The sequence below is a fragment of the Jeotgalibaca sp. MA1X17-3 genome (assembly GCF_021513155.1).
Taxonomy (GTDB): Bacteria; Bacillota; Bacilli; order Lactobacillales; family Aerococcaceae; genus Jeotgalibaca.
Map to the genome: position 1 here is coordinate 425,344 of NZ_CP090983.1, position 57,671 is coordinate 483,014.

The 57,671-nt window shown below is 34.8% G+C and carries 56 protein-coding genes, 1 pseudogene, 1 riboswitch and 1 other annotated feature (2 of these 59 only partly in view); of the genes and pseudogenes, 48 read left to right on the forward strand and 9 right to left on the reverse strand.

Features of this window, described 5'->3' with window-relative positions; genetic code table 11:
* From LZ578_RS02130 to LZ578_RS02145, 5 genes are all read left to right on the forward strand, one after another.
* A protein-coding gene (locus LZ578_RS02130; protein WP_235146375.1) for a PRD domain-containing protein crosses the window boundary here: on the forward strand, window positions 1–348 show its 3' portion. Its footprint begins 294 nt before the window's first position; the window shows 348 of its 642 coding nt (coding positions 295–642); its start codon lies off the left edge, out of view; its stop codon occupies window positions 346–348.
* The gene (locus tag LZ578_RS12655; protein WP_396326686.1) at window positions 336–530 is read left to right on the forward strand and encodes a PRD domain-containing protein; all 195 of its coding nucleotides are present in this window, start codon (window positions 336–338) and stop codon (window positions 528–530) included. The genes LZ578_RS02130 and LZ578_RS12655 overlap by 13 nt, the downstream gene beginning before the upstream one ends.
* Window positions 531–592: 62 nt before the next feature.
* Complete coding sequence (locus LZ578_RS02135) at window positions 593–2,455, forward strand: beta-glucoside-specific PTS transporter subunit IIABC (protein ID WP_235145711.1); 1,863 nt, start codon at window positions 593–595, stop codon at window positions 2,453–2,455.
* 87 nt (window positions 2,456–2,542) lie between these two features.
* Window positions 2,543–4,018, forward strand: a complete 1,476-nt coding sequence (locus LZ578_RS02140) for a family 1 glycosylhydrolase (RefSeq protein ID WP_235145712.1) — start codon at window positions 2,543–2,545, stop codon at window positions 4,016–4,018.
* Window positions 4,019–5,011: 993 nt separating this feature from the next.
* Window positions 5,012–6,037: a sugar kinase gene (locus tag LZ578_RS02145; RefSeq protein ID WP_235145713.1), complete on the forward strand. Its 1,026-nt coding sequence runs from the start codon at window positions 5,012–5,014 to the stop codon at window positions 6,035–6,037.
* A gap of 167 nt (window positions 6,038–6,204) precedes the next feature.
* On the opposite strand, the gene LZ578_RS02150 is transcribed toward LZ578_RS02145, so the two are convergent.
* Window positions 6,205–6,585, reverse strand: a complete 381-nt coding sequence (locus tag LZ578_RS02150) for a VOC family protein (protein ID WP_235145714.1) — start codon at window positions 6,583–6,585, stop codon at window positions 6,205–6,207.
* Between the two features lie 1,531 nt (window positions 6,586–8,116).
* Here LZ578_RS02150 and LZ578_RS02155 point away from each other — a divergent pair.
* The 12 genes from LZ578_RS02155 (at window position 8,117) to LZ578_RS02210 (ending at window position 20,442) form a co-directional block, all read left to right on the forward strand.
* Window positions 8,117–10,129, forward strand: coding sequence for a BglG family transcription antiterminator (locus LZ578_RS02155; protein WP_235145715.1), 2,013 nt, complete (start codon window positions 8,117–8,119; stop codon window positions 10,127–10,129).
* 24 nt (window positions 10,130–10,153) lie between these two features.
* Window positions 10,154–11,476, forward strand: a complete 1,323-nt coding sequence (locus LZ578_RS02160) for a PTS sugar transporter subunit IIC (protein ID WP_235145716.1) — start codon at window positions 10,154–10,156, stop codon at window positions 11,474–11,476.
* 29 nt (window positions 11,477–11,505) lie between these two features.
* Entirely contained in the window at window positions 11,506–11,826 is a 321-nt protein-coding gene (locus LZ578_RS02165; protein WP_235145717.1) for a PTS sugar transporter subunit IIB, read from the forward strand.
* Window positions 11,827–11,837: 11 nt separating this feature from the next.
* Window positions 11,838–12,173 carry a PTS lactose/cellobiose transporter subunit IIA gene (locus tag LZ578_RS02170; protein ID WP_235145718.1) on the forward strand — a complete coding sequence of 112 codons (336 nt, stop codon included), beginning with the start codon at window positions 11,838–11,840 and terminating at the stop codon, window positions 12,171–12,173.
* Entirely contained in the window at window positions 12,160–13,575 is a 1,416-nt protein-coding gene (locus LZ578_RS02175) for a 6-phospho-beta-glucosidase (RefSeq protein ID WP_235145719.1), read from the forward strand. Before LZ578_RS02170 ends, LZ578_RS02175 begins: the two co-directional genes overlap by 14 nt.
* Window positions 13,576–13,621: 46 nt before the next feature.
* Window positions 13,622–14,512 carry an NADP-dependent phosphogluconate dehydrogenase gene (locus LZ578_RS02180; protein ID WP_235145720.1) on the forward strand — a complete coding sequence of 297 codons (891 nt, stop codon included), beginning with the start codon at window positions 13,622–13,624 and terminating at the stop codon, window positions 14,510–14,512.
* On the forward strand, window positions 14,509–15,873 hold the full coding sequence (locus LZ578_RS02185) for an FGGY family carbohydrate kinase (RefSeq protein ID WP_235145721.1): 1,365 nt from the start codon (window positions 14,509–14,511) through the stop codon (window positions 15,871–15,873). Before LZ578_RS02180 ends, LZ578_RS02185 begins: the two co-directional genes overlap by 4 nt.
* A gap of 268 nt (window positions 15,874–16,141) precedes the next feature.
* The gene (gene yghU, locus LZ578_RS02190; RefSeq protein ID WP_235145722.1) at window positions 16,142–16,930 is read left to right on the forward strand and encodes a glutathione-dependent disulfide-bond oxidoreductase; all 789 of its coding nucleotides are present in this window, start codon (window positions 16,142–16,144) and stop codon (window positions 16,928–16,930) included.
* A gap of 215 nt (window positions 16,931–17,145) precedes the next feature.
* Window positions 17,146–17,832, forward strand: a complete 687-nt coding sequence (locus tag LZ578_RS02195) for a Crp/Fnr family transcriptional regulator (RefSeq protein ID WP_235145723.1) — start codon at window positions 17,146–17,148, stop codon at window positions 17,830–17,832.
* Window positions 17,833–17,981: 149 nt separating this feature from the next.
* Complete coding sequence (locus LZ578_RS02200) at window positions 17,982–19,835, forward strand: heavy metal translocating P-type ATPase (RefSeq protein WP_235145724.1); 1,854 nt, start codon at window positions 17,982–17,984, stop codon at window positions 19,833–19,835.
* A gap of 105 nt (window positions 19,836–19,940) precedes the next feature.
* Window positions 19,941–20,174, forward strand: coding sequence for a heavy-metal-associated domain-containing protein (locus LZ578_RS02205; RefSeq protein WP_235145725.1), 234 nt, complete (start codon window positions 19,941–19,943; stop codon window positions 20,172–20,174).
* Window positions 20,175–20,217: 43 nt separating this feature from the next.
* Window positions 20,218–20,442, forward strand: coding sequence for a hexameric tyrosine-coordinated heme protein (locus LZ578_RS02210; protein ID WP_235145726.1), 225 nt, complete (start codon window positions 20,218–20,220; stop codon window positions 20,440–20,442).
* Window positions 20,443–20,588: 146 nt separating this feature from the next.
* Here the strand turns inward: LZ578_RS02210 and LZ578_RS02215 are convergent, their stop codons facing one another.
* Window positions 20,589–21,149, reverse strand: a complete 561-nt coding sequence (locus LZ578_RS02215) for a TetR family transcriptional regulator (protein ID WP_235145727.1) — start codon at window positions 21,147–21,149, stop codon at window positions 20,589–20,591.
* Window positions 21,150–21,336: 187 nt separating this feature from the next.
* On the opposite strand from LZ578_RS02215, the gene LZ578_RS02220 reads away from it, so the two are divergent.
* From LZ578_RS02220 to LZ578_RS02270, 11 genes are all read left to right on the forward strand, one after another.
* Window positions 21,337–22,275 carry an ABC transporter ATP-binding protein gene (locus LZ578_RS02220; RefSeq protein WP_235145728.1) on the forward strand — a complete coding sequence of 313 codons (939 nt, stop codon included), beginning with the start codon at window positions 21,337–21,339 and terminating at the stop codon, window positions 22,273–22,275.
* Window positions 22,262–23,155, forward strand: a complete 894-nt coding sequence (locus LZ578_RS02225; protein WP_235145729.1) for an ABC transporter ATP-binding protein — start codon at window positions 22,262–22,264, stop codon at window positions 23,153–23,155. The genes LZ578_RS02220 and LZ578_RS02225 overlap by 14 nt, the downstream gene beginning before the upstream one ends.
* Window positions 23,156–24,625, forward strand: a complete 1,470-nt coding sequence (locus tag LZ578_RS02230; RefSeq protein ID WP_235145730.1) for an ABC transporter permease subunit — start codon at window positions 23,156–23,158, stop codon at window positions 24,623–24,625.
* A 336-nt stretch (window positions 24,626–24,961) separates the two neighbouring features.
* Window positions 24,962–25,426 (forward strand): hypothetical protein, encoded by a 465-nt coding sequence (locus LZ578_RS02235; protein WP_235145731.1) that lies wholly within the window; start codon window positions 24,962–24,964, stop codon window positions 25,424–25,426.
* Window positions 25,427–25,733: 307 nt separating this feature from the next.
* Entirely contained in the window at window positions 25,734–26,432 is a 699-nt protein-coding gene (locus tag LZ578_RS02240) for an ABC transporter ATP-binding protein (protein WP_235145732.1), read from the forward strand.
* Entirely contained in the window at window positions 26,425–28,017 is a 1,593-nt protein-coding gene (locus LZ578_RS02245) for a putative ABC exporter domain-containing protein (RefSeq protein WP_235145733.1), read from the forward strand. The genes LZ578_RS02240 and LZ578_RS02245 overlap by 8 nt, the downstream gene beginning before the upstream one ends.
* A 75-nt stretch (window positions 28,018–28,092) precedes the next feature.
* Complete coding sequence (locus LZ578_RS02250; RefSeq protein WP_235145734.1) at window positions 28,093–28,590, forward strand: PH domain-containing protein; 498 nt, start codon at window positions 28,093–28,095, stop codon at window positions 28,588–28,590.
* Window positions 28,580–30,019, forward strand: a complete 1,440-nt coding sequence (locus LZ578_RS02255; protein WP_235146376.1) for a PH domain-containing protein — start codon at window positions 28,580–28,582, stop codon at window positions 30,017–30,019. The genes LZ578_RS02250 and LZ578_RS02255 overlap by 11 nt, the downstream gene beginning before the upstream one ends.
* A gap of 236 nt (window positions 30,020–30,255) precedes the next feature.
* Window positions 30,256–30,489: a hypothetical protein gene (locus LZ578_RS02260; RefSeq protein WP_235145735.1), complete on the forward strand. Its 234-nt coding sequence runs from the start codon at window positions 30,256–30,258 to the stop codon at window positions 30,487–30,489.
* Window positions 30,470–30,781: a YbjQ family protein gene (locus LZ578_RS02265; RefSeq protein ID WP_235145736.1), complete on the forward strand. Its 312-nt coding sequence runs from the start codon at window positions 30,470–30,472 to the stop codon at window positions 30,779–30,781. Before LZ578_RS02260 ends, LZ578_RS02265 begins: the two co-directional genes overlap by 20 nt.
* Window positions 30,782–30,801: 20 nt before the next feature.
* A complete protein-coding gene (locus tag LZ578_RS02270) occupies window positions 30,802–31,758 on the forward strand; it encodes a 2-hydroxyacid dehydrogenase (RefSeq protein WP_235145737.1) in 957 nt (318 codons plus the stop codon).
* An 82-nt stretch (window positions 31,759–31,840) separates the two neighbouring features.
* Here the strand turns inward: LZ578_RS02270 and fabV are convergent, their stop codons facing one another.
* Window positions 31,841–33,037, reverse strand: a complete 1,197-nt coding sequence (gene fabV, locus LZ578_RS02275) for an enoyl-ACP reductase FabV (RefSeq protein WP_235145738.1) — start codon at window positions 33,035–33,037, stop codon at window positions 31,841–31,843.
* Window positions 33,038–33,193: 156 nt separating this feature from the next.
* Window positions 33,194–35,212: a copper-translocating P-type ATPase gene (locus LZ578_RS02280; protein WP_235145739.1), complete on the reverse strand. Its 2,019-nt coding sequence runs from the start codon at window positions 35,210–35,212 to the stop codon at window positions 33,194–33,196.
* Between the two features lie 298 nt (window positions 35,213–35,510).
* Between LZ578_RS02280 and LZ578_RS02285 the strand changes: the two genes are divergently transcribed.
* From LZ578_RS02285 to LZ578_RS02305, 5 genes are all read left to right on the forward strand, one after another.
* The gene (locus tag LZ578_RS02285; RefSeq protein WP_235145740.1) at window positions 35,511–36,635 is read left to right on the forward strand and encodes an acyltransferase; all 1,125 of its coding nucleotides are present in this window, start codon (window positions 35,511–35,513) and stop codon (window positions 36,633–36,635) included.
* A gap of 15 nt (window positions 36,636–36,650) precedes the next feature.
* Entirely contained in the window at window positions 36,651–37,562 is a 912-nt protein-coding gene (locus LZ578_RS02290; protein WP_235145741.1) for an SMR family transporter, read from the forward strand.
* A gap of 67 nt (window positions 37,563–37,629) precedes the next feature.
* Complete coding sequence (gene gloB, locus LZ578_RS02295; RefSeq protein ID WP_235145742.1) at window positions 37,630–38,331, forward strand: hydroxyacylglutathione hydrolase; 702 nt, start codon at window positions 37,630–37,632, stop codon at window positions 38,329–38,331.
* A gap of 42 nt (window positions 38,332–38,373) precedes the next feature.
* Window positions 38,374–38,931, forward strand: a complete 558-nt coding sequence (locus LZ578_RS02300; RefSeq protein WP_235145743.1) for a DUF488 family protein — start codon at window positions 38,374–38,376, stop codon at window positions 38,929–38,931.
* Between the two features lie 85 nt (window positions 38,932–39,016).
* Window positions 39,017–39,125: riboswitch (SAM riboswitch) on the forward strand.
* A gap of 78 nt (window positions 39,126–39,203) precedes the next feature.
* Window positions 39,204–39,446, forward strand: a complete 243-nt coding sequence (locus LZ578_RS02305; RefSeq protein ID WP_235145744.1) for a hypothetical protein — start codon at window positions 39,204–39,206, stop codon at window positions 39,444–39,446.
* Window positions 39,447–39,538: 92 nt separating this feature from the next.
* Here LZ578_RS02305 and LZ578_RS02310 read toward each other — a convergent pair whose 3' ends face one another.
* The 3 genes from LZ578_RS02310 to truA form a co-directional block, all read right to left on the reverse strand.
* A complete protein-coding gene (locus LZ578_RS02310; RefSeq protein ID WP_311198606.1) occupies window positions 39,539–40,090 on the reverse strand; it encodes a 23S rRNA pseudouridine(2604) synthase RluF in 552 nt (183 codons plus the stop codon).
* 39 nt (window positions 40,091–40,129) lie between these two features.
* Window positions 40,130–40,246 (reverse strand): S4 domain-containing protein, encoded by a 117-nt coding sequence (locus LZ578_RS02315; protein ID WP_235145745.1) that lies wholly within the window; start codon window positions 40,244–40,246, stop codon window positions 40,130–40,132.
* A 109-nt stretch (window positions 40,247–40,355) separates the two neighbouring features.
* Window positions 40,356–41,096, reverse strand: a complete 741-nt coding sequence (truA, locus tag LZ578_RS02320) for a tRNA pseudouridine(38-40) synthase TruA (protein ID WP_235145746.1) — start codon at window positions 41,094–41,096, stop codon at window positions 40,356–40,358.
* A 347-nt stretch (window positions 41,097–41,443) separates the two neighbouring features.
* Here truA and LZ578_RS02325 point away from each other — a divergent pair, with 347 nt between their 5' ends.
* From LZ578_RS02325 to LZ578_RS02355, 7 genes are all read left to right on the forward strand, one after another.
* A complete protein-coding gene (locus LZ578_RS02325) occupies window positions 41,444–41,908 on the forward strand; it encodes a pyridoxamine 5'-phosphate oxidase family protein (protein ID WP_235145747.1) in 465 nt (154 codons plus the stop codon).
* A gap of 127 nt (window positions 41,909–42,035) precedes the next feature.
* The gene (locus LZ578_RS02330; protein ID WP_235145748.1) at window positions 42,036–42,245 is read left to right on the forward strand and encodes a helix-turn-helix transcriptional regulator; all 210 of its coding nucleotides are present in this window, start codon (window positions 42,036–42,038) and stop codon (window positions 42,243–42,245) included.
* A complete protein-coding gene (locus LZ578_RS02335) occupies window positions 42,238–42,645 on the forward strand; it encodes a hypothetical protein (protein WP_235145749.1) in 408 nt (135 codons plus the stop codon). Before LZ578_RS02330 ends, LZ578_RS02335 begins: the two co-directional genes overlap by 8 nt.
* Window positions 42,646–42,849: 204 nt before the next feature.
* Complete coding sequence (locus LZ578_RS02340; protein ID WP_255763970.1) at window positions 42,850–43,716, forward strand: helix-turn-helix domain-containing protein; 867 nt, start codon at window positions 42,850–42,852, stop codon at window positions 43,714–43,716.
* Between the two features lie 22 nt (window positions 43,717–43,738).
* Complete coding sequence (locus LZ578_RS02345; RefSeq protein WP_235145751.1) at window positions 43,739–44,677, forward strand: FAD:protein FMN transferase; 939 nt, start codon at window positions 43,739–43,741, stop codon at window positions 44,675–44,677.
* A 36-nt stretch (window positions 44,678–44,713) separates the two neighbouring features.
* Complete coding sequence (locus LZ578_RS02350) at window positions 44,714–45,322, forward strand: NADPH-dependent FMN reductase (protein WP_235145752.1); 609 nt, start codon at window positions 44,714–44,716, stop codon at window positions 45,320–45,322.
* A 17-nt stretch (window positions 45,323–45,339) separates the two neighbouring features.
* A complete protein-coding gene (locus LZ578_RS02355; protein ID WP_235145753.1) occupies window positions 45,340–46,533 on the forward strand; it encodes an NAD(P)H-dependent oxidoreductase in 1,194 nt (397 codons plus the stop codon).
* A gap of 63 nt (window positions 46,534–46,596) precedes the next feature.
* Here LZ578_RS02355 and LZ578_RS02360 read toward each other — a convergent pair whose 3' ends face one another.
* Window positions 46,597–46,896 (reverse strand): iron-sulfur cluster repair di-iron protein, ric, encoded by a 300-nt coding sequence (locus LZ578_RS02360; RefSeq protein WP_235145754.1) that lies wholly within the window; start codon window positions 46,894–46,896, stop codon window positions 46,597–46,599.
* 178 nt (window positions 46,897–47,074) lie between these two features.
* Between LZ578_RS02360 and LZ578_RS02365 the strand changes: the two genes are divergently transcribed.
* Window positions 47,075–49,345 carry an ATP-binding cassette domain-containing protein gene (locus tag LZ578_RS02365; protein ID WP_235145755.1) on the forward strand — a complete coding sequence of 757 codons (2,271 nt, stop codon included), beginning with the start codon at window positions 47,075–47,077 and terminating at the stop codon, window positions 49,343–49,345.
* 62 nt (window positions 49,346–49,407) lie between these two features.
* Here LZ578_RS02365 and LZ578_RS02370 read toward each other — a convergent pair whose 3' ends face one another.
* A complete protein-coding gene (locus LZ578_RS02370) occupies window positions 49,408–50,208 on the reverse strand; it encodes an amino acid ABC transporter substrate-binding protein (protein ID WP_235145756.1) in 801 nt (266 codons plus the stop codon).
* 96 nt (window positions 50,209–50,304) lie between these two features.
* Window positions 50,305–50,557 (reverse strand) — a binding site (T-box leader).
* Window positions 50,558–50,753: 196 nt separating this feature from the next.
* Here LZ578_RS02370 and LZ578_RS02375 point away from each other — a divergent pair.
* The 7 genes and pseudogenes from LZ578_RS02375 to ltrA all read left to right on the forward strand — a co-directional run.
* Window positions 50,754–51,698 (forward strand): ABC transporter permease, encoded by a 945-nt coding sequence (locus LZ578_RS02375; RefSeq protein ID WP_235145757.1) that lies wholly within the window; start codon window positions 50,754–50,756, stop codon window positions 51,696–51,698.
* Window positions 51,699–51,712: 14 nt separating this feature from the next.
* On the forward strand, window positions 51,713–52,657 hold the full coding sequence (locus tag LZ578_RS02380) for an iron chelate uptake ABC transporter family permease subunit (RefSeq protein ID WP_235146378.1): 945 nt from the start codon (window positions 51,713–51,715) through the stop codon (window positions 52,655–52,657).
* Complete coding sequence (locus tag LZ578_RS02385; protein WP_235145758.1) at window positions 52,654–53,412, forward strand: ABC transporter ATP-binding protein; 759 nt, start codon at window positions 52,654–52,656, stop codon at window positions 53,410–53,412. Before LZ578_RS02380 ends, LZ578_RS02385 begins: the two co-directional genes overlap by 4 nt.
* Before the next feature lie 19 nt (window positions 53,413–53,431).
* Window positions 53,432–54,376: a siderophore ABC transporter substrate-binding protein gene (locus tag LZ578_RS02390; RefSeq protein WP_235146379.1), complete on the forward strand. Its 945-nt coding sequence runs from the start codon at window positions 53,432–53,434 to the stop codon at window positions 54,374–54,376.
* A gap of 158 nt (window positions 54,377–54,534) precedes the next feature.
* Window positions 54,535–54,912 (forward strand): RidA family protein, encoded by a 378-nt coding sequence (locus LZ578_RS02395; RefSeq protein WP_235145759.1) that lies wholly within the window; start codon window positions 54,535–54,537, stop codon window positions 54,910–54,912.
* Between the two features lie 57 nt (window positions 54,913–54,969).
* Window positions 54,970–55,506 (forward strand): annotated as a pseudogene (locus LZ578_RS02400) (toprim domain-containing protein); the annotation flags it as partial.
* Window positions 55,507–56,211: 705 nt separating this feature from the next.
* Window positions 56,212–57,671: the 5' portion of a group II intron reverse transcriptase/maturase gene (gene ltrA / locus LZ578_RS02405; protein WP_235145760.1), read on the forward strand. Its footprint extends 436 nt past the window's final position; only the first 1,460 of its 1,896 coding nucleotides appear in the window; it begins with the start codon at window positions 56,212–56,214; the stop codon falls past the right edge of the window.

Below are 57,671 nucleotides of genomic sequence, written 5' to 3' on the forward strand. Positions count from 1 at the left end.
CATATTAATTTTATCTTAAAGCGTTACGAGAAAGGTATATTTCCAACCAATGCATTAAAGTATGAAATCAAGAGGTATTATGCAAAAGAATATCAAATAGCGGAAAAAGCAGTTGAACTCTTAGAGGATGAATATGATATAGAGTTAAATGAGGATGAAGTAGCTTCTATTGCTATGCATATTGTTAATGCTGAATTTAATGTTCCTACTCAAATAGGGGTACAAATTATCAAAATCGTTGATCATATCATTCAAATTATTAAGTACTACTTACAAGTTGATATCGATGTCAACTCAATCCACTATCAAAGACTGCTGACGCACCTTCGTTTTTTGTGTGGAGAGTAACCAAGAACGAACAAGATAATAAAGATAACAGCTTATACGATCTTGTCAAAGTTAATTATCCAAGAGCTTTTCAGTGTACAATGCGAGTGAAAAAATTTATTGAAGAAACCTATGACTACCACCTTTCAAAGGATGAATGTACCTATCTTACTGTACATATTCAAAAATTATTGGATGTTTAATTATATAAAAAACTTTTATAAAGAGAGGAGATTTACAACAGTTTTGTTGTAAAAAAAATACTATGGATAATAATAAATTAGCTAAGGATATTGTAGAGCATGTTGGAGGTAAAGAAAACATTATTGGACTAGTACATTGTGCTACAAGACTTCGTTTTAGTCTAGCAGATAATAGTAAGATAAATGAAAGCGAATTAAAAAATTTAGAAGGTGTCTTAGGTGTAGTTTCAAACAGTGCGCAACCACAAGTTATTATTGGTAACAAAGTTAATACGATTTACAATATTATTATGGAACAAACTGGAATAGTTACGGAAGATCAGACTCCAAAACAAAAGCAAGATGGGAATATAATTATGCGTGCAATAATGGTAGTTCCAAAAGTATTTACGCCTATCCTACCAGCATTTGTGGCAAGCAGTCTTTTGAAAGCTTTATTTGCAATTCTACAGTTAACGGGCCTAATTGATACCGCTTCTTCAACCTACCAGATGTTAAACTTAGCTTCAGATGTCGCATTTTATTTCTTACCCGTATTAATTGCAGTTAGCGCTTCAAAAATATTTAAAACCAATACCTATATGGCTGCTATTATTGCTGCCGTTCTATTACATCCAAGTTTTACTCAATTGGTTGCAACGGGAGATCCTATCAGTCTCTTTGGACTTCCAGTCCCTTTAGTTAATTATGCAACTTCTTTAATACCAGCTATTATTGGTGTCTGGTTACTATCTTATGTCGAACGTTTTTTCAATCGATATATTCCTGAATCTTTACGCTATGTATTTGCACCTTTATTAACATTCTTAGTTATGTTTGTAGTCATGTTTGTTGTTATTGGCCCAATTGGATATTACTTTGGAATGTTCTTAGCATCAGCCATGATGAGCTTGTATGAAACAGCTGGTGTTGCAGCAATTGTCTTGATTGCTGTATTTAAACCATTTTTAGTCCTCACTGGTATGCATTATGCCCTTGCTGCTGCCTTTTTACCAGTCTTTCTATCGTTAGGTTATGATGCATTCTATATGGTGACTGCTATTTTGCCAAACTTAGGTCAGGCTGGTGCAGCATTTGGGGTATTCCTTCGAGCAAAAGATAAAAATTTAAAAGCCTTAGCACTATCAACTTCATTCTCTGCTTTTATGGGTATTTCAGAACCCGCCCTATTCGGAATTAACTTGAAATATCGTCGTCCATTGGTAGGGGCTATGATTGGATCAGGATTTGGTGCACTTTATGCTGCTATAATGGGTGTTAAATTTGTCGCGATGGCAAATTTTGGAGTGATTGGTATTTTGGGAGTGATGCCTGAGTTTATGTTACATATGGTTATTGCTGCAATGATTACACTTGTAGTATCTACAGGAGCAACATTTGTATTAGGTTTTGAAGGAAAAGTATCTAAATCAAAGACTACAATTGAGAATAAAACGAATGAAAATAACGTTTCTCAATCGGATACTGTCATTAACATAGCATCTGCTATGGATGGAGAAATTGTTCCATTAAATGAAGTTAGCGATCCTGCTTTTAGTAGTGAAGCGATTGGAAAAGGCATTGCTGTCCTTCCAAAAGAAGGAAAAGCTTATGCTCCAGCAGATGGTGTCATTACCGTTTTATTCCAAACCGGTCATGCAATCGGGATAACGACTGAAGAAGGTGTTGAATTGCTAATTCATATTGGAATTGATACGGTTTCACTTAATGGAAAATATTTTACAGTACACGTAAAACAAGGCGATAAAGTGAAACAAGGAGATCTTTTAGTCGAGTTTGATATAGAAGGCATTGAAAAAGAAGGTTATGAAACAGTAACACCAATTATCGTAACGAATACAGATAATTATCTGGATGTTTTACCTGCTAGTCAAAATAAACAAGTCCAACCTGGTGATGTCTTGTTAAGTATTTTAAAAAACTAGTTATAAATTGTTTGAAACATTTAAAATAAGAAGAAAGGAGTATTTGTAAAATTGATGTTTGAGTCAAATTACAAATAACCAAAAATTATGAATGAATTTCCAAATGGGTTTTTGTGGGGCGGAGCAACAGCTGCTAATCAATGTGAAGGTGCATGGAATATAGGCGGTAGAGGGCTAACTAAGGCTGATGTTATTACAGGAGGATCAAAAAGCGAAGAACGAAAAATTACCTATATTGATAAGGACGGTAATCCGGGTGTACTTGCAAATAAACGTAGCTCTATACCTAAAGGGGCAACACATGCGGTTTTGGATGGATACTATTATCCTAGCCATGAGAGTGTAGATTTCTATCATCGCTACAAAGAAGACATTGCACTACTTGCGGAAATGGGCTTTAAAGTTTTTCGTCTATCTATTTCTTGGACGAGGATTTTTCCGAACGGTGATGAAGAAACTGCTAATAAAGAGGGATTAGATTTTTATCATAAAGTATTTGAAGAATGTAAAAAGTATGGGATTGAACCACTTGTAACTCTATCTCATTTTGATACTCCTATCTATTTAGAAGAAAACTATGGTGGATGGAATAATCGTAAATTGATTACATTATATGAACGTTATGCAGAAACGTGTTTTAAAGAATATAAAGGTCTGGTCAAGTATTGGATTACCTTTAATGAAATCAATCATCCTTTAATGATTGCAGAGCTATTTAAAGAAAATAAGTCCAAGGATGTCTACCAATCTGTTTACCAACAATTGCATCATAAATTTGTTGCAAGTGCTCGAGCTGTTAAAAAGGCACATGCTATAGATATTGAAAATACGGTCGGATGTATGATTTCAGGTATTACTTTTTATCCTGGCACTCCTGACCCGGATGATATTTTGTTAAACCAGTATAAGTGGGAAAATATCATTTATTATTGCGGGGATGTACAATGTCGTGGGGAGTATCCTTCTTTTGCTAAGCGTCTATGGGATTTACATCATGTTCAGCTTGAAATAACGGAACAAGATAAAAAAGATTTAAAAGAAGGCTGTGTTGATATATATACTTTCTCTTACTATATGTCTACGATCGTAACTACTCATCCCAATGAGGATGTTGTCTCAGGTAATTACTCGTCCGGTGTTAGGAATCCTTATCTCACTTATTCTCAATGGGGGTGGGCGCTTGACCCTAAAGGGTTGCGCTACTATATCGAAAAAATTTACGATCGCTATAAGATACCATTAATGATTACAGAAAACGGACTAGGTGCCATGGACCATGTTGAAGCGGATGGAAGTATCCATGATACTTACCGTATCGACTACTTACGAGAGCATATAAAAGAAATAAAAGTAGCTATTAATCATGGTGCTGATGTCATTGGCTATACCAGCTGGGGCTGTATTGATCTTATTTCATCAAGTACAGGCGAAATGAGTAAGCGTTATGGCTTTATCTATGTTGACAGGGATAATCAAGGTAGAGGGACACTAAACAGAAGCCGTAAAGATTCTTTTTACTGGTATCAAAAAGTTATACAATCAAATGGTTCCAATCTTCTTTAGTAAATAATCAAAAAAGGAGACGGGACTTTTTGTTATAGGCTCCCCTTATCGTAGACAGAGAAGAAACAAAAACTCTGAATATGGTAAGGGGAGTTTTTTTATGTCTAAAAACACACAAAACATACCGCAAAAGAAAAACTAGAAATCATTACCATTGTTCTAGAAGGAAGAGATAGAGAACAAATGGATTGCGGAAACGATTTTCCACACTTTCCATGAATTCAAGGAGATCTATCGCTACCGCAGAATCATATTGGAGAAGAATCTACCTACCAAAAAAGTATAACCAAAAACAAATTCGTCGGATTATGTGACTGCTTGATTTGCGTTCCGTAATCCGTCATGCCAAGAAAAAATATTTTAAACTTTCCAAAGATAATGTTTAAGATAACCTTTTAATTCATATCTTCTCAGCAGATAAACTGAACAAGAAGTAGGTTACAGAAATCACTGAGATGAAATATAGTATGCAAGAAAGAAAGTTCTGATTCAATACTCGACTTTTATAACGAAAGGAAACTTCAAGAAAAAGTTAATAGCCTTACCCCGAAGGAATGCTGGCGTAAGGCTGTTGTGTAAAACTAGTTCACATTTTTTCTTTTTTATCTGTCTAATTGACAGGGTACGGTTTACTAGCATTTGGCCCATTATTACAGAGAAATAGTATAAAATTTAAAAATAAAAAAGGTCAAATATAATTCAAAAATTCAGTGAGTATCAAAACATAGGAAAAGAAGTGTTTCACATAGAGTGCCTCACTAATTCGGGGGGCATATAACAACACCTTCGAGTGAATACTTTTTTGATATACCATTTTGAAGGTATCTTTTTATTGTCTGGTTAAATTAGGTTATTCTAATTTTTAGTTAATAATGTTTTTATGTTCAAATAAAGTTGGGACAATTATGATAAGATAGTAAAAAGAGAATTCTTATAAATATTAGCGTGGATTTTAAAAAAACAAAAGAAAATTAACTTTTAGAAAGGATTTTGATGATGAAAGTACTTACGTTTGGAGAATTGCTATTGCGTTTGAAGCCGCCTGCACATGAAAGGATTTTGCAGGCTAATTCCTTTGAGGCAGGTTATGGTGGAGCAGAAGCGAATGTGGCATTGTCACTCGCTTTATTAGGAGATGAAGTTTCTTATCTTTCTAAGGTACCGGATAATCTCTTAGGAGATGCTGCTCTTTCTTCCTTGCGTCGTTTTGGAGTAGAAACGAGTTCGGTCATTCGTAGTGGAAATCGACTAGGCATCTATTTCTTTGAAAAAGGAGCAAGTATCCGGCCTACGAATGTAGTCTATGATCGTAAAAACAGTGCATTATCCGAAGCAAAAGCCGAAGAATTTGACTGGCAAGAGATTTTCAAGGATATTGATCTTTTTTATTTCTCGGGTGTGACACCAGCCATTTCTTCTGAAATGGAGAAAGCAGTCTTGGAAGCATGCCAGTACTGCCAAGAACATTCTATCGAAGTAGTCTGTGATTTGAATTATCGAGGTAAAATGTGGACACCAGAACATGCGCAACAATTCATGAAAAAGGCTATGAAATATGTGACAGTTTGCCTGGCGCATGATGAAGATTTTGAATCAACACTTGGTATCAAAGCCTTCGACGGAAACATGGCAGCTGGGTTGGAGCAAAAAGAACAGTACCAAGAAGCTATGAAGTCGATTACGGAGCAGTATCCAAATTGTCACACAGTAGCAAGTGTGTTGCGGAATATTTACTCTGTCGAAGATAGTGAATGGATGGGAATGTTGTATCAAAAGGGACAGTTTTATGAAACAAAAACCTATCAGGTTCACGTAATGGAAGGAGTAGCAGCAGGAGATGCCTTTGGTGCAGGATTTGTACATGGCTTGATTCATCAATTCGAGCCACAAAAAAATGTAGACTATGCAATAGCTGCTAGCGTATTGAAATTGACCATCTCGGGAGATTCAAATCTCGTTAAGGATGAAGAGATTCAATCCATTATGGAAAATCAGGGTAGTGCCCGATTGAAACGTTGAAAATGATGATTCGAGCCGATAAAATACCTAATGAGCCTCTTTGTAATGGAAAAGAACATCAATTAGACTTATTTATTACAGTATTTGTAATTTATTAAATATTATAGAACAATAAAAATACAAGCGTATTGGAACTAACCAATACGCTTGTATTTTTTATTCACATTTTATTTTTCGCGTTTTACTTCAATTCGATAGCCATCAGGGTCGGTTACAAAGAAGTAAGATGGTTTGCCACCAGATAGTCCTTTTAACTCACCTGTTTCGTAAGCAGAAGCTTTACAAATTTCTTGCATTTTTTCTAAGTCACTGACCGTCACACCCAGATGACTGAAGCCATCTCCTACATTATATGGCTCGGCATCGTAATTGTAAGTGAGCTCGATTTGTACAGAAGTTCCAGGAGAATTTAGATAAACTAAATCAAATTTATTTTCCGGGAATTTTCTATGACTGGCAACTTCAAAATCGAATAGATTCGTATAGAAGTCTAAAGTTGCATCAAGATCTCTAATACGCAGGCAAATTTCAACAAGTTTTTGGTTCATATATATCATCCTCCAATAGTTTCTAACCTTTATTCTAGCATGAATAGGTTATATAGGCATTTTATTTACCTCTTCATTCCATCGTACCTATAAATTTTAATAGATTAATAGGTAGAAAGGGCAAAGTTTAAACTGTTTGTACAAGAATCTATAGACAAAGTTATATTTGATACAGAAATCAAGGATAACCGTCTCTTCTATACATATTTCTGGAAAATTTTTTTGTTAGACTAAGTGAATTCATGAAAAAGTAGAAATTACTAAAAGATTAACTATGTAGGAACATATCAAAAATAAAAATTATTTGAATTTAGAGATACAAAATTATTTAATAACTAATATGTCATTAATTTTAGTTATTCAAGATAAGACTAAGTAAGAGAAATTCATTCACTTTAATTTTTATGTTTTTAGGTTATCAAATGAATCTAGATACTTATGAACTGAATACTTGGTCAATGGTTTTAAAATCAATTTATTTATAAAAACTATCTAATCCAAGTCAACTATTTGAGAATTCATTCAAATCCTACTGAGAAGGACCAACAAACTCTGCAAAGAAAATGGAAACATCGTGGTGGTGCTGATGATTTTTGAATTAATTTTTTAATGTCTTTGGGCCTTGCATGCAATAGAATTATGTTTTAATGAGATGATTACTTTAGTGTTGTCATTGCATTTTGTAATAGAACACAGAATTTGTGTTACCTTTTAAACAGCCAAACTTATTTACAAAATTAAAGTAGCTTTTTTCCCTTTCGCTGAGCTAACGTCTAAATAATCGCTAAACACATTTTTTATGTCCGGTAGTTTTCCGCGTTCCCTTCACACCACAGTTTATCCCATTCTTCCTATAGTGGTGATGATAGCAGTCTACAATGATCTGGCCAGATTCAATGACATATATGAGATTATGAATGGGTCGTTTTGATAGTCGAATCTTGTCAGAAAGTTTGATATTTGATAAATCAACGTTAAGTTTTTTCTCTATCCAACCAAGTTCTTCAATGGTAGTATAGTGTAGGCCATTTCTAGTCACATACCAATTTTTTTGTTTGTAAATTTGGAATGAGTGTACGACAAATACTTTTTTAATTGCCTAACTTAATTTTATAATTCAAGTAATGACAAATTAGAAAAGCTTCGATGTATAAGAGGTTAGAAATAAGGTGAAATTTATACACCATACTATCAGTTAAAGTGTTCCTTAACTATATGAATTATATTTATCTAAACAGAACCCGATATCAAATTGGAGGTTTTTCTATTGGTATTTTTTGTGCATAGCGTGAGACTCGTTACTTTATAATGTTATGCATGCTCTAAGGCACGGCAAATAGAACCATCAGGAAAGTTCCACTATGAAGAGGAAAAACGTAGAACTTGAAAGCGTTGACATTGTATCTTGCCAGGATTAAACTTTATTCATCAGCTAAAGAGAATATGTGTATGAATAACTGCATATATTAATGGAATAGAGGTGAATAATAAAGCAGAAAATAAAAAATAAATAAAAGAGGGTGTCGAAAAAATGAATGTTTCACAACTTCATCCTATCGAAATTCAGATTATTCAATTCTTGTTTGCATATAAGGGACAGTATCTATCTAGTCAACAAATTGCTGAGAACATTAATATATCTAGTAAAACAGTTCGAAAATATATTAAATCGTCGAATGATATTTTAGACATCTATGATGCTTGTATAGAGATGAAAAAAGGAATTGGATATCGGCTCATCATTGAGGATAGTAGCCAATTTTATTCATTCTTAGATAGAATTGGAGAAAAGACCGGTACTATTCAAGACTTCTATCAGATAAAAGATAGCGCAGATAGGGAGAGATTTATTCTTAGTGTTTTACTTTTGGAGAACAAGAAAATGACAACTGATGAATTAGCGGAAACACTTTTTTTAAGTAAATCCACGATTTCGACAGTTATTCAAAAGATAAGGAGAAAATTAGAAATCTTTGATTTATATCTGGCATATGACTTAGAAGGGGATATCGTCATTAATGGAAAGGAATTTGATAAGCGCCGTTTTATCTTGAATTATTTCTTCCCATCTCGTTTAGATAAACACTATACAGACAATGAATTGATTAAATTTAATCGTGAGGGTTTTTCGACGGAAACGATTTTTATTATAGTACTTGAAAATTGCAGGGAGTATGGTATTCAACTTTCCGACTTTGTCCTACAAAATCTTGTCTTTCATATTGCTTTGGCGATTAAAAGAAATGAGAAGGGTTTTACAATTGACGATCTTTCTGTAGATAGTGATATTGAGTATAGTAAAGAACTGTTTGTTGCCAATAAGATTGTCACAAAGATAGAAAATCTTATGACAATCACATTCTCAAAAAACGAGGCTAACTATATTGCTTTATACTTGAAATCAAAATCAAATAACTCGCAGACGATGGCGTTAAGCAACAATATAGACATATCTATTCGCCACGAAATTATTGATGCTTTAAAGTTTATGCAAACGCAATGTCTAACAAAATTTTCAATGGATCAACAGCTGATTAAAGGAATAGAAGTTCATTTTGAACCTTTACTTACACGTTTACGATTAAATATTCACTTAAAAAACCCATTGGTTGACGAAATAAAAGAAAAGTATAGCGAAATATTTACTGTAACGAAAAAATGTTTTTCTAAACTTCCTACTTTAAAAATATATGATGTGGATGATAATGAGATAGCATATATTGCTTTACATATTCTTGCTGCAGTTGAGCGGTTCAAAAAAAATCATAAAGTAAATGTGGTAGTGATTTGTGCGACCGGACTGGGGAGTGCACAGATGCTAAAAAACCGCTTAGAAAATACGTTTGCTGCTAATATGAACATTGTTGATGTAATTAGCTATTATCAACTTAATGATGATATTTTAAAGGATATCAATTTACTAATCACTACTATTGATATTTCTACATCCTTTTATAATGTACCAGTGATTAAAGTGAGCGTATTTCTTAATAAGAAAGATATTGAACACTTAAATCAAGCGATGCGTGCTTTTTCTTTCGTCAATGAGGAATCAAAGAGAGTAATAACCGAAGAAAATCATATAAATACCTTGTTTGATCATTATTTTAATGAAAATCGATTTATGGTATTTGAGTCGCTCATTAGTCGTGAAGAGGCGCTTAAACAAATGATTAACCAATTAACAGATGCGGAGAGTACCCAATTCAAGGAAGAATTAATTACACAAATCCAAGTTAGAGAGCATTTTGGTACACTTACTTTTACTCAAGAAGTGGCCTTTCCGCATCCGGCACATCCAATTGGTCTACACAGCGAAAGCATTGTCGGCATAATTCCGAGGGGCTTGAAATGGGATTCTGAGCATCCTGATATCAAGATTATCATACTCATGTCACCCTCTCGTATTGAAAACAAAGGATTAGAAATTATAAATAGAGGACTCGCTGAATTTATTAGTAATAAGGAAAATATTTTAAGACTTGTTCAAGATGCCTCTTTTCAGCAGTTCAAAAATTTATTTATAGAAACATTGTACGATTAAAATATATTTTTAAGGAGATTAGTTATGGAATCAAAAAAATTTAATAAATTTGTCAATCTTTTGAATAAATTTGCGGCTAAGGTAAATAATCAGAAATATATTATCGGTATTAAAAATACATTTGCAACGTTATTACCCGTTATTATGGCAGGTGCATTTGCAACGCTATTTTCCTCCGTTGTATTCAGTCCAGAAATTGGATTAGCTCAAATTTCCAGCCTCAGTTTTTTAGCAGAATTAAAACCGATTGCAGATGTAATCAATTATTTCACGATGAATTTCTTAACAATTTATGTTGTCTTCGTTTTAGGACATGAGATTGGAAAGTTAAATAAATTAAAAGGGGTTTTTCCTGGGGTTGTTTCGGTAATCTCATACTTGGTACTGAATCCATCATTTATTAATTTTGTAACAGAAGATGGTGTTAATCTTGAGATTAAAAATGTTCTTAGCCGTCAATATACAAATCCAGAAGGCTTATTCTTAGGTATGTTCATGGCTGTTTTGTCAATTGAGCTCTACACATGGCTTGGAAATCAAGACAGACTAAAGATTAAGATGCCAGACTCTGTGCCAGAAGCTGTATCTAATAGTTTTTCGTCACTTATTCCGACTATCTTTACAGTTACTATTTCAGCAACATTTGGTTTTGCAATTCATTTTATTACCGGTATGTATGCCTCAGAGATTATTTATTCACTTGTACAAAAACCGTTAGAAGGACTGATTCAAGGGCTACCAGGAATCTTACTCTTAATGTTTGTAGCACAAGTATTTTGGGTAGTGGGTATTCATGGGATGCAAATGGTTAAACCAATTCGTGAACCTCTATTATTAGCAGCAATCGCTGCAAATACAGCTGCTTTCCAAGCAGGTGAAGCAGTACCAAATATTGTGACGATGCCTTATTGGGATATCTTTATGACTTTTGGGGGTTCTGGTGCGACGTTGGGATTATTAATCTCTATATTCCTCGTATCTAAACGTCCAGATTATCGTAAAATAGCAAAAATGTCATTTATACCCGGTCTATTCAACATCAATGAACCACTTATTTATGGTTTACCAATTATGTTAAATCCAATTTTGGCTATTCCGTTTATCGTGACACCATTAATCACAGGTACAATTGGTTATTTTGCTATTTCGCTCGGATTTGCGGCTAGATCTGTTGTAATGGTTCCATGGACAGTCCCGGCAATTATTAATGGTTACCTCAGTACAGCAGGAGATTTAGGAACGGTATTTACACAAATTATCTGTATCATTGTTTCAATTCTTATTTACCTCCCATTCGTTAAAGCAGCGAATAGCTCGATGATTGATGAAACGCAAGCACTAAATTAAAAAAATAAATGATAGAGAGGATAATTAAAATGGCTCAATTGAATATTATGTTAGTTTGTTCTGCAGGAATGAGTACAAGTATGTTAGTAAAAGTGATAAAAGAAGAGGTTCAAAAACAAGGCTTGGATGCAAATGTCTTTGCAAAGCCGTCCACTGAAGCGATTGAATATTTAGAAGCTGAACCAGTAAGTGTGCTCTTGCTAGGGCCGCAAGTTGGATTTATGGAAAATAATTTCAAAGAAGTGGTAGGGGAAAAGGAAATTCCAATTGCTGTGATTAATCCCATCAGTTACGGCACGATGAATGGTAAAAAAGTATTGGAACAAGCACTTGAATTAATAAATAAATGAGAGGTGACGAGATGGTCAATACAGAAGTAATTATGAACTTAATTATCAACGCTGGAGGTGCCAAAAGTAGCGCAATGGAAGCTATTTATGCAGCTAAAAAAAGCGATTTTGATACAGCAACAGAAAAATTTAAATTAGCGAATGAACAAATTAGTAAAGCGCATAATGCCCAAACAAGCCTCATCAGTGCTGAAGCGAATGGTGATCATACAGAAATTAATTTAATTATGATCCATGCACAGGATCATTTAATGACTGCTATTGCCTTCATTGATTTAGCGAAAGAATTAGTCGATTTTTACAAGCTCACACTTGAGAAAGGAAAGGATATGTATGAAAAAACATAAATTTCTATGGGGGGGGGCTACCGCTGCAAATCAAGTGGAGGGTGCTTATCAAGAAGGCGGAAGAGGGTTATCCAATATAGATTTATTACCTTATGGTGAATACCGCTTAGCAGTTGCGCAAGGCAAGATGCACTATTCAGAGGTACCCGAAGGTGCTTATTATCCCTCTTATGAAGCCATTGATTTTTATAATAATTATAAAGAAGATATCCGTATGTTGGCTGACTTAGGTATGCGGGCTTATCGATTTTCTATCTCTTGGTCAAGAATCTATCCAACGGGTTTGGAAAATAAACCAAATGAAGAAGGATTACGTTTCTACGAATCGGTCATTGGGGAATTACTAAAGTATAATATTGAACCGATAGTCACAATTTCTCATTTTGATGTTCCAAAAGGATTAATGGATGCTTTCGAATCATGGAAAAGTCGCAAAATGATTGCTATGTATGAAAAATATGCAATGACTCTATTTGAGCGGTTCAAGGGCAAAGTGAAGTATTGGATTACATTTAACGAAATCAATATGATTTTGCATAAACCATTTACTGGCGCAGCTATTACAGTGAGTGAAGGGGAAGACCGCGAAGAAGTTATTTATAACGCAGCTCACTACGAAATGGTTGCCAGTGCATTGGCAACCAAACGACTCCGTGAAATTGACCCTGATGCGAAGATTGGTGCCATGCTAGCAGCTGGTGACTACTATCCGTATAGTTCTAACCCCGAAGATGTGAGGGAAGCTCAAAAGGCAAACCAAGAAACCTTTTTCTTTTTAGATGTACAATCACGTGGAGAATATCCAAGATGGGCCCTTAATAGATTTAAGAAACGAGGCATCCATGTTGATATTACTGTTGAGGATCAAAATATACTGAAAGAAAACACCGTGGATTATATTTCTTTTAGTTATTATGCATCCCGAACATCTAAAGCAGATACAACAGATGTCGACACCAATACAGGTAACGCAGCTGGAGGTGTTGTTAATCCTTATCTGGAGCGATCTGAATGGGGATGGATGATTGATCCATTAGGGTTACGAATTGTAATGAACAGTATTTGGGATCGTTATCAAAAACCACTTTTCTTAGTTGAAAATGGCTTAGGTGCACGTGATATTCTTGAAGAAGACGAAAGAGTGCATGACGAGTACCGCATTGCCTATTTGAAAGAACATATTGATACTCTCCTTCTTACCATGAAAGAAGATGGGGTTCCACTTTTAGGTTTCACCATGTGGTCCGCTATAGATCTAGTTTCCTCATCCGGTGGTGAAATGGGCAAGCGATATGGTCTTATTTACGTGGATAAAGATAATAACGGTAAAGGAACACTACGGCGCATCAAAAAGGACTCTTACGAATGGTTTAAAGCATTTCTAGCTTCATCAGATATTTAAAAGATGAACGATACGTTTTATTTTTTATTAAAAGAAGGAGGATATTATGCATATTTCAATTGTGGGTCTAGGAAAGATGGGACTATCGCTTGCTAAGCAGCTAAATGGTCAAGGGAAAATAATTCAAGGCTTTGATTTAAATCCTGCTATTTCGGACGTGTATTCAGATGAAAGTTTAATTTACCTCAGTAATTTGGAAGAATTAGCAAATAGCGACAAACAAAATGTTGTCTTCCTAGTTCTACCGACAGGTGAGCCGACAAAACAAACAATTCACCAATTAAGCAGTATTCTAAATAAAAACGATATTATTATTGACTTCTCAAATTCATTCTACAAAGACTCAATTAAAAATTATAATCAACTGGATCCTCTAGGCATCCTGTACTATGATTGTGGGTTATCTGGTGGCGTAGAGGGGGCTCTGAATGGTGCATGTATGATGCTAGGCGGACCAGAAAAAGCACCATCTGAATTGTTGTCTCTACTTGCTTCACTTTGTGTGTCGGATGGATTCAGTTTTTACCCTCAACCAGGAAGTGGACATTACTTGAAAATGGTACACAATGGTATTGAATATGGAATGATGCAATCAATTGCCGAAGGATTAGAATTACTGAATGAGCAAAATAAATTTATTTTTGATTTAAATAAAGTAACAACAAATTGGAGCAATGGATCGATTATAGAATCTTCCTTATTGAAAAATATTAAGGAAGAATTAAAAAAAGATCCACAATTAAGTGCATATGATAATAAAGTGCATGCTTCAGGTGAAGCCAAGTGGATGGTAGGCGAAGCATTGGAAGAAGAAGTCCCTGTACCTGTTATTTCATTATCCTTAATGAAACGCAATGCATCGTTATTAAATGTGGCTTTCTCAAATCAAGTCCTTTCAGCTATGCGTTTCAACTTTGGTGGACACAAAGAGTATTGACTAAGTATATAGCGAGTATCGATGTAGGGACAACGAATCTAAAAATCAACTTATTTAATTCGTCATATGAAGTAATCGATACCGTAAAATTTACACATACAGACATTATTTTTACTGATACTCGATTTGAGATGAAAATTGATGAGATATGGCAAAATATGATTGGCGGTCTGAGACAGCTAATCGATAAAAATACGATAACAGATATTGAAATTGTACTGACTACAGCGATGCATAGTGTGCAACTTATGACAAATGATTTTTCATTGTCTGGGCCATTGTTGGCTTGGACAGATAAACGAGGAACAGAAGTTATTGAGTCAATGAGCCAAGAGAAAGCAAATGACCAATATCTTCGAACGGGTACGCCAATACACAGTATGAATCCATTTTTTAAATTAGTACATTTGCGGGAACAATTGGGTAGTTTAACGCGGATAGGTTCTCTAAAAGATATTCTTTTTTATCGTTTAACCGGCGAGTGGGCTATAGATGTAAGTAATGCTTCTAGTAGTGGGTTATACAATCTTTCTGAATTAAACTGGGATCAAGAATCCCTACAATCATTAGGTATTTCTACAAAACAATTGCCTAAAATTCAGCCCATATCATACAGTTCAATGACCTTACCAGGTTTGCTTCACGAACAAGCAACAGTTTATATTGGAACATCAGATGGCATATCTTCTAATTTTGTTTTTAATGATTTAGAAGATATCGCAGTACTTTCGTTAGGAACAAGCCATGCAGTCCGAGTGATTCATGAAAAAATACAATGTAATGTGGATTTTCAAAATTTTTCTTACATTATTCATCCAAATGCATATCTAATCGGTCTACCAAGTAATAATGGTGCAAATATATTAGCATGGGCAATTAAAATATTTAATAGTTCATTTGATGAGCTTAATAGTGTCCTTCTTAATCCACCCGAAGTGAATACAATCTTTCTTCCTTTCATCAATGGGGAAAGAGCACCTGTTTGGGATGATACTGCAATGGGACATTTATTCAATTTAACACGGACTAATACGAGAGAGTCTATTTTATATGCGATTATTTTAGGGATGATTTTCAATATGAAACAAAATGTCGAACGATTAGCCGAGCTAGTGGACTTCAAAGCAATCGGACTTGTAGGTGGTGGGGCGAGGCTTGAGGCACTTCCTCAGCTCATGGCAGATATTTTGGGATATAAACTCTTCATTCCAACAATGAAAAATGCAGAAACATTGGGAAGTATTGCAGCTGTAAAGAATGAAGTCTTTCAATCTGAATATCTTATTGTAGAGCCTAATCCTCATAGGACCTATGAGAAGGCTTATAAATCTTATCAAAATAAATTACTGAAGACCGATTGATTAAGTCAGAGGCACAATAAATCATCACACTTTTTATAATAGATTAAGTAAATGAATAGTGAAGAATTATAAAGATTGTGAACCTCCCATAGGTAATTGGGAGGTTTTTTTGTATATTCATTCTTAAGTAAACAATAGAAGGTACTAAAAAGAACAAGCGGAGGATAAAAAAAGTATTCTTTATAATAAATCAAGTATCAATAACTTGATGATATCGATGTATGAGTAGTATGATGAAGATACGATAAAACTTATGAGGAGTGTTAGGATGACATCATATGAATTACCAAAAGTATGGAAGTGGGAAGAAGAGAATTCTGAAAAAGGTGGAAACCGTCCAACAGCGGGAAGTCGTTTTGAAAAAAAACTACCGGTAGGAGAAGCTCCTTTCCAACTTTATTCTCTAGGAACACCAAACGGAATTAAAGTTGCGGTTATGTTTGAAGAGTTAAAAGAAGCAGGGATAGAGGATGCCGATTACGATTTGTATATGATCAATATCATGGAAGGTGATCAATTTGGAACGGATTTTGTAGAGGTTAATCCAAACTCTAAAATTCCTGCTCTGGTAGATCAAAGTGAAAATCCACGTATGGAAATTTTTGAATCGGGCTCGATTTTACTCTACTTAGCAGAGAAATTTAATCACTTGATTCCAACCGATATTCATGGACGAAATGAGACATTAAATTGGTTATTTTGGCAAATGGGCGCCGGTCCATATGTGGGTGGTGGGTTTGGACATTTCTTTGCGTATGCACCTGAGAAGATGAAATATCCGATTGATCGTTTTGCAATGGAGACGAAACGCCAATTAGACTTACTTAATCAAACATTAGCCAAACGTCCATATATTGCTGGAGATACGTATACCATCGCAGATATTGCGATTTGGTCTTGGTACGGTCTTCTAGCATCTGGGAAACTATATGAAGGTTCTTATGAATTTTTAAATATGGAAGAATACCCTCATCTTTTAGAATGGACAAAACGGATCAATGAACGACCAGCTGTTCAAAGAGGACTAGAAGTAGAGTATCAATCGATTGAAGAATAACTAGAAACCTTGCTTTACTTCAAAGACGATACAAAAAGACTGAGTAGGATGATCAATATCCCACTCAGTCTTTTTTCTAAGCTCGAGATCGTAAACTTCTATTAACACCTGTTTATCCGTGATAGAATGGAAGTAGAATATTCGTGATGATTCCTTTGATTAGCCTAATTTTACAAGGGATTGATACAAAATAAATAGAGGAGGAAGACATAAAAATGAAAGCTGAAGAACATACAAGTTGCATTAGCGTCGTTCCTATTTTTAATCATTTAGACAAAGAATCTCAAAAAATCATTGCAACAAAAGCAATGCCAAGAAAATTAAAAAGAAATGATTTTTTATACCAAGCTGGAGATGTAGACGATTCTTTATACATTGTCCATCAAGGGCAGATTCGAATGACGCACTTAGCTGAATCTGGAAAAGAACAATTGATTCGTTTATTAAATCCTGGAGAATTTACAGGAGAATGGACTATTTTTTCAGATACCAGCTATCACGAACACTATGCCCAGGCTACTCGAAATACGAATGTGTGCATGATTCGTCGTGAAGACTTATTAGAATTATTAAAACAATACCCAGAGATATCAACTGCCATTTTAAAAACAATGGCGAATCGTCTGCAAGAATCACAAAAGCAAACAGCTTCTATCGCAACAGAAGAAGTAACGAATCGAATTATTTATTATTTAGAAGATTTAGCACAATTAAACCAGGAAGATGAGACAACGATTGAATTACCCATGTCACGAAAAGATCTAGCTTCTTATTTAGGTACAACACCCGAAACGATTAGTCGACGTTTTAAAGAGCTTGAAGAAGAGGACTTGATTAAACAATTACCAAAAAATAAAATCTATATTCAAAGTGTTGAGGAGTTACTATTCGCTGCACGTTAAAAATAAATATCAATTGGATCCGAAAGTCAGATGATGACTTTCGGATTTTTTTATAAAAAATTCTTCTCTATTAGTTAATCTAGATCAATTTATAATTTCACGTATTTGGGTAGAATGAATATATAAAATAAAGAAAGAGGAGAGATCGTATGCAAGGATATATTTTACGCAGTAAAAACCAAATTACATTTATCAGTGGTATTTTAATTTTGATTGCCTTTACTAGTCATTTTGCTTTTGGAAATGCAGAAATCTTCAAGATCGCATTAATGATTGCTTCTGTTCTAGGAGTAGCGCCGATTGCGATTCAATCCTATCAAGCACTAAAAGTGAAGGTGGTAAGTATTGATGTGCTGGTCACAATAGCGGTAATCGGTGCTTTCCTGATTCAAAACTATGAGGAGTCAGCTATTGTAACCTTTTTATTCTTATTTGGAGCTTGGCTAGAAGCACGAACACTGAATTCTACTCGTTCAGCTATTCGGGAACTAACAGAAATGGCACCAGAAGTTGCGGAAAGATTAAATGAAGCGGGTAAATTTGTAGAAGTGAGTATAGATGAAGTGGATGTAGGCGATAGGCTTCTTGTTAAGACAGGTGCAAAAGTTCCCGTTGATGGAACCGTCTTAGTTGGAGAAGGTCATATTAATGAAGCCAGCATTACCGGGGAATCTGTTCCAGTAAATAAAATGGAAGGCTCCAAAGTCTTCGCAGGAACGATATTAGAAAATGGAACGATTCAAATCCAGGCCGATCGTGTTGGAGAAGACACTACTTTTGGTCGTATTATTGAGCTAGTCGAAGAAGCACAGGATTCAAAATCAGAAGCCGAACGTTTTATTGATCGATTTTCAAAATGGTATACGCCAGCTGTTCTTGTTTTAGCAATCGTTGTTTGGTTATCCTCACGAGATATAGAATTAGCCATCACTATTTTAGTGCTTGGATGTCCGGGAGCACTAGTGATCGGAGTACCGGTTTCGAATGTATCAGGTATTGGAAATGGTGCCCGTAATGGTGTTTTATTAAAAGGAAGCGAAGTTATTCATGACTTTTCGAGAGTTGACACGATGATATTTGATAAAACAGGTACGTTAACGATTGGAAATCCAGAAGTATCAGGAACAAAAGTCTATGGAGACAACACGGAAAAGGCGCTTCAATTGTTAGCAAGTGTAGAGAATGAGTCCGATCATCCATTAGCAAAGGCAGTTCTTTCTACTTTACCTCATCTTCAACTTTTAGAAGTCACTCGTACGGATGTGGTTAAGGGTGGAGGAATTATCGCCGAAGTCGAAGGATATCAGGTTATTGTTGGAAATGTCGCATTAATGAAAGAAGAAAATATTAATTTGAACAAAGAAGCCATTCGCTATGTCGAAGAGTTAGAAAAAGATGGAAACTCATTGGTCTTAACTGCAGTGGATGGGGAACTAAAAGTAGTGATGGGGATTCGCGATCAAGTTCGTCCTGGAGTTAAAGAAGAATTAGAAAAATTGAAAAAGTTAGGTGTTAAGAATTTAATTGTTCTTTCGGGAGATAACCAAGGAACCGTTGATGTGGTCGCTCGCGAATTAGGTCTAACAGAAGCGCACGGACATATGCTACCTGAAGATAAATCAGCTTATTTAGTAGAGAGACAAAATAAGGGAGAAATTGTCGCATTCATTGGAGATGGTGTGAACGATAGTCCATCTCTTGCTAGAGCGGATATTGGAATTGCAATGGGAAGCGGGACTGATGTTGCGATTGAAACATCAGATGTTGTTTTGATGAATTCAGACTTCAAAAATCTATCTCATGCCCTAGGATTAACAAAAGCAACGGCTCGGAATATGGTTCAAAATATTATAATCGCAATAGGTGTCGTGGTTGTTCTTATTGTCAGCTTGTTCTTCAGTGATTGGATGAACATGTCTGTTGGAATGCTCGTTCATGAAGGAAGTATTTTAATCGTTATTTTAAATGGTATGCGTCTATTGAAATATCATTTAAAAAATTAATAAAGAATAGTTGATTCAGATCAAGAGTTTGTTCACGATTATTTGTTATCCTATAGATGTAGATAGGAAAGAAAAAATATATAAAATAAAAAGGAGAATTTCATTATGAAAAAAGCAACCTTACAATTAGAAACGTTAACTTGTCCATCGTGTTTACAAAAAATTGAGAATGCAACAAAGAGCTTAAATGGTGTCGATACTGAAAGTGTTAAAGTATTATTCAATGCGAGTAAAGCAAGAATGACATTTGATGAAAATATTATTTCAATTGAAGAAATTGAAAAAGCAATCCGAACAGTAGGTTACGAAGTTGAGAAAACCAGTGTAAGAGATGCTTAAATTAAAAATTATACCTAGTAAGTAAAGAAGGGAGACTTTAGATATGGAAACGTGGCTACCAAGCTTAATTACGGACACTCCAGAAGAAGGATACGATTTGGCGGTTACTTTAGCTCGAAAGGCAGTAGGGATGATCCAACCAGATCCAGAGGTTAAGAAACGTTTGCGACCGATTTATGCAGAAAATGCAGATAGTTTAACCTTTGCCTCGCAAGTTGTCGCTATTCATTTCCAAACTGTTGCTGCTGCAAATAACTATTGGAAATAAGTTTAGTGAGTTTAGAAATTAAATATAAAAAAATAAATCAGGGATAAGTACCTTTTGGGTGCTATCCTTGATTTTTTTTATTATTAAGAAGATAGATATTTGCGAATAAGTACAAAAAATGAAAACAAACTTTCTATTGGTTGTACTCACCATAATTTTTCTAATGTTTTTTTATAAAGTGAGATCATTTCTTCACGACTAACTTTATTTTTATTATTCTTGTACCAATAAACAGATTGGATTGTTATTCCCATAATTATTTGTGCTTTGTATTCAGTAACAATAGCGATATCGTTCTTATTTTCTCCGGTGTTTACTTGATCTCTTAACATTTTTTGTCCATACTCTTGAATACTTTCAAGCTCTATCGTGATATCTGCATTCATTTGCAAACTAAAAATGAGATCCAACAGATTATCAAATTGATTTAGTAATTGTTCAAAAACCAAAATAAAAAAATCGTTTTCTTCCGTATTTAATTCTTGAAAGGCATGCTCAAAAATTAAATTCATTTTATTCTTAATAAAAAAAGTTAAAAAGTCATATTTATCTAAAAAATGACTATAAAAAGTGGGGCGTCGAATCATAGCAGCTTCACATATTTCTGTTACAGATATTTTTTCAAATTCTTTTTCATGTAATAAGTTTTCAAACGTATGAATTAGTGATTGGTATGTTTTTTGGACTCTTAAATCTAATTGTTCCATGATTGGAAGTCATCTCCTTCATCGTTCCCTTACATTTTGATTGTAAACGTTACTTAATGAACAGTTGCAAGATTATGTCTCTTGTCCTCCTTATTCATTCACGTATACTTTTAAGTATAGCAGATGTAAGTAAAGATACAAATGTTCATTTACTTTCAGTTGAACGTTAAATAAAGGTGGGGAAAAAATGTCTATGATAGAAGTAAAACATGTGACTAAAGATTATGGAGCTGGACGCGGAATTTTTGATGTTTCTTTTGATGTAGAAGAAGGAGAAGTTTTCGGATTTTTAGGACCGAATGGCGCTGGGAAGACGACAACGATTCGTCATTTAATGGGGTTTACAAAAGCGCAAGAAGGAGACTTATCTATTAATGGAAAAGATAGCTGGAAATCAGCAGCCAGAATGAAGCAAGATATTGGATATTTACCAGGAGAATTGGCCTTTCCAAAAAATATGACAGGAGATCAGTTCATTAGATTTATGGCAGAAGAAAGACAGATGACTGACATGACAAGGGCAATAAGACTAAAAGAACGATTCGATATAGATACTTCTGAAGAAATAAAAAAAATGAGTCTGGGTACGAAAAGAAAGTTGGCAATTGTAACTGCTTTTATGCATAATCCTAAAATTCTAATCCTAGATGAACCGACTTCAGGATTAGATCCAGTCATGCAAGAACGCTTCATTCAATTTATCTTAACTGAAAAGGAAGAAGGAAAAACAATCCTTTTATCTAGCCACATCTTTAGTGAGGTCGATGCAACTTGTGATCGTATTGCAATTATTAAAGAAGGTGTTGTAGTCTCAACAATCGAAGCGGCTCAGTTGAAACAAAATGAGAATAAAGCTTTTAAAATTGAGTTTGCTAGTTTTGAGGATTATCAAAATTTTATAAAAACTACGAAGTTCCTTACTCCGATTAAAAGACCCGAACAAAATCAAGTGAAACTGAATCTAATAGATGAGAAGCTACAGCAACTTTTTATGGAGTTGAGCGAAGTGAAAATCCATTTTATTTCTGAAATAAAATTTACTCTCGAAGACTACTTTATGGATTTCTATGATCGCAAGAAAACAGTGGCTGATGGAGAGGAGAATTTACAATATGGCTTACATTGAAATCAACCATCTAACAAAGGATTACGGTAAAGGCCGAGGTGTATTTGATATATCTTTAGAAATAGAAAAAGGAGAAATATATGGTTTTGTAGGAATTAATGGAGCAGGGAAAACGACTACGATTCGTCACATGATGGGCTTTCTGAAACCGGATGAAGGTAGCGTTACGATCAATGAGCTAGATGCTACAAAAAATAGTGCAGAAGTTAAACGTTACGTGTCCTATATTCCGGGAGAAATCAATTTTCCAGGAAATACGACAGGTGAAGGATTCTTAAAGGATCAAATGTATTTATCTGGCCGAGGAAGTTGGGAGCACGCAAAGGAATTGAGTAACCTCCTTCAATTAGATATGACATCTCCTGTTCGTTCTATGAGTAAGGGGATGAAACAAAAAACAGCGATTGTTTCAGCTTTTGCATCCGATGCAGAACTTTTAATTATGGATGAACCAACTACAGGATTAGATCCGTTAATGCGTGACATTTTTCTTGATCTCTTAAAAAAAGAAAAAGAAAAAGGCAAGACAATTTTTATGTCGAGTCATATTTTCCGAGAAGTAGAAGAAGTCTGTGACCGAGTAGCTGTGATTCGAGAGGGGAAAATGATTGAAGTTACTGACATGAAAAAAATTCGGTATAACCAAAATAAAATATATCGAATGGAATTTAAGTCACTTGAAGATTTTGAACGTTTCTTACGTTTAAACTACCAAATCGAACAAGTGAAAGCAGATGACTTGCAAGTGTTTATCCAGATTCATGATCATGATATCAACCATCTTATTAACGATTTGAAAACCTTTGATTTAGTTTATTTTAAGGAAATCAAAAACTCATTTGAAAAGTATATTACTAAGGTATTCAAGGAGGAAGTATAAATGTTCTCAAAACCAATTTTTAAGCAAAGTATTCAAGCCAATTGGAAACTATGGGCCATTATAACAATTGTTGCTTCAACGATTTTATCTGGTTTTATCATGAATTACGATGCAGCAGGATATGCCTCTATTGCTGCGGCAGCAAAAGGAACTGCTTTTTCTAACTTTCTCTCGTCTATGACTAGTCTTTTAGGGAGCTTAGAAAATTTCTACAAACTGATTGCGGTTATTCTTGGAATTGTCTATGTTGTGTTTACAGCAAATAACCTTGTAGTCAATGAGGTAGACTCTGGCTCTATGGCTTACACTTTATCAACACCAATTAAGCGTTCCAGTGTTATTTTTACAAAGTCCCTTTACCTTATCTTGTCGGTTGTTTTAATGTATATGATTATTTCATTATCTGGATTAGGCGCTTCGCAATTGCAGTATAACAATGTGACTGGTTATGCAATCACGGACGATATAAAAGCAGCGTCAGAAACCTTAAATCAGAAAGAGCGTTATTTATCGGAACGTTTGTATCTTATCCAAGATGATGACCAAGCCATGCGTGAAGCTGCTGCAGCTCGAGATATGGACACGGATGCTTATTCCATCTATTTAAGAAACGTTATTGATACTAATTCCTATGAAAAAGCAGCAAATATTATCACAGATGAACGCGGGGATACCTATGAAAACGATGATGACATGGAAGACGAAGATATTGAAATTACAACGAAAGAATTAATTGAAAATCCTACGATGATTTTAGCAAGTAATGATGCTCTGGTAGCTGGTGCACGAGTACAAGGCATTTCTGTTAATGAATATCGACAATTGATCATGGATGAAATCGAGATGCTAGAAGCGGAAGGGAAGGATACGGAAGAACAAGAATCTCAATTAGAAGTTGTAGTTACAGAAAACAATACGGAACGGTTATTAAAGACTGTGATTGAGTCTTCTGCAATGGCCCTGAATATTAGTAGTGACCAAATAAATGGAAATTTAACTTTAATTAAAAATTCTACTGCTTTAAAGGCATCGATAGAAGCAACGGGTTTAACTGAAAAACAAATTATCACTATGGCCAATCAGGCGATGGTATCAGCAGCAAGATCGGTCGATACTGCTCTGGAATTCGATATAGAAACCTATTTCTGGTTGAGTCTTGGTTTGCTTACTTTAATTCTAGTCATGAGCTCTATTTCATTCTTCACATCTACGCTCTTTAATCGAACGGGATTATCTTTGGCTATTGGTGGTGGAATCCCATTTGCTTTCTTCCTGATTACAATGATCCAACAACTGATGGAAGACAGTACATCTGCACTAGAATACCTCACGATAACCAGTTTATTTGATACAGATGCAATATTAGCTGGTGGAGAGTTTGGCTGGGGATTAGCTGCGTTAGGAATTATTGCGATAGTCTTATATACAGCGTCAAATGTGATTTTTATAAAAAAAGATTTACCACTTTAATATTCAGAATATTTGACGAACGAAAATATCGTTTGATGAAAATGAAGAAGCTTGATTTTTTAGCTCATTCATGAAATACTGAATTCATACAAAATACTACTATTTTGTGTCATCATGTAGAGATATTTGAGAACACATTATTGATACAATTTTTATTTACATGTCTTTTAATAACGACTATAACCTTCGTAGACTAGAAAAATATATAGAAATTGTATGGATAGTGGAGCTGTTCCTGTCATCGTACGTACCAAGTCTGATTTATGTGAAGACATTTCTTGAAAATCATGTAAAGAGTAATAAAAAAATCGAGGGGACATACTGAGGAGGAGGAAAATGAACAAGCAGATCTTTGCAAAATCAAACATTCCAGTTTATTTTAGCTTTATAGTACTAGCAGTCGTAAATTTTACTTATGTAGCTGCTGAAATAAATAAACCTCATGTTCTAAAGTCTATGGGGTATGATTTTACCGAATCATCCGTATATCAAGTTAGTCAAGCAGAGATTGAAAAATTATCAATGGTCTCTAATTATTCACTACAATTGGAGAATGCTTTTATAATCCTTTCTCTTCTATGTATGCTTTTCTTACTCACTAAAAGGGTTCGGCCTTTTTTTACAAGTCTAGTCATTATGACATTTAGTTTCTTTTCGTTACTATTTCTCTTAAATATAGGCCTAGCTGTGATACTTGAAGCTCCTCAGGGAAATCTAACTCAGTTACTGGTTATTCCTTTTCAATTCCTAGTTTTTATTTGCATATATGGATTTGTAAGATTTAGAAGCGAGATAAAGTAGAAGGTGCAATTTTGATAGTAAATAACGATATCATAGAAGAGGTTGGGACAAAAATCCCAGCCTCTTTCCTGCTTCTTAACCATATTCTTAAACGTGGAATAAACCGACATCCACTTCCCAATTCATATTCAGATAGTCTGCGATGATTTTCCGTTTATTTGCTCCAGTGTTCGGGTTTAAACACCTTTTGTCTCGTTCTCTTTTTAATAAAAAGAGCAAAGAATCGCTCATAGATAAAGGGTTTTGATGGATTTCAGAACTGCTTGTGATTATGTTACAATTAGTTCTTAGATGAGGAGGTTTTTTTATGTTAAGAGTAAATAACTTGAGTAAGTCCTATAAAAATATGAAAGCAGTTGATCATGTAAGTTTTAATATTCATGAAGGAGAAGTTGCCGTTCTTGTCGGACCAAATGGAGCGGGTAAGTCAACAACCATTAAAAGTATTGTTGGTCTCTTACGGTTTAAAGGAGAAATAGAAATAGGGCCATACGATAATAAAGACTTAAAAGCGAAGCGGATTTTAGCTTATGTTCCAGAAATACCAACATTATTTCCTCTACTTACAGTTCGGGAACACATTGAGTATATGGCTTTAGCTTATGGAAAAGTTGTTGATAACGAGAAAATTGATACCTTACTAAAAAGGTTTGACTTAGAGGATAAACAAAATAAATTAGGTGATGAACTCTCTAAAGGGATGATGCAGAAAGTGAGTATCTGTGCGGCAGTTATTGTTGATCCCGAAGTAATTATTTTAGATGAGCCAATGATTGGCCTTGATCCAAAGGCTATTAAAGAAATAAAAAAATTAATTATTGAATTAAAAGCAGAAAATAAAACGGTTATGATCAGTACCCATATGATTGAAATGATCGAAGACTTGTGGGATCGTGTTATTTTTATGAAGGAAGGGAAGGTTATTGATAATGTTGTCCGTTCAGAGACGGATCAAATAGATTTAGAAGAATTATTTTTTACCATAACAGGTGAGGACAATGAATAGGTCATTAGTGTATTTAACGAAACGATCCCTAGTAAATGTATTCCGAAAATCAATCAAAAAACCACTAAAATCAATTGGAATCATTCTAGTTACGATTTACTATTTATATCTACCTTTTATATTGAAAGGATTCCTTACAAATTTTGGTTTAAATAGTAGAGCAGGTTTTGTTTTCATTGCGAGTATTGGAACTCTGTACTTAAGTATGCCTATGACGTTAACTTACTTTAAAAGAAAAGGAGTAAATTTTAAGCAGCAAGATATTAACTTTATACTAGCTAGTCCCATACCGCCTAAGCAGGCACTAATTTATGCGTTATCAAAGGATATATTTATTAATGTTGTCATGCAAGCTATGTTTCTAATTGCAGCCATTTTTGTCTTTGATATTCCACTTCTAATAAGTTTTATTTATATCACTATAAATATAATATTTTCAAATTTTTTAAGTTATAGTCTAGCAATTATTATGTATGCAAGTGAAGAAATAACGCTTAAGCAAAAACAAATAATTAAAATAGCTGTTTATTTAATCTTACTTACCTTTACTATCTTTTTACTAACCATGGTCATCAGTCAAAGTTTAAAAAATGGGTTTGACATTGCGTACTTACTGTCAATAATCTCTTCTCCTTTCGTGTTAATGATCCCCATTTTTGGGTGGCAGCTAGGTTGGCTAAACTTGATGATCTTAGGTGCAACACCTCTATCGTTATTAGCAACGAGCTTATTTTTTATTTCAACGATTTATTTAACCTATGTTGCTTATAAAATGAAAAGTACAGGTGATTATTATGAAGATGCTTTATCTTTTTCTGAAAATGTAGCCTTATTACAAAGTAAAAAAGGTGATGTTACAATTGCTGAGGCCTTTGGGAAAAAACAAAAAAAGTATTCGTATGAAGGTACATTAAAAGGATTGAATTCAAAAGTAATTTTCTATAAACAAGTAATGGAACGTAGAAGGGTGAAAAAGTACTTTTTATCCTTTGGAGATATTATTTATTTGATTGCAGGAATCGGATTAGGCGTTGTATCCATTATTTTCGATGACTTTATGGATAGTAGCTACTTTTTTGAAATAATGATAGGAATTAGCGTGTACTTATCTGTATTTTTTAAACCGGCAGCTGGCTGGAAAAGTGAATTTAAAAATTACTATATCTTTGTAATGCCAGATTCATCGATCAAAAAATTATTTCATGCAACATTATTAGAACATTTTCTTTCGTTGATTCGTGTTGTTTTTTTAACAGTACCAGCAGGCCTATTGATGAGAGTTTCAATCTTAGAGATTTTTTATGCAATTATAGTCCAAAGTTTACTAAAGGCAATGATTACGTATGTGTCCATTTTTATTGAAGAAATCCAGGGTGCTAAGATTGGCAAAACGATTGCATCCATGATTAATATCTTTGTTACGATCATTCTTATGATTGGACCCATTATAGCGTTAGCATTTATAACGAGTATTTCTTTATTTTTAAGTTTTATAACGATATCTTTATATGCACTAATTGTTATGACACTATTTTTATATGTAGCATCCCGTCAATTAAATAATATTGAAGCTTTAGATCGTTAGAACTCCTGAGATAAATGGATTCGTCTTATTCTACATAAGGAACAGATGTAAAAAATGAAGGATAAAAGGAGACAGATGATGGATTATCCCCTATTAAAGAATCAACTACCCGAATCAATAAGAACGGTTTGGAAGAAAACGAGTTTGACTACTTTTATTTTCTTTTTAACGTTGGGAATAGGTGTCACAAGTATCGTTATATATTTTGAGGGATTGAATCCTGTTTGGACCCTCATACTTACTATCTATTTTGCACTCGTATGTATTCTTTATCTATTGAATTTTGTACTTATAAAGTATCGTTATCAATATTTCCGATATGAAATAACGAATGAAGAGCTTGTTTTTCAAAAAGGTTTTATTTTTCGTTCGATTACCTATGTCCCTTTTTCAAGAATTCAACATATAGAAACGGAACAAGGTCCTTTTTTAAGAAGAGAAAATCTAATGGAATTGGTTGTCCATACTGCCGCAACCGCTCATCATCTTGCAGGCCTTTCTATTGAAGACTCAGAAATCTTACGTCAAAGTCTATTGCAGAAAGTGGAGGAGGCAAGTGAAGATGAATCATGAACGGAAAAAATTTCATCCTTCCGTTATGTTCGTCTACTTTATTAGAGGAATTCGGAGTTGGCTCTTTTTAATATTTATGATCCTCATAAATAGTGATGGAATTAGTCTTTTTCAAATAGCAGCGATTAGTGGGATCCTTGTAATAGTTATATTGATGAGTATTTTTAAGTATTTTACACATACATATCAAGTAACACCGCAAAAAGTAGTTGTTTATAAAGGTCTTGTGAAGAAAAGAGAAACAGATATCACTTACGACCGTATTCAAACGATTAAGCAGAGGCAATGGTTTTTCTTTAAGCCATTTCATGTAGTTGAACTCCTGATTGAAACAGCTAGTAGTACTCCTGGTGAAGCGGAAGCCTCTTTAACAGCAGTAGATATTTCGCTTGTAGAAAAAATTGAACAGCTACGAAATTATTCTCGTACGGATTTTCAAAAAGAAAATGCAGCAAAGTCATCTACTGACACGTCCTTTCAGTTGTCTAATACTCAAATTTCGTTGTATGCATTAACAGATATGACCGTATTTTTTGTTTTGATTACGGCCTTTTCTTTTCTAATGGATTGGGTACCGGACAGACTATTTACAAATGTCGAGATGTGGATGAGTAGTCTACAATGGATGATTAGTATATTTGTGTTTCTGATTGGGATAGTAGTGATTGCTCTTTTATCCTTATTAAAAAACTTTGTTTTGTTCTATCAATTTAAAGTGAAGCTTCAAAATGATACTTTGTCCATTGAATATGGATTGCTTGAAAGAAAAGTCCAAAAAATCCCTTTGAAAAAAATACAAGGAGTTAAAGTAAACAAGCAAGTTTTACGTAACTTTTTTGGAATGTCCACAGTGGAACTAATTCTTATGGGTGGACAGGAAAAGGAAGGGGAAGGTATGGCTTCAAAAAAAGTTCTATTATTTCCACTCATTCAAACTAAAATCGTTTATGAAATATTAACTGATTTTCTTCCTACTATGCCCATCACAGAGCCTGCTATCCAACCAGTTACGAAAGGAAGCATATGGTATTTTTGGCGCTGGATGCTTCTAATGTGGGTACCGTTGATGATCGGTGGATGGTTTATAAAAGAATGGGTTGGCTTGGTCTTTCTCGTAATTCTTATTATTTCACTTCTCTACCAATGGGCGAAGAGTCAAAAGCAAGGGTATGATATTCAAAAGAACAAAATTTTGTGCTTGCAACAGTTCCAAGGTCTTTCAACCGTTCAATTATTTATTGCCCATCAAAATGTGCAATCATTTACTCGCTCTTCATCAAAATGGTTAATGAAGAAAGATATCGGTCATATTGAAGTGTGGTTCAAAGAAGGAGATAGTCCAGCTAATTTTGATTTGCGGTTTATTCAAAAGGAAGATAGTCAGTTTATCTATGAGCATTTTTGGAAAAATCCAGTAGTTATGGAATAAATGCTTCCTACTTGTATTATATAAAATTTCATCAAGCTTTTTTCAAAAGAGTTTCAGGATCATGTTCTTTCAGACTATTCATCGAAAAAGAAAACATTCAAAAGTAAATCTTTAAAATTCGAAAAACTTATTAGCCTATACAAATTAAAATTTGATGGGTATTATAGTAGGGAGTGGTTGTCACTTTTTATTCTATTTTTGTGAAATCTCAAAATTAGAAAAGAGGGGAGATTCTATTGAAAAAGAAATCAAAAAAGATGGTAGCAGCGATTGTTATTACGATCTTGGTCATCTCTTATTTCTTGTTTTATATGTGGATAGGGTTTTCAATTAGTAGTGGAATTCCTTTTATAATGAAAGTAGGGTTATTAGTCATCCCAATAGGGTTGATAGTATTAATGGTATCTCTATTGTTTGAGAGAATAAATGAAATCAAGGAGGAAGATAAAGATGATCTTAGTAAATACTGATTATATTAGTGGGAAAGAATTTGAAATGTTAGAAATCGTAAAAGGGAGTACCATTCAATCTAAAAATGTGGGAAAAGATATTTCGCAAGGATTGAAAACCTTACTAGGTGGAGAACTCAAGGCGTATAATGAAATGATGAACGATGCAAGAGCAGTTGCAACAAAGCGGATGGTAGAGGAAGCCACCAACTTAGGAGCGGATGCAATTGTAAATATCCGCTATGCCTCTTCGGCAATCATGCAAGGTGCAGCAGAAGTTATCGTTTATGGAACAGCCGTTAAATTTAAGTAAGAAAATAGGAGAAGATATACATGCTTGTTAAATTATTAGAACCACTAAATATATCACGTAAGCAAGTAGAGAAACGTTCAAAAGCGATCACAGACTTAGGACATGAATTTGTTTATTATGATGAGAAAACAACTGATCCAGATGAGTTAGTGGAGCGAAGTAAAGATGCAGACATCGTAATGATTGCTAATACTCCGTATCCAGTAGAGGCTATTGATCAAAATGAAAAGTTAAAATTAATTAATGTTGCATTTACAGGTGTAGATCACGTAGAAATAAGTTCTGCAAAAAATCAAGATATCTTAATTTCTAATGCTGCAGGATATGCAGATCAAGCTGTTGCAGAACTTGCAATGGGATTGGTACTTGATTTATATAGGGGAATTACATATGGCAATCAAGCAATTCGGCAAGTTGACTTTTCAGGGCCTCTTCAAGGGAAAGAAATAAAAGGAAAAATAGTTGGGATTGTTGGGACAGGTAAGATTGGTTTGATGACTGCGAAGTTATTTAAAGCATTTGGTGCTCATTTAATTGGGAATTCTCCTCATGAAAAATCAGAAGCAAAAGAATTAGAAATGGAATATGTAGAATTAGATGACCTGATGAAACGATCGGATATTATTTCTCTTCACGTTCCTTTACAGCCTTCTACAAGAGGAATGATTTCTGCAGAAAAATTAGCCCTTATGAAAGAAGATGCAATCCTTATTAATACAGCACGAGGGCCTATCGTTGATAATGATGCCCTCGCAGAAGCGCTTAATCAAGGTAAAATTGTAGGAGCAGGAATTGATGTTTTTGACATGGAACCTCCTATTCCAGCAGACTATAAATTACTACACGCAAAAAATACAATCTTAACACCACACGTTGCCTTTTTAACAGATGAAGCAATGGAACGTCGAGCAAAAATTGCTTTCGATAATACCGTTGCTTTCCTGGAAGGGGATCCCACGAATATTATTAAAAGATAATAGAGAAAACTAAAAAGCGGTATTCCCGATAGGCATTTAAGCCTGTAGGGAATACCGCTTTTTGATATGAAATATATAAGAATTAATAAGTTAATTCTTTTAATTCTTCTAACGTAATGTCTTGTTCTACATAGTTTTCCACCATAAAGCCACTCAAAACAGAGAATTCTTTTAGTATTGTATCAAAAGCTGTTCGTTCAGAGTTAAAGTTTTCTGCATTCAATTGATGAACTAATTCTTTTGTTTTTGCCTGAGTGTCCGGGTCAATTTCCCAGTTATCAGGTCTAAGTCTACCTGCTTCATCATATTCTGGCTTTCCGCCGTAAATCATTTCTCGATAAATTCGATCTTGATGCATGATTGGTGTTTCGTGTGTGCCTTTTTCTTCCATTACTTTAAACAGTGCAATACAGTAAACCGGGAAAAATGGAATAACCGCACTTGCTTTTGTTGTAACGGCAGTTGCTACAACCATTGTAGCTTTCCCGTTTATATCAGAAAGTAACTCATTAATATTCTCTGCTTTCACATCACAATCTGCCTTCGCACGACCAAGAGTACCCCCACCATAATAAGGATGATTCAACTCTGTCCCTAAGTAAGAATAGTTAGTTGTAAGAACTCCATCAGCAAGCACATCAGCTTCTTTTAGTGCTTCCATCCATAATTGCCAGTCTTCTCCGCCCATTACTTTGACGGTATCCGCAATTTCTTGGTCTGTTGCAGGTTCTAGCGTTTCTGTATAGAATAATTGTTTTTCCATATTGATGGTAGGACCAACAACGGGTTCTCCAATTGCTTTAATAGAAGAGTGGTAGATTTCTCCTGTTTCCGGATCTTTCCGAACCCCACTTGCTAAGCTATAGACAACTAAATCGACTTTCCCACCAAATTCATTCTTTATATAATCGATAACGTCTTGCTTTGTCTCCTTACTAAAAGCATCTTGAACAAAGTTTTTGGCAATGAGGCCTTCTTCTTCAGCAGCTTCACGAAAAGCAATATTATTATACCAACCGGCTGTTCCTAGGTTTCTTGCACTCTTTGGTCCCTTTTCAAATGAAACTCCAATGGTATCTGCTCCAGCACCGAAAGCTAAGCTAATTCGAGTGGACAGACCATAACTGGATGAAGCACCAATAACTAGTACTTTTTTAGGACCTTCATACGTCCCTTTCTCTTTTACGTAATTAATTTCATTCCATACTTGTTGTTTACATCCAAGTGGGTTAATCCCTAGAGCAACATTCCCACGTAATTTATGTTCAAATTTCAGCATGATTGATTTACCTCCATTATATCTTAGTAAGAATATGATAACAGAAAAAGTCTTTTCATAGCTACATGAACTACTATATGAAAAAAATAAGCAAGGCTATGCAAATAAATGATAATGATTGCATAGCCTTGCTATATATTTTAAGAGAAAGGTGAACTAGGCGTCTTGTTTATTCTGGGTAACATCATCAACTTTTAAGAGACGGGCATTGATGGCAACGATAATTGTACTTAATGACATAACGGCTGCTCCAATAGCAGGGGTAATAACAATTCCTTGATTAATCAGTACTCCTGCTGCAAGTGGGATTGCAATAATGTTGTACCCAGCTGCCCAAACTAGATTTTGAACGTTTTTTCGATGGGTGGCTTTAGATAAGTTCATCACATTGAGTACATCTCGTGGATCACTATCTACTAACACAATATCGGCAGTTTCAATTGCTACATCTGTTCCGGCTCCAATAGCAATTCCAATATCTGCTTCTGCTAAAGCAGGAGCATCATTGATTCCGTCACCAACCATGGCTACTTTTTTTGTTCCATTTTCTTTTAGTCGTTGGATATGTTTAGATTTTTCGTCAGGTAAGACTTCGGCCACCACTTGAGTTAGACCTAATTCCTTTCCAACATTTTGTGCTACTTTTTCATTGTCTCCTGTAATCATAATGGATTCAATTCCTCGTTCACTCAATTTTTGAATGGTTTCATAAGCGGATGAACGAATGATGTCACTTAAAGCTAGCATTCCTTGTAGTGTATTTTCTTTTAATACAAAGACGACTGTCTTTCCTTCTTCAGCTAATTTTGAAAAGTGATTTGTATCAAAGGAAATTTCTCTTTCTTTCATAGCACCGGGACTGAGGATGGATATCGCTTCTTTTTCAATAGTTGCTTTTAGTCCTCTTCCTGTTAAGTTTTCAAAGTCCGTAACCGCTAGTTTTGAAAGACCTCTTTTCTCGCCTTCTCGAACAATTCCCTTTGCGATGGGATGGTCTGACTGACTTTCTACTGAATAGGCAATTTGTAATAAGTCCTCTTCTTTGATTCCTTTTACAGGTAAAATATCATCGACTCCGAATTGACCTTCTGTTAACGTACCGGTCTTATCAAACACTACTTTATCAATCTTTCGAGCAGATTCAAATTGAGTTCGATTTCGTATTAAAAGACCTTCTTTGGCAGCAATGGAAGTGGACACGGCACTGACTAATGGCATTGCCAAACCTAAAGCGTGTGGACAGGCGATAATAAGAACGGTAACCATACGTTGGAGTGCAAACTCAAAATCTGCCACTACAATCCAATAAGAGAGGGTAGCAATCCCCGAGGCCACTGCAATATAGAAGAGCCATTTCGCAACTAAATCTGCAAATCCTTGTGCGCGAGATTTTGTCGCTTGTGCATTTTTAACTAATTCAACAACTTGAGAAAGATAGGTATCTGAACCTATTTTTTTAACTTGAACCGTTAAGACTCCATTTCCATTAATGGATCCTCCAATAACGTTATCTCCCACTTTTTTGTCGATAGGAACCGACTCTCCTGTAAGCATGGATTCATCGAGAGTAGATTCTCCTTCTAAGATTTCTCCATCTAAAGGGATTTTTTCACCAGATTTTACAAGGATATGATCATCAGGATGTAATTCTTCTACAGATATATCGGTCACATTTCCTTCAGGATCGATTTTGTGTGCTTCATTAGGCATTAACTCAATGAGTTCTTCCAAAGCCTTAGATGCGCCCATTTGTGACCTCATCTCAATCCAATGTCCGAGTAACATTACAATGATTAACGTTGCTAATTCAAAATAGAAATCACTTCCTTCTATAAAGAAAGTAGTTAGCGAACTATATACATATGAAGCAACGATAGCTAAGGAGATGAGTGTCATCATACCGGGCGTTCGATCTTTAAACAATTCCGTTTTGGCACCACTTAGAAAAGGTTGACCTCCATAGAAAAAAACAAAGGATGCTAGTAAGAAAAGAAGAATCTTAGAACCAGGAAAAGAGAGGTTATAATCTAACAAATTTTGTAACATAGGAGACAGAATTAAAATAGGAATAGATACGAGTAAACTAATCCACAATTTTTTCTTGAAATTCTCAATCATATGAGCGTGATGATCATGATGAGAGTGTTGTTCTTTTTGTTCTTGATGTTCGTGCATAAAAAATTCCTCCTTTAAATAAAAGCGAAAGAAGTAGGTTGTCAACTATTGCTTACATTTGTAAACGATTCTAGTTTAAGTATATAATGATGAGGAGTTATTGTCAAAGGATCACCTTTTATTTTTTAATGTTCTAATTCTTCTTTCTTTTTTCATTATTAGAACGATAAATATGTGAAAGTAATAGTACCTATAAACTTTCAAAACGAAAATATATCTTCATAGGCTGAAAGGTTCTGGCTTGCTTTTTGTTTCATTCATTTCGTAAACTATCCATGACATGAAAGGGGTGGGGATTGTGATAGAAGTTTCTCAAAAGAAAAATAAACGGATTGCTTCTTTTGATGGAATGCGAGGCCTAGCCGCACTTTTCGTGATGTTTTTTCATGTGCTAACATGGACAGAAGTAGGATTCCTAGCAAATTATGAACTTACTTTTAAAAATCCTTTCTGGAAAATAATGACCATTACTCCTTTAAAAATATTGTGGGGCGGGAATGAAGCGGTTATTTTGTTTTACATTATCGGAGGATTTGTTATTGCTAAACCATATATAGAAGGTCGAACATTAAATTTTTTCGCCTTTTTCAAAAAAAGGTTTATGCGTCTAGTTTTACCTTATTGGACTATTTTGATCCTTACTTTGCTCTGCATCTTCTTGTTGGGTACTCTCAAGAATGGAGTTGTGCTTAGTAGCTCGTTTGATGTGAAATGGACGTCCTTACCCCAATTTCGGGAAACGGTAAACCTTTTTTTAATGGGGGATCGTAATCTAGATGTGATTGCTGGAGCTTTTTGGAGTATCATTCAGGAGTGGCGTATTTCATTGCTGATGCCTTTTGTAGGAGTATTGCTCTATCGGTATCCAACGTGGAAAGTATTCACAGGAACGATGGTTTTGAATCGAGTACTGGCCTTATTACTGCAAGCAGCACCAAGTTTACACCGAACCAACTATTATTTTATTTATTTTTTCTTAGGAGCGGTACTATATAAGCATCTGGATGAATTCTGTTTCTGGTTCAAGAATCATCGATGGCTTGCATTATTAGTTCCTATTCTGATTCCATTTCAATGGATTATGGCTGGATTTGGAGTGACGATTGCTAGGCGGGAGGCATTGCTCCTAACTGGTACTGGGTTTGTCTTGTTGATATTAGCTGTTATCGAGTCTAAAAAGCTTACACAGTTATTTGAATCGTCTCCGTTTCTTTTTTTGGGACAAATCTCGTTCAGTCTTTATCTGACTCATAGTACTAGTATTGTGTTGTTTACGACTGTTTTTGGACAGTGGTTGAACCCTACAGTGATGTTACTTGTTTCACCTGTGTTTGCGATTGGGATTGCAAAGGGATGGTACGAATGGATAGAGAAAGGTTTGCTACAACGTTTAAATAAAAACGTTCGACAGCGATACAAATAGAAAAAGGAGGTCATTATGTTTTATTTAACGTTAGCGATTATATGCAGTGCATCAATTGCTCTTATTTTTAAATATACCGAAAATTCGAACGCAAACCGAATGGTCATTACAAGTGCTAACTACTTTATTGCTTTTTCCATTAGTCTATTTATGATTTTTTACAAAGGGTTATTATCTAATTTTAGTCGAGAGATATCTTTTGCAAAAGATTTTTCTCTCTTATCTACTAATCCAGAACATATTTTATCTCCTTCTTCCAGCATCATTTGGGGGTTAATTGTTGGTGGAATATTTGGTTCATTCTTTTTTCTTTCTTTTACGTATTACCAAAAGAGTATAAAAGAAAATGGAGTAGGAATTTCAGGAACCATTGCCAAATTAGGGATATTGATTCCTATGATTTTTTCAATCGTTATATGGAAAGAGTTTCCTTCTGTTATTCAATGGATAGGAATTATTTTATCTTTGGTTTCCATTCTGATTGTCAATTTATCACAGAAGTCGCTTGAAAAGTTTGATGTAAAGCCTACGATTATCTTTTTGTTTGTATTTGGAGGAATGGCAGAATTTTCTAGTAAAATTTATCAAAAATATGCATTAAATGACTATAAAGATGTTTTTCTTTTTGCAATATTTTTTACGGCTTTCCTAGTAAGTATTTTCTATACAGTTAAAGAAAAAAGAAAAATAACCAAAAAAGATATTTTAACAGGCTTTGTAGTTGGAATTCCTAATTTGTTTTCTTCGTACTTTTTAATACTGTCACTCGCTACTTTAAAAACGTCAGTAGTCTTTCCGATCTATAGTGCGGCCAGCATTGTGCTGATTAATATAGGTGGATATTTCTTATTTAAAGAGAAAATCACTAGAAAAAATCAAGTAGCGATTGTTTTGACAGTACTTGCACTTATTTTAATTAATCTCTAAGTCAAACAAATTGGTAAACAATATAAGACAAGTCCTATATAATAAAGAAAAGAAGGGGGTAAGATAGATGAATATTCATTCTGTAAAAGCTTTTTCTGATAATTACATTTGGATCATCCAAGAAGGTACAGAAGCAGTAGTAGTCGATCCGGGAGAATCCAGACAAGTGCTGGATTATTTAGACGAAAACAATTTACATTTAAAGGCTATTTTATTAACACATAATCATGACGACCATATAGGTGGCGTTGAGGAAATTTTAAAAAAATATCCAATGATTCCTATTTATGGGCCCAAAGAAACAGAGTCTGTAGCGAATCATCTTGTAGAAGAAGGGGATACTGTTCATTTGTTAGACCAAACGTTTGATGTATTAAAAACAGGGGGACATACGCAGGGACATATTAGCTTTTTGACTAAGGAGGCACTTTTTTGTGGTGATTCTTTATTCTCAGCGGGTTGTGGTCGAGTCTTTACAAGAGACTACCAAGCTCAGTACGATGCCTTACAGAAATTTAAACAATTAGACGATGAAGTACAAGTCTATGCGGCTCATGAATATACACAGACCAATTTACGCTTTGCACATTCTATAGAACCATCTGATCCCTTTATCTCTAAGGCGTTGACTGAAGTGGATGAATTGCGTAAAAAGGGAAAGTCAACGTTACCTACAACGATTGGCAAGGAAAAGAAAATCAATCTGTTTCTTCAAGCGGATGATTTAGAAGGATTTGTAAAGTTACGTAAAGCTCGAGATGTTTTCTAAGCTATTTTAAAGTAGTTCTTCAAAAGGAAAGGAGGGTTTTGATTGAATATTTATACAATTGGTCACTCCACTCATAGTGAAGAAGAGTTTATTTCTTTGCTACAATCCTATGATATAGAAGCTTTAGTAGATGTACGCTCGTATCCTGGTAGTAATTACATGCCGCAATTTAATAAAGAAAACATGGAAAAGTGGATTCCGGAAAACGGTATTCAGTATATACATATGCCGTCATTAGGCGGTAGGAGAAAGAAAAATCATGACATAGATGAGTCATTAGTAGATGGATGGAGAAATAATTCTTTTCAGAACTACGCAGCCTATAGCCTGACAAAAGAATACGAAGAGGCTCTTCATGAATTGGTTGCTTTAGAGAAAGATAAACGAGTATGTTATATGTGTTCGGAAAGTGTTCCATGGAGATGCCATCGCCTGATTATTTCAAATAATTTAGCCTTAAAAGGATTAACGGTTCATCATATTATGACAGAGAAAAAAACAATTCCACATGAAATTGGACTGTATGGTGCAAAAGCTGTTGTAGAAGGTTCGAAAATTATTTACCCAAAAGAAGCACAAATTGATGAAAAGGAAAAATAGTCAATTAATGAATCAAATGAGCAAATAGAATTCACTTGAAAAAGAGCTACTGTACTGCGATAATAAGTATGAAAACTAAATAACTTCTTTATCAAGAGAGATTGAGGGGCTGGCCCTATGAAATCTCAGCAACCGACTTGTGTACTCACGCAAGCACGGTGCTAAATCCTGCAGAGAAATCTGAAAGATAAGGAGAGTGAACGTTCTATCTCAACTCTTCTTGTTTAAAGAAGGGTTTTTTGTTTTCAAAAAAACAAAAGGAGAGATAAAAAATGATATTGACCAAAGAACAAATTTTAAGTTGTGAACGAATGGAAGAAAATGGTGGACCGAAGAGTTATGCTGGAGCAATGCTTTATCATCAATATAAGTCCAACAAGAATACAGAAAATAATAGAGAGAAAATAGAAATGAAAGATCTAGTTATTGAAAAAGTACAAGAGATTCAAGAATTAGAAAATGAATTAAAACAACAAAAAATAGAATTACAGATTCTACTTAAAAAGATAAGCTAGTATACATACAAAAAGAGATGATCGAGGAGCTTCTTAAAAAGCAACTTGATTATCTCTTTTTTAATTTTTTGAATCAAATATTATTTGCGGATCTACCATTCTCTCGGTTCATAGTCTAAGTCTTTGAATAAGCGATCCTTTTCTTTTTTGGATAGATATCGCCATTGACCTACAGGAAGGCTATTTAATTGAATATTCATGACACGAATTCTTTGTAATCGAAAAACATTATATCCCAACGTTTCACACATCCGACGAATTTGTCGATTGAGACCTTGAGTAAGAATAATTTTAAAATCATATTTAGAAAGTTGTTCAATTTCACAAGGAAGAGTCGTTGTATCTAATATTTCTACACCTTCAGACATATCTTTTAAAAATTCAGGAGTAATGGGACGATCGACGGAGACGATGTATTCTTTCTCATGTCGATTTTCAGAACGCAGAATTTCATTAACAATATCTCCGTCGTTTGTTAGGAGTATTAATCCTTCAGAGTCCTTATCCAGTCTACCAATGTGAAAGACAGGAATCGAGTGATTAACTAAGTCTACGATATTCCCTTTAACACCTTTTTCAGTTGTACTCGTAATTCCTACAGGCTTGTTTAAAGCAATATAAACATTATTTCTGGCTACAAAAATTTGATTGCCGTCTACTTTTACTTCATCACCCGGTTTTACCTAGCCACCAATTGTAGCCTTTTTTCCGTTGAGAGTTACGCGACCTTCTGTAATGAGTTTGTCGGCACCTCGTCGGGAAGCTTTTCCTGCTTCACTAATGTATTTATTAATACGCATAGAACCCTTCCTTCATTCAATAATAGACGTTCTTATTTACCATATTGTATATCCAATAAAAGTCAAGCGGCTTTTTTGTATAGAGGAATCGATCATCTCACGACTTCCTTTAATCGTAATAAACTTCATCTAGGAATAAAGCTTGTGACGGGAGGGTCATTCCAGCATCACTTCTAATTTTGCTCTTAAAAATCGCATCAATATATTCTGGTTCTTGCAGGCCAGACCCAATTTCTAGAAGTGTGCCCATAATAATTCGGACCATATTATATAGAAACCCATCTCCTACAAATGTAAAACGAATTAAGTTTCCTTCTCGGTGCATCGTGATTTCTTCAATGGTTCTTTCGGTTGATTTTTTAGATTTCTTAAGAGAAGAGAATCCAATAAAGTCATGGGTTCCTGTCAGTTTTTTACACGCGGCATTGATCTTGTCGACATCAAGGTGGTCTGGATATAGGTAGCTATATTTTCGTTCAAAAGCAGAAGGAACCTGATGATTCCAGACGTAATAACTATACTGTTTTTTAACAGCATGGTAGCGAGAATGAAATCGTTCCGAAGCATCTACTAATTTTTTAACGACAATGTCACGGGGAAGATAACGATTTAGAAAATTTTGCATTGCCTCTACGTCCATGTCAGAAGTTGTCTTGAAGTTGGCTACTTGTCCTTTCGCGTGAGTCCCAGCGTCTGTCCGACCAGAACCAACAATTTCTATCTTTGTTCCTGTCATGTCAGATAAAGTACTTTCTATTTTCCCTTGAATGGTTCGATCGGAATCTCCTAGACGTTGCCAGCCTAAGTATCTTCCACCGTCGTATTCGATAGTCATTTTTATATTTCTCATTTTATCCCTCTTCATCATCTGAATTCATTTCTTGTTAATTAACAAGCCTTTCTCGTATTATACCGAATGTTTTCTGTTTTGACCTCTTTTCATTGAATGTTCATAATAAAAGCTAGATATTAATTTTAGAAGTATCAAACGTAAAACATCACAAAGTTCTCTTTTTTCTTCATTTAAAAAAGATTAAAGGAGTTAGTTCTTATTTGAGAACGTATCTAGAGTAAAAATTAGATTTTGAAAATTGTGATAAAACATACAAACAATTCATTTGTCAAGAAAAAGTATGATATAATGGTTATACTTTCAAATAAAAAAGAAGTACATTTTATTAAAAAAGGAGTGCAAGTATGGAGATAGAAGATATTTTAAAAGTCTTACAAGATCAAATGAAAGTAGCCATTTTCGCTACAGTTGATGAAGAAAATAAACCACATGCACGTCATGCACATATAGGAGTAGCTAATGAACAGGGTATATTTTTCATGACACATCCAAGAACCAATTTTTATAAACAACTCCAGCACAATCCTCATGTTGCGATTACAGCTATGTCTGAAGATGGTTACCTGATTCAAGTTATTCGGATTGAAGGAAAAGTTCGTGAAGTTGGAAAAGAACATTTAGAGGAAGTATTAGCAGGGAATCCATATGTGAAACACGTTTATCCTGATAATAGCGATCGTCAGGGATCTCAAGTATTCCAATTGTATGATGGAGACGGTTTTTACCATAGCATGACTCAAGGGCACCGCTATACATTTAAAATTAATGCGGAAGAACCTACTTCTTCACCTCTTCGAGTTATAACCTGAAATATTCAAAAAAATATAGCGCACGTATGTAAAGGAAACTTGACATGAGTGCGCTTTTATTATAGTATATATGTAAAGGGAGCTTTACATATGTTCTACTTGAATATCTAAATGGAGGGCATATGATTTGGATAATAAACTAGAAGAACTTAGAAAAGAAAAGGGTTTAAGTCAAGAAATGCTCGCAGCTACATTGGATGTATCCAGACAAACAATCAGTTCTCTTGAAAACGGCAGATACAATCCATCGCTTCTACTAGCGTTTAAAATCTCACGATACTTTGGTAAAGAAATCGAGTCTATTTTTATTTATAAGGAGGAAAGTAAGGATGACTAAAAAAAGATATTCTATTCATATATTTCTTACTGGTTTTATTGGATATATGGTAGGAACGATTGGATATTCACTGATGGGTGGAGAGAATAGAACTTTATATTATTTATCTAGTTTTATAAGCGCGAGTGTGATTAGTTTCCTTTATTATTTTTATTCAAGAAAAAAATATAAAAACATTATAAAAGAAATCGAAAGGGAACAAAATGATGAAAGAGGACAAATCATTAATGGGAAAACTTCTTCCTACACGCTCATTCTTACGATGATTTTAAGCCTTAGCATATTTTTATATTCACTAGTAAAAGGATACGAACTAGTTTCTATTATAATTGGAGTATCCTATATAATCACGTGGGTCTTTTATTTAGTACTTCATTTGTATTTAGAGAAAGTTAATTAAAATAATAAAATTTACTTTGGAAAGCAAAGAATAATAGATGAAACATCCAAGATACACCCCTTTCTCTTAGATGAGAGAGGGGTGTATATATTTTTTTATATATTCCCTTGACGATAATATACTAAAAGAGTATACTCAGTTATGTAGAAATGATGTGAATGTACGCACAAACAATTACGTTTTCCACTTATAGGAGGGAAAGCTATCAATATTGAACGATTTATAGAGGCCCGAAAAGTAATGGGTTTTTCACAGATTGACTTAGCAGATGGTATTTGTACACAAGCTACCTTAAGCCGTTTTGAAAATAATGGACAAGTTCCGAACTTAAAAATTCTTATTAAACTTTGTAATCGACTGAATTTACCTTTAGGTGAATTATTTCCTAAAGTAGGTGTGAAATACAGCGATACCATTGAAAAAATGAATAAAGCTGAGTTTTTTCTCATTACCAGTGAGTATGAACAAGCAGCAACATTATTGGAGATTATTCCCATTGGTGAAATTGAAGATCCTAATTTAGCACTTCGTTATCATTATATAAAAGGCTTTATTATGATTTTTCAAAATGGGGCAGTGATTGATACTTTATTCATGTTTGATCAAATTTTATTAGAAGAACAAACGAATGAGTCAGAAATTTTTCGTCTGTTAGCTTATACAGGAATTGGCATGATCTATTCCCGTGAGAAAGATCAAGAAAAAGCGGAGTTTTATTTTAATAAAGTACTTGAGAAAATTTACAACTATCCTACTAACATAATGGAAGATACTTGGAGAGTACTGAATATCGTCTTTAACTGTGGAGTCTTTTATTCAGACATTCACGAACTAGAAATTAGCAATGCTCTGCTTCGATATGCTATCTCAATTTGTTCAGATAATCACGTTACCTATTATATTGCCCGTGCAGCCATTCAGTTGGCGAAAAATGCAATTATACAAAATCAGCCACAAGAAGTAATCTTGGAACTGATTTATGATGCAAGAGCCTATTCGAAAGTCAATCGTAATTCAATAGCACTGAAGGAATTAGCCCTTTTAGAAAAAGAGGTGCTCGCAAACGCTTAGAAGTGAAAGAAGTGGAAAAAACATGGTACAAAAGAGAAAAACAGTTCATTTGATGGGAACCGTCATTGATTTGTTGATCGAACATGATTCTGCTGAGGAGCTGTTAACGGAAGTAATCAAACGTTTGGAACGATATGAACATCGCTTTAGTGCAAATAGCTCTGATTCTGAATTAATGATGATTAATAAACAGGCAGGCATTCAGCCAGTTTCTGTTCATCCTGAGCTATATGAATTAATAAAAATCGGTACCATTCATAGTTGCGCACCAGAAAGTAATTTAAATATTGCCATCGGTCCTTTGGTTCAAACGTGGCGGATTGGATTTAGTGATGCAAAAGTTCCTTCTGATGAAGAAATCCAAAGATTGCTTCAAATAACGAATCCAAAAAATATTATCTTAAATGATGAAGAGCAAACTGTTTTTTTAAAACAAAAAGGAATGCTCATTGACCTAGGAGCACTCGCAAAAGGATACATAGCTGATTTGCTTATAGAGTATTTAAAAAATATGAATGTATCATCGGCCTTAATCAATTTAGGTGGAAACATCGTAGGACTAGGACCTTCTCGTTCTGCAGATAAAAAAAATTGGAACATCGGCATTCAAAATCCGTTGCTTCCTCGTAATCAATATATGGTCACTTTAAAAATTGCCAATCAGTCCGTTGTGACCTCTGGCATTTATGAAAGAAGTTTGAGTAGTGGTGGACAAACCTATCACCATATTCTTGATTCCCACACGGGATATCCACTTACGACGGATGTTGCTAGTTTAACCATCCAGTCTGAACAATCAGTGGATGGTGAAATATGGACCACTCGCTTATATGGGAAACCGGCACAAGATGTGATTAATCAGTTAAATCAACTAGAAGGAATAGAAGGACTGCTTATTAAAAAAGATGGCACGATTCTTTATTCGAATGGTCTAAAAGAAATGATGAAAAAAAACATTTAATCAATATAGATTAATGAATTGGAAGGAAGTAATAACATGCAAAAGTTTATCGGTTTAGTAGGAACAAATTCAGATCGCTCTACCAATCGTCAGTTGCTACAATTTATGGAAAAACATTTTTCAGATAAAGCAGAAATTGAAATCGTAGAAATTAAAGAGGTTCCAATCTTTAATAAACCTGCCGATCGAACCATTCCTGAAGAAGTAGCAAAAATCGCTAAAAAAATTGATGAGGCAGCTGGAGTTATTATTAGCACTCCTGAATATGATCACTCTGTTCCTGCAGCACTAAGTAATGCCCTAAATTGGTTGTCTTATGGAATTTACCCATTTGTTGACAAACCAGTAATGATTACGGGAGCTTCTTACGGAACACTTGGTTCTTCTAGAGCACAAATGCACTTGCGTCAGATATTAGATGCTCCAGAATTAAAAGCTCGTATTATGCCTAGTTCAGAATTCTTATTGAGTCATTCTCTACAAGCGTTTGACAAAGATAATAACTTGAATAATCAAGAGCACGTAGAAAAATTAGAAGAATTATTTGCAGACTTTTTGACTTTTGTAGAAATCACTAATCAATTAAACCACGCACATGCTCTTAATAAAAAAGCAGCAGCAGATTTTTCTTGGGAAGAAATATAAAATAGGAGTTGTCTATAGTGAAAATAGTAGGAATTGTAGGATCTAACGCAGAATTATCATATAACCGTAAATTATTGCAATTTATAGAAAAACAGTTTGGCAGTATGTTTGATTTTGAAGTAATTGAAATCAAGGATATTCCTTTATTTAACCAAAGTAACGACCAAACGAACAGCGCTCCTATTCAAAATATTCATAGAAAAATTTTGAATGCAGATGGCGTAATCATCGCAACACCAGAACATAATCACACAATTCCAGCAGCATTGAAAAGTGTATTAGAATGGTTATCGTTCAATATTCATTCATTAGATGAAAAGCCAGTAATGATTGTAGGGGCTTCTTACTATGATCAAGGTTCTTCACGCGCACAATTACATTTACGTCAGATATTAGATGCTCCAGGTGTAAATGCAATGGTTATGCCCGGTAATGAATTTTTACTTGGAAAAGTAAAAGAAGCATTCGACGAAAAGGATCGTTTGAAAGACCAAGGAACCATTGATTTCTTAAAAACTTGCCTAGAAAAGTTTGTTAAATTTATCAATGTGGTTACCGTTTTAGAAGCACCTAAAAAAGAAGCAGCTAAACCAGAAGATTTACATGCAACTGGTAAAGTTGATACAACTATTGAAGGCGTAGATATGGAAGCAGATGATTGGCTGGAGCAAGCTGCTGAATTAGTTGATGCAGTAGAAGGAAATACGTATGTGAAACTCGATCGTGGTCTTTTGACTGTAGATCAATTGAACTACTTCTTATCTTCTATGCCTATGGAATTGACTTATGCAGATAGCAATAACCAGTTCTTATACTACAACCATACAAAACCAATGGAAGAAATGTTGGCAGGTCGTACTCCTGGACAAGTAGGAAATCCTCTAGCAAAATGTCACCCTGAAAAATCATTCAAGGGAGTAGAGTGGGTTCTTCAACAATTACGTTCTGGAGCAATGGATTCTGTTCGAGTAAATGTACCTACACACGGACCTGATAAATTTGTGGTTCATAATTACCAAGCGATGCATGATCCAGAAGGAAATTATGTAGGAGTTAATGAATACATTTTAGACTTTAAACCAATTGTAGACTGGTACTTAGAACAAACTGGTATGAAATTAGAAGGAAATGTGGATGCTGTATCCAGTGCATCTGTTAAAGATGAAGGAGAAACAGTAGATGCTGTTTCTGGAGCTTCAGAGTCTTATTAATTAATCTAGACAAAAATGCCCGGATGAGAATTTTTCCTCTCATCCAGGCATTTTTTGTGTGTTTTATTTTGTTTGATACAAACGGTCTGCTTCCTTTAGTAGTTCATAAGTAGCAACAGTCGTTTCACAAGTATCCTGTGGAGCTTGATAGTCATTAGTTAGTGTTCTTAGATTTTTGAATTCAGTAGCAAAATCAGTAGAATCTGTTGCTATTTTTTCTTCTAACGTTTCAAATATCCTTCTGATTTCAATGATTTCTGGATGATGAGGACCATGGACTTTTGCAATTGCTTTTGTATACATTTCCAACGTATCTCTTTCCTTCTCCATATATTCTTTAAAAGTAGGCTTCTTATTCATCATTACTTCCTCTTTTCTTTTTGTTGTATATTCATTTTAAAGGAAGGACCAGAAAAAGAAATTGATCTGAGTCAAGAGTTGATGATCTATTACGATCATTCAAATTCTTTGTATTTCCCATAGATGTCTCGTACTGTAGAGGTAGTAATTTTATCCAAGTAGGAAGGAAAAGGGTGAGGATATGTCAGAAAATAGAGATGAAATTATTTTAAGAGGACTAAAAGAAAATAATTTAAAAAACATTGATTTGAATATTCCTAAGGGAACAATTAATGTCTTTACGGGACTTTCAGGATCTGGAAAAAGTTCAGTTGTTTTTGATACACTTGCAACCGAGAGTAGAAGACAAATGACGATGAATTATCCTCTCTACGTTCGAAATCAAATGCCCAGGTACGAGAGACCTCATGCAGATCTGATGCAAAATTTAAGTCCAGTAGTTGTAGTAGAACAAAGAGCCGTTGGTGGCAATTCTCGTTCTACTGTCGGTACGTATATGGATATCGATCCATTAATTAGATTATTATTTTCCCGAATTGGAGATCCTTCCATAGGTTCAGCTACAGATTATTCTATGCATAGTACGTTTGGAAGGTGTCCCAAATGTGATGGATTTGGTGAAGTAGTTACACCAGATGTCAATAAACTGGTTGATTTTGATAAAACTCTGCGAGAATATGCAGTTCAATTCAAACCCTTATCTCCCTCAGGCTGGCAAGGACAATGGATGATGACTTGTGGACTATTTGATCCAGATAAACCAATTAAAGAGTATAGCGAAGAAAATCGTAGACTTCTATTAGACGGTCCTCCAGGAGGAGGCACCATCTATGCGCCGTTTCATACAAAAGATGGTCCCCATAACGCACAATGGGATGGACTCCTCCCTAGGTTTACGCGATTATATATTAATAGAGATGTCACAAAATTAAAACAAGTCTCTCAAGAAGATGTTTTAGCAGTATCAACCCATTCTATTTGTCCGCTTTGTCATGGTTCAGGTTTGAATCCTAAAGTATTAGATAGTAAAATAAATGGTTTAAATATTTTAGAATATGATGATTTGGAATTAACTGAAATCCAAACAGAACTAGAAAAAATAAAGGATCCACTCGGTAAATCAGTAGCAAGCCAAGCAATTCCTCCTATCAAACAGCTGATTGAAATGGGATTAGGATATTTAAGTTTATCTAGAAAAATGGGAACGCTATCTGGTGGAGAAGCACAACGGGTAAAAATTGCCCGTCACTTAGGTAGTAGTTTAAATAATATGACCTACATTTTTGATGAGCCAAGTGCAGGTCTACATCCAGAAGAGGTACGTTTACTGATTGAAATGTTGAAGACGATTAAGAAGCAACACAATACTGTAATTGTGATCGAACATGATTTATCGGTTATAAAAGCAGCCGATCAGATTATTGAAATGGGTCCAGAAGCCGGTATAGGTGGAGGAGAAATTATTTATCAAGGAAATGCAAAAGGACTTAAAGGTTCATCTGCATCAACCACATTAGATCATGAGCTACAACTAAATAAACATCCAAGAAAAGGAAAATATTCCTTTTCTATTGAGAACGCAACGATTAACAACTTAAAAAACATTAGTGTCGAGATACCGAAAAATGTTTTGGTTTCTGTTTGTGGAGTCTCTGGGTCTGGAAAAAGTTCTTTATTTTTAGAAGCCTTTACGGAGAAATATCCAGAGACAATCGCAGTAGGGCAAGATCGAATCGGAATTTCTAGTCGCTCCACTTTGGCAACCTATATGGGAGTTATGGATGATATACGGAAAATATTTTCAAAAGAAACAGGGCAACCAGCAGGCTTATTCAGTTTCAACTCATTAGGAGCGTGTCCGGTATGTCATGGTAAAGGATTTACAACACCAGATGTAGCGTTTGCGGATCCTGTGACGATTACGTGTGAGTCATGTGGTGGTACAAGGTATTCAGACGAAGCTTTATCTTTTTATTATAAAGGAAGAAATATAGTAGACGTTTTGGCTTTAACAGTGGATGAAGCTGTTGATGTTTTTGAAATGCCTAAAATTGTTAAAAAAATAAACACCTTAAAAGAAGTAGGATTAGGCTACTTAACCATTGGACAAACGACCAGTTCTTTAAGTGGGGGAGAAGTTCAACGCCTTAAACTAGCGAGTCAATTAAAAAAAGAAGGACAAATTTACCTGCTGGACGAACCTTCTTTAGGGTTGCATATGAAGGATAATGAAAAACTATTGGATGTATTCCAAAATCTAGTCGATAAAGGAAATTCAGTTATTATTATTGAACATAACTTAGATTTTATAGCCGCAAGTGACTGGGTAATTGAAATGGGACCAGAAGGTGGTAAAAGAGGGGGACACATTATTTATGAAGGGACACCAGAAAAGATGCTCCAAGCAAAAACCATAACAGCAAAGTGGTTAAGAAATGGAATGGAACAATAAAATTTCCCAAAAGAAAAAAGGACAGAGAAATCTCTTTTAGAGATTTTCTGTCCTTTTATTTTTTACTCACTATAAAACCATTTGCCATATATCTCATCAAAAGATCCGTCTTGTTCCATATCGGCCAGAGTTTCATTAATACGTTCTTGTAAATCTGTATTTCCTTTTTTGAAAGCAACTGCCATCTCATCTTCACCAAAGTTATCATCAAGGACACGGAAAATATCTTTGTCTAATTGTTTCATATAGTAGCGTCCATAAACTTCACCAACTACGATTGCATCCACACGACCCGCTTCTAGATCACTGAAAGAATTATTATTAGAAGGATACAATACTAAATCCCCGCCTAATTTTTCGTATATTCCAGATGAATCTTCTTTGATTTTATCGACAGAGCTGGAAGATTGTTGGGTAGAAATTAATTTCCCTTCTAAATCAGCTTTTGTAGTAATCTCACTATCTTTCAAAACAATAATAGATTGCGCACTGGTTAAATAAGGCTCACTCAAGAGAACTTTTTCAGCTCGTTCCGGTGTTACTGCATAGCCATTCCAAAGTAAATCAATATTTTCAGTATCTAGTTCTGTTTCCTTCATTGCCCAATCAATAGGCTGGAATTTAATTTCTACATCCAAACGTTTTGCGACTTCTTTTGCTAAATCAACGTCGAAACCAACGATTTCACCACTTTCATCTTGATACCCCATAGGTGCAAACGTATCATCTAATCCCATCACCCACGTTTCTTTTCCTGTTCCATCGCTTAACGACTCGGTTCCTACCGAAGAACCTTCCACTGTTCCACCACAGGCAGCTAGCAAACTTGTAGATGCTATTAACAATAGTACTAATTTTTTCATATCATTTTCCTCCATCTTTCTATTTTTTAATAATGATTCTACGTCGTACATCGTGCTATTTCCAATAAAAAAAGCCCCTTAACTTTCTACTGAAAGTTAAAGGACGATTGAATGTCGTGGTTCCACCTTTTTTTGTGATTCCTTCACAGAAATCACCTCAGAACGTTCCTATTGAAACGTTCGTGCTGTAACGGGCACACCCGAGTCCGTCTAATAAGGGGAAGGATTTCCTACCTGTTCAACGTTCTTGCTCTGAGATGTGTGTTCACTAGAGTCTATTGTTTGCTCGCACCTACCGCAAACTCTCTAAAAATAGACAAAAATTACTTTTTCTCTTCGTAGCAATGAATATTAAAACAATAGTACCATACCCTTTTAGAAATACAAGTGATTTGTTAGAAGGAAACTCATTTATTTTTAATCTCTTGTTCATAAAAAAATAAAAACAAATCGTTTCTAAAAGAAAGGATTGTATTTCGTTGAGCGTTCAACTAAACTTATCTTACTGAGAATGAGAACTATTCTCAATAAGAAAGGAGCTGTCAATGAAACGAATTGGATTAGTCATGGTATTGCTCCTTTTATTTTTTGTTTCTATGTTCATTGGTACACATGAACTTACTTTTTCAGGTCTACTGGAAGGTGATTCCACACAGTGGTTTCTTTTAAGAAAAACACGTCTTCCAAGAAATATTGCATTAGTATTAGCTGGTGGGATGCTTAGTATCTCTGGAAAAACCATGCAACATTTGATGCAAAATAAATTTGTTTCCCCATCTACAATGGGGATGATGGATAGTGCTAAACTTGGAATTTTATTTGTAATGATTTTTATGCCGAATCATTCTATTCTTGTTCGTTCTTTTATTGCGTTTGTATTTGCTTATGTGGGTGTTATTCTTTTTTTACGTTTGAGTAAAGTATTACCTAAAGGAGATCAGATGATTCTTCCGTTAACAGGAATTATGTTTGGTAATATTTTAGGGGCAGTTGCTTCTTTTTTCGCCTATCAATTTCAACTCGTACAGAATATGTCATCCTGGCTACAAGGAAACTTTGCGACCGTGATGGAAGGAAGTTACGAATTACTTTACGTAACCATCCCTGTTTTTATTCTTTTGTATGTATTTGCTTATCAAATTACGATTGCCGGTTTAGGGGAAACAACTGCTACTAGTTTAGGAATAAACTATCAACTTTTACAACGAATGATTTTTTGTCTAGTAGCTTTAGGAAGCAGCTCTGTTTTATTGATGGTAGGAACCATTCCGTTTCTAGGCGTAGTCGTTCCCAATATTGTTTCTTTAATCTATGGAGATCATTTAAAAAATAGCCTGCTTCCAACTGTTATATTTGGTAGTAGTTTCTTATTGTTTTGCGATATCTTATCACGTGTTTTGATTGCTCCCTATGAAATCCCTATTAGTGTTGTAGCGGGTGTCATTGGAGGAATTCTATTCCTTTACTTTTTGATAAGGAGGAGAACCTGATGAAGCAGAAAACAATGAATAAGAAAATTATGTTCCTATTTCTGCTATGTATCGTGGCAATCTTTGCTTATCTAACGATCAATACTTATGGAAATTGGGAGTATGCACTGAAGTTAAGAGGGAAAAGAGTTCTCGCCTTTATTTTGGTAGCTCTTGCTTCTTCTGTGAGTACACTTTCTTTCCAGACCTTAACTCGGAATCGTTTTTTAACTCCTGGTATTTTAGGTTTGGACCAACTATACATTCTGATTCAGACTAGCTTGTTTTTTTATGTAGGGGGAGTCCAGATTCTCTCACAAAATTCAGTTGGAATGTTTCTCTTGCAAGTATTCGTTATGGCTTCGCTTAGTACCGCTATGATTTATTTTTTTATGGATGCATTCACAGCAGATCTATTTTTATTTCTGATGGTGGGAATGGTGTTAGGTTCTTTATTTTCAAGTATCAGTACCTTTTTACAAGTAGTCATGGATCCTAATGAGTATGATTTACTTCAAGGGAAATTATTTGCCAACTTCACAAATGTAGACAGTAATTTACTCGGGATGGCAGCGATACTTGTTTTACTTGGTTCACTAATTCTTTGGAAAGTTGCTCCAGAATTGGATGTTCTTCATCTAGGTAGAGATTTGGCGATAAGTTTGGGGATTCGTGTTCAGAATTTTCAAAAAATAGTTTTATTTATTATTTCTGTGTTAACCGGAGTGGCTACAGCGTTAGTGGGTCCTTCTATCTTTTTAGGTTTTATTATTACAACAATCGGTTATTATTTTTTTGATACCTATCGACATCGACAATTATTTATGGGCTGTTTCTTGATTGGAGTTCTCTTGTTAGTTGGGGGTCAATTTTTTGTAGAACAAATATTTAAATGGCAAACAACCATTAGTACCGTCATCCAATTTATCGGTGGTCTGTTTTTTGTCGGTAAAATAATCCTGGAAAGGAAGAAAAGATGATTAAAGCAAAAAACATTAGTAAAAAATATGAGAAGAAGCTGGTTTTGAAAAATATTAATTTAGAAATCGCTCCAGGAGGTTTAATTGCTTGTATTGGACCTAATGGTGCAGGGAAAAGCACATTTTTATCTTTAATTAGTCGATTACAGCCTGATTATTCTGGTGAGATTTATTTAGAAAAAAATGAAATAAGAAATTGGCATTCGAAAGATTTAGCTAAAAAACTAGCTATATTAAGACAGAGTAATGGAATTCAACTAAATATTTCTGTACGCGATTTAGTTTCTTTTGGACGGTACCCTTATTCAAAAGATCGACTGTCTGTAAAAGACAAAGAGATTGTAGAAGAATCTATCCATCAAATGGCCTTACAAGAAATGGCAGAAGATTCTATTCATACATTGTCGGGTGGTCAGTTGCAACGGGTCTATATCGCTATGGTATTAGCACAAGATACGGAATACATTTTGTTAGATGAGCCATTGAATAATTTAGATTTAAATCACGCCAATCAGATGATGCATCTTTTGAAAAGTTTTGCGAAAGAAAAAAATAAAACGATTATCATTGTCTTACATGATATCAATTTTGCGGCTGGTTTTGCAGATCATATCATTGCTTTTAAAAATGGAGAAGTTTTTGCGGATGGACCGACGGAAAAAATAATCAAACAACAAACGTTGAAAAATCTGTATGAGATGGATATTCGTATACATGAAATAGATGGAAAGAAATTTTGTATGTATTATAACTGAGAGAAGAGGAACGTATATGATAAAGAAAAATAGAATAGGTTTGATGATAGTCGGGGCCGTTTTATTTTTAACAGCTTGCGGAGAAACAGAACAATCCAGTTCAGTGAGCAGTAGTGATGTTACAAGTGAACTTATAGAAGTAGAAGATAGTAATGGTAAAGTAAACGTTCCGTTACATCCAGAAAAAGTTGTGGTTTTTGATAATAGTATGTTGGATACAATGGATGCATTAGGAGTGGGTGAATCAGTTATTGCGGCACCAACAACTAGTTTACCTGATTATTTAAGTGATTATAAACAAGTGGAGTCTGCAGGTGGAATTAAAGAACCTGACTTGGAAAAAATTAATCAAATGCAACCTGATTTAATTATTATTTCTAATAGACAAATAGACTATCAAGAGCAGTTAGAAGAGATTGCACCAACTCTATTTCTTAGTTTAGACAATAAGAACATCTGGTCTTCTATACAAAAAAATATTCAAACGATTGGTACTGTGTTTGGAAAAGAACAAGAAGTGGCAAATGAAATTGAATCATTACAGACACAAATGGAACACACTAAAAAAGAGGCAGAAGACTCTGGAAAGAAAGCTCTTATTTTGTTAATTAATGAAGGAAGCCTATCTGCATACGGACCAGGATCTCGTTTTGGAATCATTCATGAAACGTTGGGATTTGAACCAGCAGATGATCAAATTGAGGCTTCTACTCATGGACAGAATGTATCCTATGAATATGTTTTAGAACAAAATCCTGATATTATTTTTGTAATTGATCGTACGAAAGCGATTGGCGGCGATGCAAGTAATAATAACCTAGCAGATAATGAATTAGTAAAGCAAACGACTGCTTTTAAAGAAGGGGCTGTTATTACATTAGACCCTCAAGTTTGGTATTTAGCCGGTTCTGGCATTGAATCGCTCGAGTTGATGTTGAAAGATGTTCAGCAAGCAATTGAATAAAAAGCTAGTGAATATTTAAGGTTTTAGGAGAGGGGAAATCCTCTCTTTTTTTATTTTAAATGGATAGATACTAGAAATGGTTATCATGATATACTTTAGGAAATACAATAGAATGATTCATATTTAAAATTGATTATGAAAAGGAAGGAGGATTTTACATGAAAAGAAAAGCATATACTGCAAAAAATGTGATGAGTTCGGGGCCATACTCCCATGCCATAGATGCGGGTGATTATGTTTATTTGTCGGGACAAACAGCGAAGAACTCTTTGACAGTAGAAAAAAACAAATTAAATATTCAAGAACAAACAGAAGAATGTTTTAAGAACATAGACAGAATTTTAGAAGAAGCAGGGCTGACAGAAGAACATATCGTAAAGGTTAACGTATATCTTACAAGTATGAAGCATTTTGATTCGATGAATGAAGTGTATCAAACGAAGTTTACAGAACCATATCCTGCTAGAACCTGTGTGGCTGTTCTGGAACTTCCTCTAGGTGCAGATATAGAAATAGAAGTAATTGGAAAAAGATAACCGCATTTCTAAGTAATGTTCAATCCTACTTTTAAACGGTAAAGGAGTTTAATCTCTATGAGTAAAACAGTAATACTTGCTGAAAAGCCAAGTCAAGCTTCTGCCTATGCAGAGGCTTTTTCTAAAACAAAACGTCTGGACGGATACTACAACGTGTTGGATCCGGCTTTCCCTGATACGGTGATTACGTACGGATTTGGTCATTTAGTGTCTCTTTACGAACCAGATGATTATGATAAAAAATTTAAGAAATGGCAGTTAGAAACATTGCCCATTATCCCAGAGCACTTTAAATTTAAAGTAGGGAAAGGGAAAAGTAAACAATACGAAATTGTAAAAAAACAGTTAGATAAAGCAGATCAAATTATTATCGCTACGGATGGAGACCGCGAAGGAGAAGCAATTGCTCGACTTATTATTAATCTTTCTGGAAATAGTGATAAACCTTTAAAGCGATTATGGATCAACTCACTAGAAAAAGAAGAAATTAAAAAAGGCTTCCGTCAATTACGAGAAGGGGAAGAATTCTATTCTAGCTATAAAGAAGCAGAGACTAGACAGATTGCTGATTGGTTAGTTGGGATGAGTGCGACACGTTAGATAGTGAAAAGCTATCTTATTCCAAACGTGCTGTGAAAAGCTGTAAATGGAATAAAGTCCTATTTTGAATAGTGGAATGATGGGGTAACGCCTTGAAACGCTATCTTTAATACTCCGACATGCTACGAGTAGAATGTGTAATCAAAAGTAGTGTGAAGCTCGGTGAAGTCGGGTGAAGTATACCGAAGTGTTCAATTGAATAACCGAAAAGGCAATAGAGGTATTGTCCGTATATGATAGTCCGGAAGTCGTTAAAAACTTAGTATGGTGAGAATGTGGTAATACACTGACGAACTGGCGAATGTACATCCCTACGACTGGCCTTGAGAAATCTAGGTTCATCATTTTGTGGTTTAGTAAGAATTCATTCTATGAAAGACCATGCAACGTTAAAGGCGTTGGATAAAATGGTGGGATATAGTCAGCACCTAACCTAATGTAATATAGATAGAAATAGGGCAACGTGGAAAGCTAGAAACGTGGAGAGGACACACTCTATGAAGCGTTATAAGGGAATGCGTAAGTAGCGAATAACCTTGTTTAGTTCTAGTGAGAGCAGTGGCATGAGCGTTGATGTTCTTGTAATGAGAACGGAGCAATAGCCACAAGTCAATTTAGTTTAAATTATCAGAAACCCTAATCATTTTTCATAGGTTCGTGTAAGACAACTAAAACACGTCCGTAAGGAAGTGATTAACTATGAGTAACAAGCAATCGGTGGAACTGAAAGATAGCAAGCTAAGGCATTCGGAATACTATGGCATGACTGATATATTTGATTCGCTCTATCTCAAAAGTTCCGAAAACGTAAATTTCAAGAATCTTATGCAATACGTCATTCTTGATGATAATCTACTTCTTGCATACCGTAACATAAAACGGAATAAGGGTAGTTATACAGCAGGAATTGATAATCAAACAATCAAAGATGTTGAAAAACTTAGTACCGATGAATACCTAACAATCATGAAGAAACGCTTTGCTTGGTATCAACCTAGAAAAGTCAAACGTGTCGATATACCGAAGCCAAACGGCAAAACAAGACCGCTTGGAATTGGCTCGATATGGGATAGGTTGGCACAACAAAGTATTCTTCAAGTGCTGGAACCAATCTGTGAATCGAAATTTAGCGAACACAGTTATGGTTTTAGACCCAACAGGTCAGTAGAACAAGCAATAGTTGCCTGTGGAAACAGAATTAACTTCAACCAATGTAAGTTCGTAGTTGATGTCGATATCAAAGGTTTCTTTGATGAAGTATGTCATAGCAAATTGATAAAACAGCTATGGACTTTAGGCATTAGAGATAAAAAGTTACTTGCCATTATTGGTAAAATGCTTAAATCTCCAATAAAAATGCCTAACGGCAAGGTGGTAATTCCAACAAAAGGAACTCCACAAGGGGCTGTACTTTCACCCCTGCTTGCTAATATTAACCTTAATGAGTTTGATTGGTGGATGTCTAATCAGTGGCAGGACCGTCGCTGCAAAGAAATTATCAACCAATATGCCGAAGGTAAAGGGGAAGTTAAATCTAATCACTACCGAAAACTTAGGTCAAGCACGTCACTAAAAGAATTCTACTATGTCAGATATGCGGATGATTTCAAAATCCTCTGTAAGGACAAAGACACCGCTGAACGCATTTTCAATGCCAGTAAGATGTGGTTGGAGGATAGACTTAGACTCCCTATTTCGACTGAAAAATCAACGATTACCGAACTGCAAAGGGAACGAAGTACGTTCCTAGGTTTTGAAATTAAAGCTGAAAAGAAAGGCGAAAGATATGTCATGCACACTCACGTGTCGCAAAAGGCTATCGAGAGTATCAGATTTCAACTCAAAAATCAGATACGTGCAATTCAAAAATGCCCAAACTCAAATCAAACAGCTGTTGAAATTAGTAGATATAACGCTTTAGTGATAGGTATTCACAATTATTACGGAATTGCTTCGCATGTTGCAACTGATATAAACGGAGTTCACTACTCTACAATTAAGAGTATGAAAAACCGATTACGTGGCTTAAGCAAATCAGGTGAATTCAAAACCAAAGATAAAGGCATTCTAAGATACATGAAATCTAAAAATATGAGATTTCTTTGTGGTTGTCCCATCATTCCTATTGGATATGTCAAGCACAGAAGACCAATAGGTAA

What these genes read in the sequence shown, in the direction of transcription:
- LZ578_RS02135 (WP_235145711.1), top strand. Translation starts at nt 593, where the DNA reads ATGGATAATAATAAATTAGCTAAGGATATTGTAGAGCATGTTGGAGGT.
- LZ578_RS02140 (WP_235145712.1), top strand. Translation starts at nt 2,543, where the DNA reads ATGAATGAATTTCCAAATGGGTTTTTGTGGGGCGGAGCAACAGCTGCT.
- LZ578_RS02145 (WP_235145713.1), top strand. Translation starts at nt 5,012, where the DNA reads ATGATGAAAGTACTTACGTTTGGAGAATTGCTATTGCGTTTGAAGCCG.
- LZ578_RS02150 (WP_235145714.1), bottom strand. Translation starts at nt 6,585, where the DNA reads ATGAACCAAAAACTTGTTGAAATTTGCCTGCGTATTAGAGATCTTGAT.
- LZ578_RS02155 (WP_235145715.1), top strand. Translation starts at nt 8,117, where the DNA reads ATGAATGTTTCACAACTTCATCCTATCGAAATTCAGATTATTCAATTC.
- LZ578_RS02160 (WP_235145716.1), top strand. Translation starts at nt 10,154, where the DNA reads ATGGAATCAAAAAAATTTAATAAATTTGTCAATCTTTTGAATAAATTT.
- LZ578_RS02165 (WP_235145717.1), top strand. Translation starts at nt 11,506, where the DNA reads ATGGCTCAATTGAATATTATGTTAGTTTGTTCTGCAGGAATGAGTACA.
- LZ578_RS02170 (WP_235145718.1), top strand. Translation starts at nt 11,838, where the DNA reads ATGGTCAATACAGAAGTAATTATGAACTTAATTATCAACGCTGGAGGT.
- LZ578_RS02175 (WP_235145719.1), top strand. Translation starts at nt 12,160, where the DNA reads ATGAAAAAACATAAATTTCTATGGGGGGGGGCTACCGCTGCAAATCAA.
- LZ578_RS02180 (WP_235145720.1), top strand. Translation starts at nt 13,622, where the DNA reads ATGCATATTTCAATTGTGGGTCTAGGAAAGATGGGACTATCGCTTGCT.
- yghU (WP_235145722.1), top strand. Translation starts at nt 16,142, where the DNA reads ATGACATCATATGAATTACCAAAAGTATGGAAGTGGGAAGAAGAGAAT.
- LZ578_RS02195 (WP_235145723.1), top strand. Translation starts at nt 17,146, where the DNA reads ATGAAAGCTGAAGAACATACAAGTTGCATTAGCGTCGTTCCTATTTTT.
- LZ578_RS02200 (WP_235145724.1), top strand. Translation starts at nt 17,982, where the DNA reads ATGCAAGGATATATTTTACGCAGTAAAAACCAAATTACATTTATCAGT.
- LZ578_RS02205 (WP_235145725.1), top strand. Translation starts at nt 19,941, where the DNA reads ATGAAAAAAGCAACCTTACAATTAGAAACGTTAACTTGTCCATCGTGT.
- LZ578_RS02210 (WP_235145726.1), top strand. Translation starts at nt 20,218, where the DNA reads ATGGAAACGTGGCTACCAAGCTTAATTACGGACACTCCAGAAGAAGGA.
- LZ578_RS02215 (WP_235145727.1), bottom strand. Translation starts at nt 21,149, where the DNA reads ATGGAACAATTAGATTTAAGAGTCCAAAAAACATACCAATCACTAATT.
- LZ578_RS02220 (WP_235145728.1), top strand. Translation starts at nt 21,337, where the DNA reads ATGTCTATGATAGAAGTAAAACATGTGACTAAAGATTATGGAGCTGGA.
- LZ578_RS02225 (WP_235145729.1), top strand. Translation starts at nt 22,262, where the DNA reads ATGGCTTACATTGAAATCAACCATCTAACAAAGGATTACGGTAAAGGC.
- LZ578_RS02230 (WP_235145730.1), top strand. Translation starts at nt 23,156, where the DNA reads ATGTTCTCAAAACCAATTTTTAAGCAAAGTATTCAAGCCAATTGGAAA.
- LZ578_RS02235 (WP_235145731.1), top strand. Translation starts at nt 24,962, where the DNA reads ATGAACAAGCAGATCTTTGCAAAATCAAACATTCCAGTTTATTTTAGC.
- LZ578_RS02240 (WP_235145732.1), top strand. Translation starts at nt 25,734, where the DNA reads ATGTTAAGAGTAAATAACTTGAGTAAGTCCTATAAAAATATGAAAGCA.
- LZ578_RS02245 (WP_235145733.1), top strand. Translation starts at nt 26,425, where the DNA reads ATGAATAGGTCATTAGTGTATTTAACGAAACGATCCCTAGTAAATGTA.
- LZ578_RS02250 (WP_235145734.1), top strand. Translation starts at nt 28,093, where the DNA reads ATGATGGATTATCCCCTATTAAAGAATCAACTACCCGAATCAATAAGA.
- LZ578_RS02255 (WP_235146376.1), top strand. Translation starts at nt 28,580, where the DNA reads ATGAATCATGAACGGAAAAAATTTCATCCTTCCGTTATGTTCGTCTAC.
- LZ578_RS02265 (WP_235145736.1), top strand. Translation starts at nt 30,470, where the DNA reads ATGATCTTAGTAAATACTGATTATATTAGTGGGAAAGAATTTGAAATG.
- LZ578_RS02270 (WP_235145737.1), top strand. Translation starts at nt 30,802, where the DNA reads ATGCTTGTTAAATTATTAGAACCACTAAATATATCACGTAAGCAAGTA.
- fabV (WP_235145738.1), bottom strand. Translation starts at nt 33,037, where the DNA reads ATGCTGAAATTTGAACATAAATTACGTGGGAATGTTGCTCTAGGGATT.
- LZ578_RS02280 (WP_235145739.1), bottom strand. Translation starts at nt 35,212, where the DNA reads ATGCACGAACATCAAGAACAAAAAGAACAACACTCTCATCATGATCAT.
- LZ578_RS02290 (WP_235145741.1), top strand. Translation starts at nt 36,651, where the DNA reads ATGTTTTATTTAACGTTAGCGATTATATGCAGTGCATCAATTGCTCTT.
- gloB (WP_235145742.1), top strand. Translation starts at nt 37,630, where the DNA reads ATGAATATTCATTCTGTAAAAGCTTTTTCTGATAATTACATTTGGATC.
- LZ578_RS02305 (WP_235145744.1), top strand. Translation starts at nt 39,204, where the DNA reads ATGATATTGACCAAAGAACAAATTTTAAGTTGTGAACGAATGGAAGAA.
- LZ578_RS02315 (WP_235145745.1), bottom strand. Translation starts at nt 40,246, where the DNA reads ATGCGTATTAATAAATACATTAGTGAAGCAGGAAAAGCTTCCCGACGA.
- truA (WP_235145746.1), bottom strand. Translation starts at nt 41,096, where the DNA reads ATGAGAAATATAAAAATGACTATCGAATACGACGGTGGAAGATACTTA.
- LZ578_RS02325 (WP_235145747.1), top strand. Translation starts at nt 41,444, where the DNA reads ATGGAGATAGAAGATATTTTAAAAGTCTTACAAGATCAAATGAAAGTA.
- LZ578_RS02335 (WP_235145749.1), top strand. Translation starts at nt 42,238, where the DNA reads ATGACTAAAAAAAGATATTCTATTCATATATTTCTTACTGGTTTTATT.
- LZ578_RS02345 (WP_235145751.1), top strand. Translation starts at nt 43,739, where the DNA reads ATGGTACAAAAGAGAAAAACAGTTCATTTGATGGGAACCGTCATTGAT.
- LZ578_RS02350 (WP_235145752.1), top strand. Translation starts at nt 44,714, where the DNA reads ATGCAAAAGTTTATCGGTTTAGTAGGAACAAATTCAGATCGCTCTACC.
- LZ578_RS02360 (WP_235145754.1), bottom strand. Translation starts at nt 46,896, where the DNA reads ATGATGAATAAGAAGCCTACTTTTAAAGAATATATGGAGAAGGAAAGA.
- LZ578_RS02365 (WP_235145755.1), top strand. Translation starts at nt 47,075, where the DNA reads ATGTCAGAAAATAGAGATGAAATTATTTTAAGAGGACTAAAAGAAAAT.
- LZ578_RS02370 (WP_235145756.1), bottom strand. Translation starts at nt 50,208, where the DNA reads ATGAAAAAATTAGTACTATTGTTAATAGCATCTACAAGTTTGCTAGCT.
- LZ578_RS02375 (WP_235145757.1), top strand. Translation starts at nt 50,754, where the DNA reads ATGAAACGAATTGGATTAGTCATGGTATTGCTCCTTTTATTTTTTGTT.
- LZ578_RS02380 (WP_235146378.1), top strand. Translation starts at nt 51,713, where the DNA reads ATGAATAAGAAAATTATGTTCCTATTTCTGCTATGTATCGTGGCAATC.
- LZ578_RS02385 (WP_235145758.1), top strand. Translation starts at nt 52,654, where the DNA reads ATGATTAAAGCAAAAAACATTAGTAAAAAATATGAGAAGAAGCTGGTT.
- LZ578_RS02395 (WP_235145759.1), top strand. Translation starts at nt 54,535, where the DNA reads ATGAAAAGAAAAGCATATACTGCAAAAAATGTGATGAGTTCGGGGCCA.